We start from the raw sequence: 54,651 nt of genomic DNA, 5'->3' as shown, positions 1-54,651 counted from the left end.
TCACCGACATCACCTACCACCGCGCCGTCGACCAGGGCACGGTCCGGATCGCGTTCAACCGCCCCGAGGTGCGCAACGCCTTCCGCCCGCAGACCGTCGACGAGCTCTACCGCGCCTTCGACCACGCCCGCCAGAGCGTCGACGTGGGCTGCGTCCTGCTCACCGGGAACGGCCCCTCGCCCAAGGACGGCGGCTGGGCCTTCTGCTCCGGCGGCGACCAGCGCATCCGCGGCAAGGACGGCTACCAGTACGCCGACGGCACCCCGGCGACCGGCCGCCTGCACATCCTCGAGGTGCAGCGGCTCATCCGCTTCATGCCGAAGATCGTCATCTGCGTGGTGCCCGGCTGGGCCGCGGGCGGCGGGCACAGCCTGCACGTCGTGGCCGACCTGACGCTGGCCTCGCGCGAGCACGCCCGCTTCAAGCAGACCGACGCCGACGTGGCCAGCTTCGACGGCGGCTTCGGCTCCGCCTACCTCGCCCGCCAGGTCGGGCAGAAGTTCGCCAGGGAGATCTTCTTCCTCGGCGACACCTACACCGCCGAGGACGCCCACCGCATGGGCATGGTCAACGCGGTCGTCGCGCACGCCGAGCTGGAGCGCACGGCCCTGGAGTGGGCCAGGAAAATCAATGGCAAGTCGCCGACCGCCCAGCGCATGCTGAAGTACGCCTTCAACCTCATCGACGACGGCCTGGTCGGACAGCAGGTCTTCGCGGGTGAGGCGACCCGGCTGGCGTACATGACGGACGAGGCGGCGGAGGGTCGCGACTCCTTCCTGGAGAAGCGCGAGCCCGACTGGTCGCCCTTCCCCTGGCATTTCTAGGACGTTTGTGACGAAGATCGAAGTCCCCGCCCAGCTCATCAGCAACCACGACGAGATCGGCGAGGGTGAGGAGGGCGGCCCCACCTGGATCGCCGGCCTGCCCGCGCTGGCCGAGCGCTACCTGGAGGAGTGGGGGCTGCGGCCCGACGGGGACCCCATGCACGGCTACGTCTCGCTCGTGCTGCCCGTGACCAGGGCCGACGGCGTACCGGCGGCGCTCAAGCTGCAGCCGGTCAACGAGGAGAACGCCGGCGAGGCGATGGGCCTCAAGGTCTGGGACGGCGACGCCATGGTCCGCCTCCTGGACGAGGACCCCGCCACGGGCACGCTGCTGCTCGAACGGCTGGAGGGCCACCGCACGCTGGCGACGGTGGCCGACGACACCAAGGCCCTGACGATCCTGGCCGACCTGCTGGCCCGGCTCGTGGCCCGCCCGGCGCCCGAGGACCTGCGCCGCCTGGCCGACATCGCCAGGGACATGCTCGACGACACCCCCGCCGCGGTGGCCGGGCTGGCCCAGGAGAGCGACAGGCAGTGGCTGAAGACATGCGCCTCGGCCGTCGCCGAGGTGATCGCCGAGCCGGGCGACCGGCTGCTGCACTGGGACATGCACTACGACAACGTCCTGGCCGCCGCCCGCGAGCCCTGGCTGGCCATCGACCCCAAGCCGCTGGCCGGCGACCCGGGCTTCGACCTGTGGCCCGCCCTGGACAACCGCTGGGCGGACGTCGTGGCCAGTGGTGACGTGCACCGGGCCGTGCGCAGGCGGTTCGACCTGCTGGCCGACCGGCTCGCGCTCGACCCGGCGCGCGCCGCGCGCTGGACCTACGGCCGGCTCCTGCAGAACGCGCTCTGGGACGTCGAGGACGGCAAGGGCGAGCTGGACGGGAACCAGCTCGTGATCGCCGAGGCGCTGCGCCCGCGCCTGTGACCTAGGGGACCACGATGGCGATCTTGCCGCGGCCGTGGCCGGTCTCCATCTCGCGGTGCGCGTCGGCGGCCTCGGACAGGGTGTAGGTGCTGCGGATGTGGTACTGGAACTCGCCCGCGGCCACCAGGGCGGCGTAGCGGCCCAGGCGCTCGGCCAGCCGTTCGCCCACGGTGGTGCGGATGCCGAGGCCCGCGGCCTTCTCGTGCTCGTACAGGGTCAGGATGCGGTCGCGTTCGGCCACCAGTTCCAGGGAGACCTCCAGCGCCTCCCGGCCGGCGCCGTCCAGGACCGCGGTGACGCCATCCGGGGCCAGCGCGCGGACCCGGTCGGCGAGGCCGGGGCCGTACTCGACCGGGACGGCGCCGAGACCGCGCAGGTAGTCGTGGTTGACCGCGCGGGCGGTACCGATGACCGTGGCGCCGCGGCGGCGCGCGATCTGCACGGCGGCGCCGCCCACGGAACCGGCCGCGCCGTGGATCAGCAGCGTGTCCCCCGGCCCCACGGCCAGGTTGTCCAGGGCGATCTCGGCCGTCTGCACGCCCGCGGTCATCGCGCCCGCGACCTCCCAGGCGAGCCCGGCGGGCTTCGGCGTCACCGACGTAGCCGGCACGACCGTGTACTCGGCGTAGGCGTTGAGCTGTGTGAAGCCCAGCACCTCCGTGCCGGTCGCGAAGCCGTCCACCCTCTCGCCGACCTGGTCGATCACGCCGGCGAACTCGTTGCCGGGAATGCGCGGCAGCCCGCCGGCGACGCCGGGCGGCGTCCATCCCGCGCGCACCGCGGTGTCGTACGGCTGCACGCCCGCGGCCTTCACACGCACCCGGACCTGTCCCGGGCCCGCCTGCGGGGCGGGCAACTCCATGACCTTCAACACCTCGGGGCCGCCGAACTCGGCGAACGCCGCGGCCTTCATCACTTCGCTCATGACCACGACCCTGCAACCTCAACCTTGATTGAGGTCAACCCGTCACCTAAACTTCCGGCCAAAGGAAGGGCAAGCGACCATGCAGAAGATCGTCCACGTCAGACCCCTCGACGACGCCATCGGACACGAGGAGTCGCACGACTGCCCGTGCGGTCCGACCGGCCAGGGTGTGCAGAACCCCGCCACCAGCAAGATGGTCGGCGTGATCTTCCACCACCATGGGCTCCAGCCGTGCCACGAATGGGAAGCCTCCGACCTGTCGTAACCATCTGTGTACTATCGGTGAGGAGCTCATAGAAATCGGGGGACGGCATGAGCAACCTCATCGTCATCGACTATCCGGACGTCGCGACGGCGGAGACCGTGCGCGCGCGACTGTTCGACCTGCAGAAGCAGAACCTCATCACGCTTGAGGACGCGGCCATCGTCGAGCGCAAGGAAGACGGCAAGATCAAGCTGCACCAGTCCACCAGCACGACCGGCGTGGGCGCGGCCGGGGGCGCGCTGTGGGGCGGCCTCATCGGACTGCTGTTCTTCATGCCGCTGCTGGGCATGGCGCTCGGCGCCGCGGCGGGCGCGGCGGGCGGCGCCCTCACCGACGTCGGCGTCAACGACGACTTCATGAAGGAACTCGGCGAGAAGATGCCCCCGGGCACCGCCGCCCTCTTCCTGCTGGTCGTCCAGAGCACGCCGGACAAGGTCATCGAGCAGATCGCGCAGTACGGCGGCGAGATCATCAAGACCTCGCTCAGCACCGAGGACGAGAAGCACCTCAAGGAGGCCGTGGCGGCCGCGCGCGCCTGATCTCCCACCCAGGAGCGACCGGTTCTCCGGTCGCTCTTTTTTCATGTACGGCGCGGCAGACCTGCCCATATCGGGAACTTTCCGCTTTACTTCGTCTTTACCTGTATAGAGTCCGACGGGGGACGTACCAGGGGGAAGATGTCTGAGTTCTTACACGCCGTGCTGGGTTTTCCGACTGTTCTGTTTAGCTTCCTGCTCGTGGTCGTCATCGCCTACTGGGTGATCGCGCTCACCGGGCTCCTGGACCTGGACGACGTCGACGCTTCCTGGCTCGGACTGGCGGGAGCGCCCGCCGGAGTGACACTGTCGATCGTGGTCACGCTGGGCTGGCTGCTCAGCCTGATCGGCGGACAGCTCGTCACCGCACCGCCCCTGCTCGTGGCGGTGCTCCTCGTGGCCCTTGCCGGCGGCTGGTTCGGGGCCCGCCTGCTGGTCGTGCCCCTGCGCCGCCTGTATCCGGACGAACGCGGCCCCTCGCGCCACGACTTCGTCGGCCTCCACTGCGTGATCCGCACCGGACAGGCCACCCCCGACTTCGGCCAGGCCGAGGTCACCGCCGCCGACGGGTCCTCGGCCGTCGTCCAGGTCAGGACGACCGGCGACGACCGCCTGGCCCGCGGCGACAACGCCCTCATCTTCGACTATTCCTCCGCCGGGGAATTCTTCCTGGTCATGCCCTATGAAAGGGATCACTGATGGGTGTCATCTCCGTTGGCCTCGCCATCGCGCTGGCCGTCGGCCTGCTGGTCGTCATCGCCCTCCTCGTGGTCATCAGCCGCCTCTTCCACAAGGTGGAGCAGGGCAAGGCGCTGATCATCTCGAAGGTCAACCGGGTCGACGTGACGTTCACGGGCGCGGTGGTGCTGCCCGTCGTGCACAAGTCCGAGACCATGGACATCTCGGTCAAGACCATGGAGATCGTCAGGTCCGGCCGTGAGGGCCTGATCTGCCGCGACAACATCAGGGCCGACATCCGCATCACGTTCTTCGTCCGGGTCAACAAGACCGCCGAGGACGTCATCAAGGTGGCCCAGGCCATCGGCACCGCGCGGGCCAGCGACGAGGCCACGCTGCAGGAGCTGTTCAACGCCAAGTTCTCCGAGGCGCTCAAGACCGCGGGCAAGCACCTGGACTTCGTCGACCTCTACACCAAGCGCGACGAGTTCCGCGACGAGATCGTCCGGCTCATCGGCACCGACCTCAACGGCTACAGCCTTGAGGACGCCGCGATCGACTACCTGGAGCAGACGCCCCTCCACAACCTGGACAAGTCCAACATCCTCGACGCGCAGGGCATCCGCAAGATCACCGAGCTCACCGCCATCGAGCACGTGCGGACCAACGAGTACCAGCGCAACGAGGAGAAGGAGATCACCCGCCAGAACGTGGACGCCCGCGAGGCGATCCTGGAGCTGGAGCGCCGCCAGGCCGACGCCGAGACCAAGCAGAAGCGCGAGATCGAGACCATGAGGGCGCGCGAGGAGGCCGAGACCGCCCGCGTGCAGGCCGAGGAGCGGCTCAAGGCACAGGCCGCCAACATCAGGACCGACGAGCAGCTCGGCGTCCAGCACGAGAACCGCGCCCGCGAGGTCGCCGTCGCGGAGAAGAACAAGGAACGCGTGATCGCGATCGAGACCGAGCGGATCGAGAAGGACCGCATGCTGGAGGTCATCGCCCGCGAGCGCGAGACCGAGCTGTCGCGCATCGCCAAGGACAAGGAGGTCGAGACCGAGAAGCGCTCGATCGCCGAGGTCGTGCGCGAGCGCATCGCGGTCGACAAGACCGTCGCCGAGCAGGAGGAGAACATCAAGCGGCTGCGCGCGGTCGAGGAGGCCGAGCGGCTGCGCCAGACCACGATCATCGCCGCCGAGGCGGAGGCCCAGGAGAACCTGGTCAAGGACATCAAGGCCGCCGAGGCCGCCGAGGCCGCGTCCAAGTTCCGCGCCCGGGAGGAGCTCGTGCTCGCCGAGGCCAGGCAGCAGGCCGCCGACCTCGACGCGCGTGCCAAGATCAGGATCGCGGAGGGCATCCAGGCGGAGTCCGCCGCGGCCGGGCTGGCCGAGGTCCAGGTCAAGGAGCGCGACGCGGCGGCGATCGAGAAGGTCGGCCGCGCCGAGGCGCTGGTGCTCAGCGAGCGGCTGCGCGCCGAGGCCGAGGGCGCCAAGGCGATGGCGCTGGTCGAGGGCGACCGGCTCAAGGCCCGCGCGGAGGGCGAGCAGGCCCTCGCGCTCGCCTCCGCCGCCGCCGTGGGCGAGAAGCTCAAGGCCGAGGCCGAGGGTCTGACCGAGAAGGCCGCCGCCCTGGCCGCGCTCGACGAGGCCTCTCGTACGCACGAGGAGTACCGCCTGCGGCTGGAGGCCGACAAGGAGGTCCACCTCAAGCGCATCGAGGTGCAGGCGAAGGTCGCCGAGTCGCAGGCCGGCGTGCTGGCCGCGGGGCTGGCCAAGGCCGACATCGACATCGTGGGCGGCGACACGATGTTCTTCGACAGGATCGTGGGCTCGATCACCGCGGGCAAGGCGGTCGACGGGTTCGTGGAGCACTCGGCGGTGACCAGGACGCTGGCGGAGCCGTACCTCAACGGGTCGGCGAGCCTGCCCGCGGACCTCGCCGCGATCGTCGGCGGGATGGGGACCGAGGACCTCAAGAACATCACCGTGTCCGCGCTGCTCCTGCAGATGATCCAGAGCGGCGGGCCGGAGGCGAAGCTGACCGAGCTGCTGGAGACCGCGCGCCGGCTCGGCGTCGCCGACTCCTCGGTCGCCGCGCTGAGGGCCTGAGCGGATGGCGGATCTTGAGGCGGGCACCTATGAGGTGCTCAGGAACCGCCTCCAGTCGCAGGCCAAGCTGCTGGCGCAGGCCGCGGAGGCGGTCAACGACGCGCGGCTGAAGGTCTTCGGCGGCGCCGAGCTCACGCTGCTCGGCACGGAGCGGATCAGGACCGAGAACAACTGCGTGCCCAGGGACATCGTCTCCGTCGGGGAGGTGATGGTGTTCGGGTACAACGTGTTCATCGGGCTGAAGCCGGAGACGGCTGTGGACGACGTGTTCTCCGTCCACAGGTTCACGCGGGACGGCGAGGCGTTCCGCTTCGATCCGGCACAGTGGGAGGCGCTCACCGACCCCGCCTTCCAGAAGGACTTCGCCGAGTTGTACCGGTACTACAAGGAGACGCGCCTGCAGACCCTGCGCCGGGTCGAGGGCAAGCTGCTGGCGGTCTTCCAGACCGGGCCCGGCGACAGCAAGGTCCTGCGCTGGGACCTGTCCGGCGCCTATCTCGACAACCGAGGCGAGCGCGACCACGTGTTCCCGCCGTCCCACGACTTCGAGTGGACTGCGACCACCCGCGACGACCACGTGCTCGGCCGCCACCCGCACATCTCCATCCAGGGCGAGGTGTTCGTCGAGACCGTCGGCGGCGACCTGACCATCAAGGTCGAGGACAACACCGAGAGCGGCCACGGCGTCTACTCCGAGCCGGTCAGCGAGCCGCTGCAGTCGCTGGCCGACGCCGACGTCTCCTACTCCCGGGTGGGCCCGCTCATCCTGCTGCGCATCCGGCCGTACAAGGAGGTCGAATGGCGGCACCTGGTGTTCAACACCGCGACCAGGGCGGTCGTCCGGCTCGACGGGATCGGCCAGGCGTGCCGGCGGCTGCCCGAGGACCAGGGGCTGATCTTCCCCGGCGGCTACTACCTGGCGACCGGGGTCAGCAAGACCTTCGACCTCGACGTGAGCGAGCTGGAGTTCGAGCGCGTGGTCCGCTCGCCCAACGGGGAGGACGTGCTCTACGTCTTCCACGCTCGGGGTGACGGGCGCTCGCTGCTGCTGCCGTACAACGTGATCAGGAAGGAGGTGGCCAACCCCATCCCCTGCCACGGGTTCAGCCTGTTCGACGACGGGACGATGGTGGTCTTCCGCGCCACCTCCGACGAGCCGACCCGGGTCCATCCCATGCAGGTGTGGCAGACGCCCTACGTCTCCGACACCTACGCCGCCGCCCAGCCCGCCGGGTCGGGGCCGCTGGAGCGCATCGGCAACGCCGAGCTGGTGCGGGGCATCTCCGACTGCCTGTCCGTGGCGCGCATGGTCGAGGAGATGTCGCCGTCCGCGGCCACGTTCGAGGCGCTGATCGCCGCCTGCGAGCGCGCCTTCGACCACTACCACTGGCTCGGCGAGCACGGGCTGCGCGCCCCGCTCACGGATGTACGCGCCACCGCCGGCCAGGTGCTCGACGAGTACGAGAACGTCGAGCAGCTCACCGCGCAGGCGGCGCGCACCCTGGCCGACGCCGAGACCGAGACCGTCACACTGATCCGCAAGGCCAGGGGCGACCTGCCGGCCGGCGCCGACGCCTGGGTCAGCCTGCTGGCCACGCTGCGGCGGGCGCAGGGACGGCTGGTGACACTGCGCGAGGTCCGTTACCTCGACCTCGCCCGGCTCGACTCGCTGGCCGGCGAGCTGGCGGCCGAGCTGACGGAGACCGGCACGCGGGCGGTCGCCTTCCTCCAGGGGCCCGACGCCTTCACCGGCTACCACACGGCGGTCGAGCGGCTGGCCGCCGACGCGGGGGCGATCTCCACGGTGGCCGACGCCGCACCGGTCGCCGAACGGCTGGCCGACCAGGCCGAGGGCCTTGAGGTGGTCACCGAGGTGGTCGGCTCGCTCGACATCGCCGACGCCACCGTGCGCACCTCCATCCTGGAGCGCATCGCCGAGGTGCTCGGCGGCGTCAACCGTGCCCGCGCGGTGCTGGAGGGCCGGCGCAGGGAGCTGCTGTCCAGCGAGGGGCGGGCCGCGTTCGCCGCCGAGTTCGCGCTGCTCGGGCAGGCGATCACCGGCGCGCTGGCCATGGCCGACACCCCGGAGCGCTGCGACGAGCAGCTCGGCAAGCTCATGCTGCAGGTGGAGGGGCTCGAGTCCCGCTTCGGGGAGTTCGACGACTTCGCCGCCCAGCTCACCACCAAGCGCGAGGACGTCTACGAGGCGTTCTCCGCCCGCAAGCAGGGCCAGCTCGACGAGCGGGCCCGCCGCGCCGACCGGGTCTTCGCCTCGGCCGAGCGCATCCTGGGCAGCGTCGCCAGGCGGGTGGCCGCGCTGGCCTCGCTCGACGAGGTCAACACCTACTTCGCCACCGATCCCATGGTCGCCAAGCTCCAGTCGGTCTCCGCCGAGCTGCGTACCCTCGGTGACCCCGTGCGCGCCGAGGAGCTCGACGGCCGGGTCAAGGCCGCCCAGCAGGAGGCGGGGCGCTCGCTGCGCGACCGGCTCGACCTGTTCGACGAGGGCGGCGAGACGCTGCGGCTGGGCCGCCACCGCTTCGCGGTCAACACCCAGCCGATCGACCTCACGCTGGTGCCTCACGACGGCGCCATGCACTTCGCCGTCACCGGCACCGACTACCGCGCGCCGGTCCCGTCCGACTTCGCCGACACCCGCCCGTTCTGGGACCAACTGCTCGTCTCGGAGACCCCCGAGGTCTACCGCGCCGAGCACCTGGCCGCCGCACTTCTCGACACCGCCGACCTCCCCTCGGCGGAGCTCGTACGGCGGGCCGCCGAGGAACGCTACGACGAGGGCTACGAACGCGGCGTCCACGACCACGACGCCGCCCTGATCCTCGACGCCCTGATCCGCCTGCGCGACGGCGCCGGGCTGCTGCGCTACTCCCCCGCGGCCAGAGCGGCGGCGCAGCTCTTCTGGGCCTTCGACACCGACGAGGTTTCACGTAAAACATTCACCACCCGAGCGTCTTCGCTGGTCAGGGCGCGTGCGGCGTTCGGCGCTCACGAGGCCGTGGCCGCTCTGGCCGAGGAGCTGGCGTCCCAGATCACCGCGTCGCCCGGCGTGGCGCGGGCGGCCGGGGAGTATCTCGTGGAGGAGCTGGCCGCCTCCCCGCCCGGCTTCGTCACCAGCAAGGCGGCCCGCGGCGTGGTGGAGGGCTTCCGCGCGCGGCTGGGCCCGGCGGCCTATCGCTCGTTCGAGGACGACCTCGCCTCCCTCGACCCGCCCGCGCGCATCCAGCTCGCCACGGCCTGGCTCGGCGCCTTCGACCAGTCACCCGAGCTGCCCGAGGCCATCGCGCTGCAGCTCTGCGGCGACCTGCCGCGCCACGACTCCAGCGCGAGCGTCTCCACCGTGGTCGAGGGGCTGCTCGGCGCCCACCCGCGCATCACCGATCGCACGCTGGCCGTGCGCCTCGACGAGATCCTCGCCAGGACCAGGACGTTCGCCACGGAGCGGGTGCCCGCCTTCCGCGCGTACCAGAAGCGCCGGGTCGAGCTGGTCGCGGCCGAGCGCGAGCGGCTGCGGCTCGACGAGTACAAGCCCAAGGTCATGAGCGCGTTCGTGCGCAACCGCCTGCTCGACGAGGTCTACCTGCCGCTCATCGGCGACAACCTGGCCAAGCAGCTCGGCGCGGCGGGCGCGGGCAAACGCACCGACCAGATGGGCCTCCTGCTGCTCATCTCACCGCCCGGCTACGGCAAGACCACCCTCATGGAGTACGTCGCCAGCCGCCTCGGCCTCGTCTTCGTCAAGGTCAACGGCCCCGCCCTGGGCCACGCCGTCACCTCGCTCGACCCGGAGGAGGCCCCTGACGCCACCTCCCGGCAGGAGGTCGAGAAGATCTCCTTCGCGCTGGAGACCGGCAACAACACGCTCCTCTACCTCGACGACATCCAGCACACCTCGCCGGAGCTGCTGCAGAAGTTCATCTCGCTGTGCGACGCCCAGCGCCGCATCGAGGGCGTCTGGAACGGCCGCACCCGCACCTACGACCTGCGTGGCAAGCGCTTCGCCGTGTGCATGGCGGGAAACCCGTACACCGAGTCCGGGCAGCGCTTCCGCATCCCCGACATGCTCGCCAACCGGGCCGACGTGTGGAACCTCGGTGACGTGCTGTCCGGCCGCGACGAGCTGTTCGCGCTCAGCTACGTGGACAACGCCCTCACCTCCAACCCCGTCCTGGCCCCGCTGTCCACCCGCGACCGCGCCGACGTCGAGCTTCTCGTACGGCTGGCGCGCGGCGACCAGACGGTCCGCTCCGACCAGCTCAGGCACCCCTACTCCAAGGTGGAGCTCGACCAGATCCTGTCGGTGCTGGCCAAGCTGATCAGGGTGCAGGAGGTGGTGCTGGCCAACAACCAGGCGTACATCGCCTCGGCGGCGCAGTCGGACGACGCGCGGACCGAGCCGCCGTACAAGCTGCAGGGCTCCTACCGGAACATGAACAAGCTGGCCGAGCGCATCGTGCCCGTCATGAACGAGGCGGAGCTGGAGGCGGTGATCGACGACCACTACGTCGGTGAGGCGCAGACGCTCACCTCCGGCGCGGAGGCCAACCTGCTGAAGCTGGCGGAGTTGCGAGGGCGGCTGACGCCTGAGCAGGAGGAGCGGTGGACGGCGGTGAAGGCGGCTTACCTGCGGACCAAGGCGTTGGGCGGGGCCGAGGACGACCCCGTGACCCGGACGGTGGGCGCCATCGGCCTGCTGACGGACCGCGTCACCGACATCACCGCCGCGATCCGTCAGTCCGCCGCCGGGCCCTGAGTTCATCCACAGGCTGTGGATGGGCGCCCGTTCTTGAGCTCCAGGCGTGAGCCCTGGAAGGCGGCGCGCATGCGGCGGTCGTGGGTGACGATCACCAGGGCGCCCTTGTAGGTGGACAGGGCCTGTTCCAGTTGTTCCACCAGGAGGGGAGAGAGGTGGTTGGTGGGCTCGTCCAGGAGGAGCAGGTCCACCTGGCGGGTGACCAGGCGGGCCAGGTCTATGCGGCGGCGCTGGCCGTATGAGAGCTGGCCTACTCGCAGGCGCAGGTCGGCGGGCCGGAACAAGCCCAGGGACAGGAGGGCGTCGGCGTGCTCGTCCATGCTGCCCGTGCGGCCCTGGGCGAATGCGCTGAGCACGGTCCTGTCCAGGTGCTCCTGACCATCCTCCTGGCGTAGGTGGCCTACCTGGGGTGGGCGCTTTACTGTGCCGGTGTCGGGGGTCAGTTCTCCGGCCAGGACCCGGATGAGCGTGCTCTTGCCCGCTCCGTTGGGCCCGGTGACCAGGAGGCGCTCGCCCGGCAGGATCCGCAGCCCCTCCACCCAAAGCCGCTCCCCCACCCGAACCTTGTCCAGCTCCACCAGGGGAATCCACTCGGACCCGTCGCACCGAACCCCAGCCACCTCGCCCGCCCGAGGCGCGGCCTTCTGCTCGGCCCGGAGCTGAGCCACCTCATCAGCCCGAGGCGCGGCCTTCTGCTCGGCCCGGAGCTGAGCCACCTCATCAGCCCGAGGCGCGGCCTTTTGCTCGGTCCGCGTTCGGGTTGCCCGGTCGGGCCCGGTTGGGGCGGTCGGGTGGGGTGTTTCCGAGAACTGGTCGGATCCCGATACCGGTGCCCGGGTCGGGGTCGGGGCGGTGAGGTGAGTGGGGGTGAAGTGGAGCGGGACGGGCGGGGGCGGGACAGGGTGGGTTCGGAGCCAGTCCAGGCGCTGGTTGGACTGGCGGATGCGGCTCATCGCGCCGTGCGTACGGGACCGGGCCCGCCAGGCGCCCGTCCCCATGCTCGCCTGAACGACCTTGCGAGGGATTTTGCCGAGCCGGGAGGCGTTGGCGTCGACGAGGGTGGCGTGGCGGGCCAGCTCGTTCTTCCACTCCTCGTGCTCCAGCGCCCACGCCGCCCGCTCGGCCGCCTTCGCCGTGAGGTAACCGGAGTAGCCGTTGCCGTAGCGGCGTACCTGGGACTGGTCGACCTCCAGGATCGTGGAGGTGATCCGGTCCAGGAACACCCGGTCGTGGGTGATGGCCACGACCGTGCCGCGATGGGCGCGCAGGTGCTCTTCGAGCCAGGTCACGGCCTGGTCGTCCAGGTCGTTGGTGGGTTCGTCGAGCAGGAGGAGCTCCGGCGCCGCGGCGAGGGTGGCGGCGAGGGCGAGCCGGGAGCGTTCGCCACCGGAGAGGGTGTCCAGCGGACGCGCCCGATCAAGCCCGGGAAGCCCGAGCCCGTGCAGAGCCACCTCCACCCGAGCATCGGCCTCATACCCACCCCGAGCCTCAAAGGCCGCCACCAGCTCCCCATAGGCAGCCAACTCCACCTCCAACCCACCAACCTCAACCCAGCCGACCCCCCTGGCCTCCACCCCAACAGCACCGCCGGTCTCCGCCACGTCTGCGTCACGGGCCTCGACCCCAGCAGGGCGGCCGGCCTCTACCCCGTCTGCATCGCTGGCCCGGCTAGTGGTTGTGTCGGCGCTGGCCAGGCGGGTTTCGGCGGTGCGGATGCGGGATTCCAGGTCGCGCAGATCCCGGAGCGCCCAGTCGATGGCGTCGCCCACCGTGGAGCCGGCGGGCAGGTCGAGGGCCTGGGGAAGGTAGCCGACGCCGCCGGGCGCCACGACGGTGAGTTCGCCGTTGTCCGGCGCCTCCACCCCCGCGATCAGCCGGAGCAACGTGGACTTGCCCGAGCCGTTGTCACCGATGATCCCGACCTTCTCGCCGGGCTTCACGGTGAACGTCACCCGGTCAAGGACGACGCGGTCTTCGTACCGCTTGATGATGTCTGAAAGAGCAAGTTGGGCAGCACGCATAAAGCAGCCACCTCCGATTCTCGGCACAATGCCGCATCGAAACGAACAGATCGATGGCGGAACGGATCGCGGAGCAGCGCTCTACGCGTCCGGTGCGAGAATCACAGGGAACCCATGCGGATTAGGTTGGGGTCGATGTGGCGATATGTCAAGCCCTAATTATGGGGATCGTCGCGGCTGACGTTCGGTGAGGATGGTGGTGGCGGTCCGCTGTACCGCCGCCGACCTGGTCACATAGTCGAGGATCAGCTCCAACTGCTCGTCCGTGTACGTGTCGTACAGATCAGCCAGTCCCCGCATCAACGGCTCGAACACCTCGATCGCCTCGGCGCTCGCCCCGGCCAGTTGCTCCGGGTTGATCTCGACGATGATCCGCCGCCGGTCCTTGAGGTCGCGGACGCGGCGTACCATCCACTTCGCCTCCAACCGGTCCACCAGCCCGCTCACCGACGCCGGAGCCAGCCCGGTGTGCTGCGACAGTTCGCCCGCGGTCAGCGGCCCGAGGCGTTGCAGCAGGTCGAGGGCCTTCCACTCGGTCACGCCGAGCCCGAGCAGCCCGCTCATGACGGTGTGGTACATGACCGCGGCGTTGCTGCTCTCCCGTCCCGCGTCACCGAGCGCCTGCAGGAGATTCTTTCGGTGCTCCGAAATATCTCTGGACACGAGCCCTCCCTCGTCATATATTTCGTTCGACCGAACGAAAGGTTATCACGATGAAGGCTCTCATCACAGGGTGCGGGATCGGCGGACCGGCGACCGCGATGGCGCTGCAAAAGGCGGGTATCGAGGCCGAGATCTTCGAGGCCTACGGCGCGAGCGCGGAGGGCGTCGGCTCGTTCCTGAACGTCGCCTCCAACGGCCTGGCCGCCCTGCGCGTCCTCGACATGCACCGCGAGGTCATGGCCGCCGGAATCCCGACCCCGCGCATGGTCATGACCAGCGGCTCCGGCAAGCGCCTCGGCGAGGTCGCGAACGGCCTGGCCCTCGACGACGGCACCGTCAGCCACACGATCCTGCGCTCCGACCTCTACCGCATCGTGCGCGACCAGGCCACCGCGCGCGGCATCAAGATCCGGTACGGCAAGCGCCTCGTCTCCCTGGACGACACCGGCGACCAGGTCGTGGCCCACTTCGCCGACGGTACGCAGGCGACCGGCGACATCCTGATCTCAGCGGAAGGCGTGCACTCCCGCACCCGGACCCTCCTCGACCCCGCGGCCCCGGCGCCCCGCTACTCCGGCCTGTACAGCTTCGGCGGCATCACCACCTTCCCCGGCCTGACCGGCGAACCGGGCACGTACCACATGATCTTCGGCAAGCAGGCGTTCTTCGGTTACACGGTGGCGGCCTCGGGCGAGACCTGGTGGTTCGCGAACCTGCCCCGCGAGGAAGGCGACGTCCCCGCCGACTGGCGGCCGCTGCTCTTGGACTCCTTCCGCCACGACAGCAACCGCACCGCCGACCTCCTGCGCACCAGCCCGACCGGCGATGGTTCCCCCGTGTACGACCTGCCGCCGGTCCCCACCTGGCACAAGGGCCGAGTCGTCCTGACCGGCGACGCCGCGCACGCCACCTCACCGAGCGCCGGTCAGGGCGCCTCCCAGGCCATCGAGGACGCGATCGTCCTGGCCCGCTGCCTACGCGACACACCAGACCACACCGCCGCCTTCGCCGCGTTCGAGGCCGAGCGCCGGGAGCGGGCCGAGCGGGTGGTGTCGTACTCACGGACGATCAGCAACAGCAAGGCCGCGGGGCCGGTGGGGCGGGTGTTCCGCGACCTGATGATGCCGCTGTTCCTGAGGAAGACAGCCAGCCAGGAGTCCCTGTCCTGGCTGTACCGCCACCATGTCTCCCTGTAACCGCCAACCCCAGGTCCGTCACACCCCAGCCCGTCAACCCTGGGCCCCGTCAGACTCCAGACCGTCAAACTGCAGACCATCAGACCGCAGGATGTCCATCCGCAGGACGTCAGCCCCACGACCATCAGACCCGAGCCCGTCAGACCCGAGACCGTCAACCCACAGTCCGTCAGCCCTCAGGCGGTCAGACCCGAGACCGTCAAACCACAGGTCGTCAGACCAGGGGTTGTCAGACCAGGGTGGGCGGAGGTTAGCCCAGGGTGGAGAGGGCGGCGGTGGCCTGGGTGACGGATTGGGCGCTGGCCGGCAGGAGCGGTAGCCGTACCTCTGCGGTGGGGATCAGCCCGCGCTCGTGCAGCACCCCCTTGATCACCGTAGGGTTGGGCTCGGCGAAGAGCGCCCCCGACAGCCGCGCCAGCCGGTGCCCGAGCGACCGTCCGAGGGCGGCGTCACCCGACTCCCAAGCCTCCACCAACGCGACGAACCGGTCAGTGGCCAGATGCGCGGAGGCCAGGATCCCGCCCGAAGCCCCGAGCGCGAGCAGCGGCGAGATGAACGCGTCGTCCCCGCCCAGCACGTCGAACCCGGTCGGCAGGTCGGCCAGCAGGTCGACGGCGTCCTGGTCGATGCCGCCCACCGCGTACTTGACCCCGGCGATCATCGGATGCGCGCCCAGGTGCCGCAGCGTGGCGGCGCAGACCTGCTGTCCGGTCCGATAGGGAATGTGGTAGATCACCAGCGGCACCGGCGACGCCTCGGCCAGCGCCTCGAAGTGCGCGATCACCCCGCGCTCCGACGGGCGCAGGAAGTACGGCACCGGCACCAGCGCCGCCGTCACCCCGGACGGCAACGCGCGCAGTGCGGCGGTGGTCGAGCGGGTGTCGTTGCCCGAAACGCCCACGATCAGCGGAACGTCCCGCTCGCCGGACACCCGCACACAGTTCTCGATCACCGCAGAGCGCTCCTCGGCGCTCAACATCGCCACCTCGCCGGTCGTGCCGAGCGCCACGAGCCCGCTCGCGCCCTGGTCGAGCACGTGATGCGCAAGCTTCTCGAACGCCTCCAGATCGACCTGATCGCCGGCGGTGAAGGGCGTGATCAGCGGTACGTAGATTCCTCTCAGCATGCTCCGAGCGTGCGGCACCACCATTGATTAGGTCCAGCGCCGATTTCTACCGTTCAGATTAAGCTCGTCTTATGCTCGATCCCCGCAAGCTTCACCTCCTGCGCGAACTCGCCCAGCGCGGCACCATCGCCGCCGTCGCCGAAGCCGCCAACTTCACGCCGTCGGCCGTGTCCCAGCAGCTCAGCGCCCTGGAACGGGAGGCCGGGCTGCCTCTGCTCGAACGCACGGGCCGCACGGTGAGCCTGACCCCGGCAGCGCAGGTGCTGGTGACGCATGCGCATGCCGTACTGGAGGAATTGGAACGTGCGACGGCGGCGCTCGCCGCGCTCAGCGGCGGGCCGGGCGGGCCGCTGCGGATCGGCGCGTTCCCGTCGGCGGCCAGGGTGTTGTTGCCGCGCGCGCTCGCCGAACTCGCGGCGGCGCATCCGGCGCTGGAGCCGATGGTGTCGGAGATCGATCCGGCCGACGTGTCGGCCGCGCTGCGTGCGGGGGAGCTGGATGTGGCGCTGGTGCACGAATACGACTTCGTGCCGCCTGTCGTGGATCTGGGGATCTGTGCCGAGCCGCTGTTCGAGGAGCCGATGTACCTCACCGACCGGCCCTCGATCAGGGACGCCCGCGACGATCCGTGGATCATGAGCAAACCGGGCACGCTCTGCCACACGATGGCGATCCGGGCGTGCCAGGCGGCGGGGTTCGAGCCGCACGTGCGGCACCACGTGGACGACTTCGACACCGTCCTCGCCTTCGCCGCCGCAGGTCAGGGCGTCGCGCTGGTGCCCGGACTGGCCGCGCAGTCGCCGCCGCCCGGCGTCCGCCTCACCCCGCTGCCACTGTCCCGCCGCACGCTCGTCGCCTTCCGCAAGGGGTACGGCCAGCACCCCGCGATCCTCGCCGCCGTGGCCGCCTTCCAAAACGCGGTCACCCCTTGAGAACGTCGCGTTCCCAAGCAATCATCCGCTAAGACCAGCACCCTCCCTCGACGGGTCACCCGGAGAGACCAGCGCGTGCGGAAGCACTGTCGTTCGCTGAAGACGACGCGTTCCCAAGGGTGGTCATTCGCTGAGAACGGCATCCAGGACGGCGGCGGCACTCGACTGGGCGAAATCGTTATAATCCCCGGCGGCGGTGGCGACGACCAGTTCCTTCTCCGGCACGACGAAAAGCTGCTGCCCACCGTTCCCAAACCCGGCGAACCACCCGTCGCCCAGGTACCACTGGTACCCGTACCCCGACCCGTCCTCCCGCCTGACGTGCCGCGTGAGCATCCGCATGATCCACTCTCCAGGTACGACACCCCGCCCGCCCTCCAGCACAAGCTGCCCAATGGCGGCCAGATCGCGCGGCGCCAGCCGCAGCCCGGAGGCGGACGACGCCACGCCGTCCTCCCCCGCCATCCACTCGAACGAGATCCCGAGCGGATCGAACAGCGTGTCCCTGGCAAAGGCGTCCAAAGTCGTGCCGACGCCCTTGACAATCAACCGGCCGATGAGGGCGGAGGCGCCGCCGCAGTAGTCCCAGCGGGTGCCGGGTTCGACGACGAAGGGACGTTCCAGGACGTACCGGTAGCGGTCCGGCGCCATCTCCATGGCGATCTCACTGTTCGCCGGGCTCGTGTAGGGGACGCTTTCATCCCATTCCAGGCCGAGCGTCATGGTCAGCGCGTGGGCGACGGTGAGGTTCCGCTTGGAATCGGCCAGGTCCGGGTACTCGGGGAAGGCGGCCATGAGCGACTCGTCCGGATCGGGCACCAGGCCCTTGCCGAGCGCGATGCCGTACACCAGGGCCGTGATGCTCTTCGTCACCGACCGGATGTCGTGCAGGGTGTCGCGGTCGAAGACCACGTGGCCGATCGAATCGTTCCACTTGAAATCCTCGCCCTGGCCATAACGTTCAAGGACCGTCTCGCCGCCACGGATCACCACAAGGCCATGCAGTCCGGGCGCGCGACCGTCGCGGATGACCTGGTCGACGCGTTCAGCAAGCTCAGTCATGGGGACAACCGTCCCATCTGACACGGTGTGAGAGTCAAGGCCGGTCATGGTGGCACACCGCCTCCAGCATGATCCCCGCCGGATCCAGCCAGAACGTCGCATAGTAGGGCGGCGGATATTCGGGGAAATTTCGGGGCTTCTGGAGGATCTCGCATTCCATCCCGATCGCCCAGGCATGCGCCGCCCGCACCGCCGACCGGCTCTTGACCATGAAGGCCAGATGCTGCAACCCGGTCTGGTGCCGGCTGTAGGCGCCGTCCTTGAGCGCGGGGTAGAAGAAGAGGTACGCGCCCGGTTTGCCCCCTGCCGGGCGGAACGCGAACTGATCGGCCATATCCAGATATTTCTCGAACCCCAGCAAGGGCATCAGCGCGTCGTAGTAGGTGCGAGCGCTTTCGAGGTCGGGAACGTTGACTCCGATATGACCGATCATCGGTAGATCATGGCCTATTTGGTGCGCAGCGTGTGGCGAGTTTCGTCGGCCCACTCGATCGTCGCGCGCGCCTGGGCCAGGCCGAGGCGCAGCGCGTACATGCCGAACTTGGGGTTCTCCCCGACCGGCGGGAGGCTTTTCAGACGGTCCAGGCGTTTCTGCGCCCGCGCCTTGACCCGCTCGATTGCCACGATGGCCTCGTCCGTGTCGAGAATCGGCAGGAGAAATGCCTGCAAAGCGGTCTCGCTGCGGACGGTCACGGTCGGCTCGCGGTCGGCCAGCCTCACCGTCCACACCCCGGCCTGGCAACTCGTCCTGTGGCGGCCCAGAGGACGACCGACCGCAGCACGACCTCCCCCGAACCGACGGACCACGGACTGACGGACCACGGGCTGACATCCCGCGAGCCGACGGACCCCGGGCTGACCGACCCCAGGATGACGGACCACGGGCGGATAGACCGCAGGATGACCGACTCCAGAACAACGGACCGTGGGATGACGGTCTGTGGGGTTGGTGGGTCTCCTGAGAAAAAGCTCAGCATCTCTCAGGTACGGCACAGCCACCACGACGCAGTCTGGATGTATGGATCAGTTGCTGCGAAACCCGGCGATCACCAACGGCCTCCGCAAAGTGGAGACGCGCGTAGAGCGCCTGAGCGGTTCTTCGGCCCTGCCGGGGATCAACGCCGGAGCCTCCCGTGTGATCAACGCCGGAGGCAAGCGCCTGAGACCCGCACTGACCCTCGCCACAGCCCTGGCCCTGGGCAAGACCCCCGACAGAAGGGTCATCACCGCCGCCGCCTGCATCGAACTGATCCACGCGGGCTCCCTGGTCCACGACGACCTGATGGACCGCGCCACGGAACGCCGCGGCGCCGCGACCCTCAATGCCGACCTGGGCGACGGCAAGGCCCTGGTGATCGGTGACTTCATGCTGGCCAGAGCCGGACTGGCCGCGATCACGTCGGTCTCGCGCCCGGTCGCCGAAGTACTGGCGGCCACCGTGGTCGAGTTGGCCGAAGGCCAGTACCTGGAGACCACGGACCTCTACAACCCGCACCGCACAGAGGCGAGCGCCCTGCGCTCGATCACCGGCAAGACCGCGGCGCTCTTCCGCGCGAGTTGCCTGGTGGCCGCCGTCTGCGCGCGGGCCTCCGCGGAGGAGCGCGCGAGGATGGCCGCGTACGGCGAGCGGTTCGGCCTGATCTTCCAGATCCTCGACGACCTCCTGGACCTGACCGCCACCAGCGAGCAACTCGGCAAGCCCGCGGGCAACGATCTCAAGCAGGGCGTCTACAGCCTCCCGCTGATCCTCGCAAAAGCGAATTTCCTCACAAACAGTGATATATCGCTACAAAGAGGTATGTCGGATGAGCAGGTGACCGAAATCCTCACCCGACTCCGCCAGACCAAAATGATCGAGACGACCATCGAATACTGCCGTGGACTGGCCGACGACGCCCTCGCCGCGCTGCCCGAGATCGGCAACCCCGAGATCGCCGGAATCCTCCGCTCTCTGCCCACCTCATACATCGACACAATCATCAGAACCATCAACCGACCTGCACTGACATCGATGAGTTGAGATTTGTTGGAATGATTGGCAGGAAAGCCAGTCAAATTCCAGAAAGTGTGCTCATACTGGGGTTCACCGGGCCATCCAGGAGCACGCTCATGCGGAAGTCATCCCCCTCACCGGGGCCGCTCGAAGCGACCCAATTCCTCCAACTCGCCGCCGTGGACTTCAGCGGCATCTACCAGGTTCACCTGGCCGCGAAGGAAGAACGGCTCAAGATGACCAGGCTCGCGATGAGCCTGTTGTCGGTGCCGTTCCTCGCCACGATCGCGCTGACCAGTGCCAAGGTCGTCAATCCACACGATCTGACGACCTGGCAGACCGTCCCCGCGTACCTCTTCGCGCTGGTGGCCGCGTTCGGCCTGCTGGGGGTGCTGCCGTTCCTGCGGCTGATCGAAGCGGTCAACGCGCACGGCAGGACGGCCAGAGCCATCAACAACTTCCGCCTGCTGTACACGGCGCAGTTGAAGGACGAGCTCGACTGGACGCCCAACCTGCCCGTCGACCCGCGCTTCCCCGAGACGTACGCGCCGCTGACCTGGCCGGGCATCAACGTCATGATGATGGCCATCGTCAACTCGGCCTACCTGACGGTGGGCGTGACCGGCCTGTCCAGGACGTACCCGAACCTGCTTCTGCTGCTGACCAGCATCCTGCTCGTCGCCCTGGTCCACTACTCGATCTACTACGTGCGTTGCAACGTGACAAGAAGACGCCGGCTCCCCCACAACCCCTACAAGTTCCCGAATTTGGAGACATAGATGGACAGCCCAGTGCAATGGGCGTCATGTGGGGAGGCGTGGATCGGACTGATCCGCCATGTCTGGATAACCGGAGTACCGGCCGACGACGACCGCGGCCCCGTCATCGAGGGCCCGCCCGTCCTGGTCGAGATCACCAGCCCCCGCCCCGTCGACCCCATCGTCGAGCGGTACGGCGATGCCGCCAAGCTGGCCCTCTACACCAGGAAGTTCACGGAGGACACGATCGTAGAGCCCTTCAAGTACAGCTATGGCGCCCGCATCAAGGGCCAGCTCACCTGGGCCGCGGATCTGCTGCGGGCGCGGCCGTACAGCAAGAGCGGTTGGATCTCGCTGACCACTCCCGGCGAGCCTTATGACTCGGTGCCCTGCCTGACGGGGCTGGCCTTCCGGATCAGGGACGAGCGGCTCCTGATGACGGCCACGTTCCGGTCGCAGAACGCGTTCACCAGCTATCTGAACTACCTGCCGCTCGCGGACGTCCAGGCCGAGATGGCGCGGAGTCTCGGCCTGGACCAGGGGCCGATGCGGGTGTTCGTGGACGTGCCCCACCTGTACCTCTCCGACGCCGGCGCCGCCCTCCGCGTCATGCGCCCCGCCCTCCCCCGCCTCCTCTGACCACCCCCGACCAGGTACGCGGCGCAGCCTCCGGGCACGGGTTGGGGCGGAGGCGCGGGGTGTGGGCGCAGCGCGCGAGGCGCAAGGCGCAAGGCGCGTAGCGGGAGAGTGGGCGGTCGGGGCGCGCGGGGTGCAAGGGCGCGGGATGGGATGAGTACGGCGCAAGGGCGCGGGTTGGGGGCGGGCGCCCACAAGGGGTCGGTCCCGTAAGGCGGCGCGGTGAGGACAAGGCGGGCGCGGTGAGGGCGGCGCGGTGGGAGGGGTGAGGGGTGAGGGGTGAGGGGTGAGGGGTGAGAGGTGAGGGGTGAGGGGTGGGGTTACTTGGTGGGTGGGTGGGCGGATAGGGGGGTGGCTATGCGTTCCAGGCTCTGGCGTTCGGCCTTCACGCCGAAGATCAACTCGACCAGCCCGGCGATGATCATGAGGATAGCGCCGATCGCGAAGGCCAACGCCGTGTCGCCCGGGACGCCGCTCTCCACCAGCGCCGCGAACAGCAGCGGCCCCGCGATCCCGCCCGCCGCCGTCCCGATGGCGAAGAAGAACGCGATGGCCATCGCCCGAGTCTCCATGGGAAAGATCTCGCTGACCGTCAGATAGGCGGAACTGGCCCCAGCCGAAGCCACGAACAGCACCACCGACCAGCAAGCCGTCAGCGTGACGGCCGTCAGCATCCCCTCGTTGAACATCCAGGCCGTGGCCAGCAACAACACCCCTGACCCGATGTAGGTAGCCGAGATCATCGGGATCCGGCCGACGGTGTCGAAGAGGGGCCCAAGCAGCAGAGGCCCGAGGAAGTTCCCGACCGCGATCACCGCGAAGTAATACCCCGTATAGGTATCAATCTGGTAAAAGGTCGACAAGATCTGCGCGTACCCGAACGTGATCGCGTTGTAGAGGAACGCCTGCCCGATGAACAACGACAACCCGAGCACGGTCCGCTTCGGATAGAGGGCCACCATGGTGTGCGCGATCCGGATGAACCCGATCGACTTGCGCTGGTGAATCGTGATCGACTCGGACGGTTCGGGCAGGTCGCGGTCCACCTGCCGTTCGATGTCGCCGACGATCCGCTCGGCCTCCTCCTCCCGCCCGTGGATGAACAGCCAGCGCGGGCTCTCGGGCACGTTCCTGCGTACCAGCAGGATGGCCAGGCCGAGCACCACGCCCAGCCCGAACGCCACGCGCCACCCGATGTTGACCGGCAGGTCGTTGAGGAGCGGGACGGTCAGCAGGGCGCCGCCGGCGGCGCCGAGCCAGTAGCTGCCGTTGATGAGGATGTCGATGCGGCCCCGGTGCCGGCTGGGGATGAGCTCGTCGATGGCGGAGTTGATCGCGGCGTACTCGCCGCCGATGCCGAAACCGGTCAGGAAGCGGAACAGGAAGAACCACCACGCGCTGAAGGAGAACGCCGTCATGAGCGTGGCGACCAGGTACACGAGCAGGGTGATGATGAAGAGCTTCTTGCGCCCGAACCGGTCGGTCAGCCAGCCGAAGAACAGCGCGCCCGAGCACGCGCCGGCCACGTAGAGGGCGGCCGCGAGCCCGGCCACCTGGGCCTGGGTGATGTCCAGGCCGCTGCCGGGTTTGGCGAGCTGGGCGGAGAGGTTGCCCACGATGGTGACTTCCAGGCCGTCCAGGATCCAGACGGTTCCCAGGCCGATGACGATCATCCAGTGCCAGCGCGACCAGGGCAGCCGGTCCAGCCTGGCGGGCACCTTGGTGGTGATGGTGCCGGTCTCAACGCCGCTCATGAGGCAGACCGGTACCCCGGATCACCGTTTGTAGGCCTCCACCATCCTGGTGGCGAACCACGGCCCGCCGTACCAGAAGCGCCAGCCGAGGTCGCGCCGGCGCACGTCGGCGGCGCCGAGGCCGCGCAGGACCGCCTCGTATTCCTCGGTGCGCTGGAAGTCGGCGATCAGCATCCGGCCGCCCGGCGCGAGCACCCGGTACGCCTCGCGCACGGCGTCGGCGCGGCCCTGGGCGGTGGCGATGCGGTGGAGGGCGAGGCTGGAGACGACGGCGTCGAAGCTGTCGCCGCGGAACGGCAGTGCCCGCAGGTCACCGGTGACCAGTTCGACCCGGTCCGCGATGCCCGCCGCCTCGGCGTTGGCGCGGGTGACCGCGACCTGGTTGCCGGACGGCCATCGGTCGAGCCCGGTCGCGTACCCCTTGGACAGGCGGCGCGCCGCCGCGGTGAGCACGGCGCCGCGCCCGCAGCCGAGGTCGAGCACGCGTTCGCCGCCGTCGAGGTCGTCGAGTTCCCCGGCCCAGACCTCGAACTTGCCCTTGCGCGTGGTGTACGCGTAGCTGAACGCGCTGGCCAGGGTATATAGACCCCCGAGAAGGAAGGCGACGCCCGCGGGCGCCACGTCGTAGGCGAAGGAGACGATCGTGAGAGCCAGCAGCGCAACGGCTCCCACGACCAGCCCTGCGAAGGACCACGGCGCGTCGAATCCATATTTTCCACGTCTCACACTCACGTTATATCGCAAGCCTCCGTTGCCGTGAATTGACCCGCCACAATCCCGATTTTGTCCTAATCATCCCTAAACCGTTACTAATCTGAGATGGATCTGCTCAAGACGGGGGTTGACAGGGGATGGCTGCCAGAGATCGCGAGTTCAGCCTCGGCGCCAGCATCGCGCTGACCTTCGGCTCGGCCCTGCTGTGGGGGGTGGCGCACCTCGCCACCGGCCGCCGGCGCACCGGTCTGGCGCTGATGGCCGTCTACGCGCTCCTGCTCGCCACCGTGCTGACCATGATCACCGTGCTGGGCAGCCACCTGCTGTCGCTGGCGGTCCAGCCGAGCTGGCTGACCACGCTGACGATCACGCTGATCGCGATCGCCGTCGCCTGGAGCACGGTGATCATCTGGTCCTACGCCCTGGTACGGCCGGCCGCCTCCGACACCGCCGCCCGCAAGGCCACCACGATCCTGGCCGTCGTCCTGTGCGTCCTGGTCGTCGCCCCGACCGCGTACGCCGCCCGGCTGGCCTACGTCTCGCGCGACGTGGTCACCAGCCTGTTCAACAACACGAACACCGCCCCCGTCGTCGCCGCCGACCCCTGGAACGGCGCCGACCGGGTCAACATCCTGCTCATCGGCGCCGACGCCGCCGCCAACCGGCCGGGCGTGCGCACCGACAGCATGACCGTGGCCAGCGTGGACGTCTCCACCGGCGCCACCACCCTGCTCGGCCTGCCGCGCAACCTGGAGAACGTGCCCTTGCCCCCAGGCCCGGCCCGCCAGCGCTTCCCGTACGGCTTCAGCGGCGAGCCGCCGTACACCCCCGGCCTGCTCAACGAGGTCTTCCAGTACGCCGAGGACTACCCGGAGATGACCCCCGGCGTGCAGAAGGGCCACCGCGGCCCGACGCTGCTGAAGCAGACCCTCAGCGGCATTCTCGGCATCCCGGTCAACTACTACGCGATGGTCGACATGTACGGCTTCGCGCAGATCGTCGATGCGATGGGCGGCGTCAAGGTCACCATCAAGGAACCCATCGTCTACGGCAAGTACCGCGAGGGCCTGCTGCCCGCCGGCACCCGCAAGCTCTCCGGCGAGGAAGCGCTCTGGTACGGCCGCTCGCGCACCGACAGCGACGACTACGTCCGCATGGGCCGCCAGAAGTGCCTGCTCAACGCGGTCGCCAAGCAGGCGGACCCGATGACCGTGCTCAACAGCTTCGAGAGCCTGGCGACGGCGACCAAACGGGCCATCTCCACCGACATCCCGCAGAGCCTGCTGCCGGCCCTGGTCGATCTGGCCCAGAAGGTCAAGGACACCAGGATCCGCAGCCTCAGCTTCGTGCCGCCGCTGATCAGCACCGCCTACCCCGACTGGGGGCTGATCAGGCGGAAGGTCGAGCAGGCGCTGGCCGACCGCCCGGCGAACAAGACCGCCACCGCGCCGGGCGAGCGGCCGACGGCCACGCAGGAACCGAGCGCCGACCGCCCGATCGCCCTCGACGAGAGCTGCGGTTAGGGCACGACCAGGTCGAGGTTGTCGGCGTAGTAGGCGAGCGCGCGGCCGTACCCGCCGGCCTGCTCGCCCTCGGACACCAGCTTCACCAGGGCGCTCACCGCCTCGCGGTGGGCTCCCTTGTTGTGCAGCGCCATCGCGCGGAAGGCGCGCAGCGCCGGATCGCCGGGGAACTCGGCCAGCCCGCGCTCAAGCGCCTCCAGCGCCTCGTCGTAGCGGCCGAGCACCCGCAGCGTGCTGCCGAACCCGGTGAACACCCCGAGCCGGTCGTCGGCCCGCAGTTCAAGCGCCTTCTCGTAGTACGGCACCGCCTCGCGCTCCAGGCCGAGGCGGTCGTGCGCGTAGGCCGTCTCCCGCGCCACGTCCGGATCGTCCGGATACGCGGCCGACAACTCCACCAGCGCCGCCTGCGCCTCCTCCAGCTTGCCCTCTCGGTTCAGTTCCGCGACTCGCGCCAAAGCTTCCTCTCTCATGGCCGCAGTGTGGCATGATGAGCCCACCCGAGAACGGAAACGGTTTTCATAACCAGAGGAGGCTCCGGCGTGCGCGTGGCATTCGTGGGGAAGGGCGGCAGCGGCAAGACCACCATGTCCGCGCTGTTCGCCAGGTACGTGGCGGGCCAGGGCAGCCCGGTCGTCGCCGTCGACGCCGACATCAACCAGCACCTCGCGCTCGTGCTCGGCCTCGACACCCAGCCGGAGCCGCTCGGCGCCCGGCTCACCGAGATCAAGAACCTGCTGCGCGGCGACAACCCGCGCATCCCCTCCGCCGAGGCCATGGTCAAGACCACCCCGCCGGGGCGCGGCTCGCGGCTGCTGACGTTCGAGGACCTGCCCTACACGGTGCCGACGCCCGAGGGCCCGCAGCTCATGGCGACCGGCCCGTTCGGCGAGGAGGACCTCGGCGTCGCCTGCTACCACTCCAAGGTCGGCGCGGTCGAGCTCCTGCTCAACCACCTCGTGGACGAGGCCGGCGAGTACGTCGTGGTCGACATGACCGCCGGGGCCGACTCCTTCGCCTCTGGGCTGTTCACCCGCTTCGACCTGACCGTGCTCGTCGCCGAGCCGACCCGGCAGGGGGTCGGCGTCTACCGGCAGTACCGCGACCACGCCGCCGACTTCGACGTCCCGATCGCGGTCGTCGGCAACAAGGTGCAGGATCCCGGGGACGTCGAGTTCCTGCGCGCGCACGTGGGCGAGGACCTGCTGACCTGGATGGAGCACTCGCCCGCCGTGCGCGCCCTGGAGCAGGGGCGGCCGTTCGCGCTGGCCGATCTGGAGAGCCACAACCTCGACGCGCTGGCCGTACTGCTGAAGCAGCTCGACGCGCAGCCCAAGGACTGGGCGCGGTTCGGCCGTCAGACGGCCGAGTTCCACCTGCGCAACGCCCGCGCGTGGGCCAACGAGCGCACCGGTCTCGACCTCGCCGCACAGATCGACCCCGATTTCGTGTACGGCCCGGCCCAGTAGACGACTGTCCCCCTCCCGCCATCTTGGGCCCTTCCAGGCTCTCACCTAGCGTCAGATAGATCCCTTTCTTCCATAGTGAGGAGACAGCATGTCGCTGACCGTTCCGAACGATCTGCTCGATCGGGCCCGTGCCGGGGAGGTCGACGACGCGGCCTTCGTCGCCTGCGTGCGCGACTCCCTGCCCTACGCCTGGTCGGTGATCAGCGAGCTGGTCCAGCAGCGTGGTCAGAGCGGCGCCGAGTACGCCGACAACCAGGTACCGCCGCCGTCGGAGGAGGCGCGGGGCCAGCTCCTGCGCTGCCTCGCCAGCGACTCGATGCGCGGCGCCCTGGAGCGTCATTTCGGGGTACGGCTCGCCTTCCAGAACTGCCACCGGGTCGCCGTCTTCGACCCGTCGGCCGAGAAGGCGCTCGCCGAGTTCGTCAGCCCCAGGGCGCAGATCCTCAACCAGAAGCCGGAGCTGGTGGACTGCTAGCCGGCCGGAGCGGGGCCCGGCGGTGTCGGTCGCCGGGCCCTCGGCAGCACCTCCCGGCCCAGGCGCCGGATGTTGTCCAGCGTGCGTTCCGGGCCGCCGCCCTCGACCATGAGGATGAGGTGGCGCAGGCCGGTGACCTCGGCGGTGCGGCGGATCCGTTCGACGCAGAGGTCGGGGTCGCCCACCGGGTGCACCCGGGTCAAGAAGTCCACATATTTCGCGATATCGCGGGGTGGGCGCTCGCGGCCGTCCACCGGCACGTATCCCGCCAGACCAGGCTCCAGCCAGCGCGGCATGGCCGCCTTCAGCTCGTTGACGGCCCGCTCGGTCGAATCCCCCACAAACCCCACAACCGCCGCCACATGCCCACCCACCCCCAAACCACCCCCACCCCCCTGAACCACCACGCCCCCACCTCCCCGAACCGGGACGTCGCCCGGAAAGGCCGTGTCGCCGCCGCCCCGAACCGGGATGTCGCCTGACAGGTCCGCGCCCCCGCCGCCTGACAAGGCCGCGCTGCCGCCGCCCGGCAACACCGCGCCTCTGCCGCTCCGAACCGAGGCGCCGCCTGACAACGCCGTGTCGCCGCCGTCCGACAAGACGGTGTCCCCGCCGGCTGACAGGGACGCGTACTCGCGTAACAGGGTCGCCTTCTCCTCGTCGCCCACGTGCATGCCCAGCAGCACCGGCAACCCCCGCGCGGCCGCCAGCGCCAGCGTCGCCCGTGAGGTGCAGGCCACCACCGGCCGCATCCGGGCGGCCGGAACCATCTCCACCTCGCGGAACCGGAAGAACTCCCCGTCCGCCGCCACCCGCTCCCCCGACAACGCCGCGCACAGCAGGTCCAGCGACTCGGCGAACCCGCGCTCGTAGCGCTCCACCCCGGTCCCGAGCACCTCCAGCTCCAGCCACGGCCCGCCCCGCCCGACCCCCAGCCGGAACCGCCCGCCGGACAGGTGGTGCAGCATCGCCGCCTGCTCGGCCAGAGCGACGGGGTGCCAGGCCGACAGGACGCTGACCGCAGTGCCGACGCCGATGCGGCGCGTCCTGCCCAAGGCCAGCGCCGCGAGCGTGGTGGCCGAGGGGCACACGCCGTACGACATGAAGTGGTGCTCGGCGATCCACACGTCGTCGAACCCGGCCTCCTCGGCGGCCTCGATCCACTCCACAACCTGGGCCAATGCCGGACCGGCCGCCTGCCCGGGAAACTGGGCGGCGACCAGAAATATCCCGATACGCACCCCTCCGATGCTAACCGGGTTGCACACCCACATTCTGGAGGTCTAGTATCCAGAATATGCGGATGAACGAGGGCGTCGAGTGGGCGCTGCACAGTTGCGTCAACATGACGTGGCTCGACCGGGACGAGGCGGTCACGGCCAAGAAGCTCGCGGCCTTCTACGACCTGCCCGCCGCCTACCTCAACAAGCAGCTCCAGGCCCTGGTCAAGGTGGGCATCCTCACCTCGACCTCGGGCCCGCGCGGCGGCTTCAAGCTGGCCAGGCGGCCCGACCGGATCACCCTGCTCGACATCGTGACCGCGATCGAGGGCGGCGAGGACGCGTTCCGCTGCGAGGGCATCCTGCGCAAGGGGCCGGGCGGTCGCGACGACGTGGACTACCGCGCGCACTGCGAGGTGTCGCTCGCCATGCGGCAGGCCGACCTGGCCTGGCGCAGGTCGCTGGCGGGCACGACCGTCGCCGACATCGCCGCGACCGTGGAGCGCAAGCACCCGGGCGCCGGCGAGGGCACCCGGGCGCGGTTCGCGGGCATCTGAGCGGACACCTGAGCGGGCATCTGAGCGGACGTCTGAGCGGACGTCTGAACGGGCATCCGCGCGGGCATCTGCACGCACTTTCCGCGCAAGAATTCTAGATATTGAACATCCAGAAAGACGAGAATATGAAGGCACGAATGAGGATCGGGACCGCCGGCTACCAGGGCCTGCTGGGCGTCGAGGAGTACGTGAACGGCAGCGACGTCCCCCACAGCACCCTGGAGTTGCTGCGCCTGCGGGTCAGCCAGATCAACGGCTGCGGCTTCTGCGTAGACATGCACGCCCGCGACGCCAAGAAGGCCGGCGAGAGCGACGAGCGCCTCTGGTCGGTGGCCGCCTGGCGGGAGGCTCCGTACTACACCGACGAGGAGCGCGCAGCTCTGGCCCTGGCCGAGGCCGCCACCCGCCTGAGCGACAACCCGGCGGGCGTGCCCGACGAGATCTGGGACGCCGCCGCCGACCACTACTCGGAGAAGCAGCTCGCCGCCCTCGTCATGGCCATCGCCGCCATCAACGCCTGGAACCGCGTCAACGTCACCCTTCGCAACCCCGCAGGAGCCTGAACCATGGACATCCCGAACTTCGACGGCCCCATCCTCCGCCCCGGCGACGCCGCCTTCGAGCAGGCGTCCAAGCCCTGGAACCTGGCGATCGAGCAACCCGTCCTGGCCGTCGCCCAAGCCGCGCACGCCGCCGACGTGGCCACGCTGGTCCGTCACGCGGCCGGCAACGGCCTGACCGTCACCACCCAGCCGAGCGGCCACGGCGCCAGCGGCGACACAGAGGGCACGATCCTCCTGCGCACCTCCCGCCTGGACGAGCTCACCCTGGACGGCCGCGTGGCCAGGGTCGGCGCGGGCGTCAAGTGGGGCAGGCTCCTCGACGCCGCCGCCCCGCTCGGCCTGACCGGGCTCGCCGGCAGCACCCCCGCCGTCAACGTGACCGGCTACACCCTCGGCGGCGGTTTGAGCTGGTTCAGCCGTAAGTGGGGCTGGGCCGCCGACAGCGTGCGAGCCTTGGAGATCGTCGACGCCGAGGGCGCGCCGCGCCGGGTGAGCGCCGAGACCGACCCCGAGCTGTTCTGGGCGCTGCGCGGCGGTGGCGGCGACTTCGCGGTCGTGACCGCCCTGGAGCTCGACCTGCACCCCGCCCCCGAGCTGTACGGCGGGCGCCTGCTGTGGCCGGCCGAGCGGGCCCCGGCGGTGCTGGAGGCGTTCCTGCGGGTGACGGACGTGGCGCCCGACGAGCTGACCGTGTGGCTGGACCTGCTGAAGTTCCCCGGCGCCCCGCCGTTTGTGGCGCTCGACTCCACCTACCTGGGCCCGGAGCGTGAGGCCAGGGCGCTGCTGGCGCCCTTCGACGCGATCGGCGGGCTGATCTCCGACAGCCGGGCCGGGCTGCCCGTGAACGAGCTCGGCTCCATCGAGCAGGAGCCGACCGACCCGAGCCCCGGCCAGTCGCACGCCGAGCTGCTGCCGAGCCTGGAGCACGCGGCCGCCCTGCTGAGCGAGCCCATCGACCCGCTGCTCAGCGTGCAGATCCGGCACCTGGGCGGAGCGCTCTCCCGGCCGTCGGACAGCGCGGCGGGACCGGTGGCCGATCCGTACCTGCTGTACATGTTCGGCATCCCGGGCACCGGTGACGTGGAGGGCAAGGAGATCGCGCTGGCCGCCGCGCTGGGCGCGGAGGGGCGCAAGCCGTACACCTTCCTGAAGCCCGGCGAAAAGGCGGCGCAGGCGTTCGGCGCGCGCGCCCACGAGCGGCTGCGGGACATCAAGCGGCGGCGCGACCCGCACGGCGTCTTCCGGGCCAACTACCCGATCTAGCCGAACAGGGACTCCTGGCCCTCGCCGACGAGCGGGTCGCGGTAGCGCTTCAGGTGACGCCACTTCGGCAGGTCGTCGAGGTAGGACCAGGACAGGCGGTGGTGGGGCGTGGGGCCGCGCTCGGCGAGCGTGGCCAGGTGGACCGGCGAGGGGTAGCCCGCGTTGTCGGCGAAACCGTAGTCGTCGCATCCGATCGTGCCCATGTACGCGTCCCGCCGCACCTTGGCCAGCACCGAGGCGGCGGCCACCGAGACGCTCACCGCGTCCGCCTTGACCTCCAGGCGGACCGGCCAGGGCGGGCCGATGTAGTCGTGGGCGCCGTCGAGGATGACCGCGTCGGGACGCACCGGCAGCGACTCCAGCGCCCGTCTGGCCGCCCGCGACAGCGCCTCGGTCATGCCCAGCGTGTCGATCTCCGCGTGGGACGCCTCGCCGAAGCCGATGCCCGCGGCCCACGACTCCAGCTCGCCGATGAGGCCCTCGCGGCGGCGCTGGGTGAGCTGCTTGGAGTCGGTCAGCCCGGCCGGCGGCTCGGACAGGTCGGTGACCACGGCGCAGACGGTGACCGGCCCCGCCCACGCGCCCCTGCCGACCTCGTCGACGCCCGCGACCAGGCGGGTGCTGGGCAGGGCGAGCAACTGCCGCTCGATGTCGTAGGTGGGCGCCATGCGGGTGAGGTTATCGCTCGGCCAGCCGCAACTGCTCCAGATCCGCCGCGATGTAGCGGGCGGCCACGTGGATGGCCCGCAGGGTCACCGACACCGACGGCCGGTGGACGCTGGAGGTGCGGGCCACCGCGTGCACGTCCCTGCCGACCGGGTCGCCGGGGAAGGAGCGCACCGCGATCCCGCGCACCCCGGCGGCCAGCGCCAGCGACGGGACCGCCGCGATCCCGATGCCCTTGGCCACCAGCGACAGGATCGTCCCCAGCCCCTCGAACTCCCAGGGCGTCGGCTTGGTGCCGCCCACGTCCACGAACAGGCGGTCCACGGCCAGGCGGGACGGCTCGCCGTCCGGGGTCGCCATCCAGGGCTCGTCGCGCAGTTCGGCCAGGTCGAGGGGGATGTCGGGATCGGCCAGCCGGTGCTTGCGCGGGACCACCAGGACCAGGGGGTCGTGCAGGAGGGGGAAGACCCGGGTGCTGTCGCTGTCGCGGGCCCTGCCGTACCAGTCGTCGATGAGCGCGATGTCGACCTCGCCCGCCTGCACCTCGCGCATCCCCCGGCCGGAACGGCTCTGCCCGAGCCGCAGCGACAGCTCGGTGTGGCGGCGCAGCGTGCGGGCGAGCGCGGGCGCGAAGGCGACCGCGGCCGTCGGGAAGGCGGTCAGGACCACGCGCCCGGCCGGGGTGCCCGCCTGGGCGGACAGGTCGGACTCCGCCTCCTCGACCATGGCCAGGATGCGTTCGGCGTGGGCCACCAGCCGGCGGCCCGCGTCGGTCAGCTCGGCACTGCGCGCGGTGCGGTCGAGCAGCGCGGTGCCGGCCTCCCGTTCGAGCGCGACGAGTTGCTGGGACACCGCGGACGGGCTGTATCCGAGCGCGGTGGCGGTCGCGGCGATGCTGCCCCTTCGGGCGAACTCGCAGATCAAGGTGAGACGGCGCAGATCGAGCATCGGACTTCCTTATGCCTACCCACATGAAGCCTCGCTTGTACTTATGCCTCTATCCAACCACGCTGGGAACGTGACAAACATGACAGTTACCCTCTCCGCCACGCTGGCGGCCAACGAGGACATCGAGCGAAGACGACGCGCCGGGGAACGCGTGCTCAACCTCGCCTTCGGCGAGGCGGGGCTGCCCGTCCACCCGGCGCTGCGCGACAGGTTGGTCGCCGCATCCGAGCGCAACGGCTACGGGCCGGTCGCGGGGGCGGCCGAGCTGCGCGAGGCGGCGGCGGGCTACTGGAACAGGCGAGGGCTGGCGACCGACCCCGACCACGTGGTGTGCGGGCCAGGCAGCAAGTCCCTGCTGTACGGCATGATCCTGGCGCTCGGCGGCGACATCGTGATGACCGCGCCGAGCTGGGTCAGCTACGCGGCCCAGGCCGACCTGGTCGGCGCGAAGCCCATCATGGTCCCGGCGCCCCCCGGCGAGGGTGGGGCGCCCGATCCCGACAGGCTCGTCTCGGCCGTGCTGCACGCGCGCACCCAGGGCAGGACCGTTCGGTCGGTGCTGGTGACGCTGCCGGACAACCCCACCGGGCGGCTCGCGTCGCCGCGGACCATCCACCGGCTGGTGAAGGTCGCCCGCGAGCTCGACCTGGTCATCATCTCCGACGAGATCTACCGGGATCTGCTGCACGACACGGCGCTGCCGTACACCTCTCCGGCCGATCTCGCGCCCGAGCGGACGGTCATCACGACGGGGCTGAGCAAGAGCCTGGCTCTGGGCGGCTGGCGCATCGGCGTGGCCCGGCTGCCAGGCGGCGCCGCCGCGCTGCGCAGCCGGCTGCTCGCGGTGGCCAGCGAGATCTGGTCGGCTCCCGCCGCGCCGGTCCAGGAGGCCGCCGCCTACGCCTTCACCGAGCCCGCCGAGCTGGTCGAACGCGTCAACCAGAGCCGCAGGCTGCACGCGGTGGTCTCGCGGGCGGTCTACGACCGGTTCGTCGAGGCCGGCTGCGCGGTGGCGAAGCCGCAGGGCGGTTTCTACCTCTACCCGGACCTCGGCCACCTGCGGCTGGGCGGCTCCGCCGAGGTCACGCGGATCCTGCTGGACGAGCACGGGATCGGCGTCCTGCCCGGTCACGCCTTCGGGGACGACCCCTCGGCGGCGCGCGTACGGGTGGCCACGAGCCTTCTCTACGGGGACACCGCCGAGGAGCGGCTGACCGCCCTCACCTCGGCCGACCCGTTGTGCCTGCCGTGGATCTCCGGCAGCCTCGATCACCTGCTCATGGGCCTCAAAGAACTGTCGGTGCGGCGGCCACGTGAACGGCACCGCTCGCTGGTGTCACAGTTGGGCGAATCTTTGGGCTGATTCTCCAGCTTGACCTGCGAAAACACCCTGTTTTCCGCAAGCCGCGAATGTTGACACGCGCCACGTGGTTACAGGTGGGCACAGCAGCCCTCATCATGTGCTCATGCCCGCTCTTGTCACCTTGTCCGGGCGCTTCGTGCGCCTGGAACCTCTCAGCCTCGCGGCGGTCGATGAGCTGACCGCAGCGGCGAGTGAAGACCGCTCCACTTACGCCTTCACTCGCGTCCCGCATGGCCGGGACGAGGTTGCCTCCTATGTGGAGGCCGCCCTGGCTGAGCAGGCGGAGGGCCGCACGATGCCCTTCGCCATCCGGTGGCTGCACACCGACCGTGTGGTCGGTGCCACCCGTCTGATGAACCTGGAGTACTGGCAGGGCCCCATGCCCTGGCCGCCGGGTGCACGCGGAGCGGTGGGCGACGTCCCGTCCGTGGCGGACATCGGTTTCACCTGGCTGGCCGCTTCGGCCCAAGGCACGGGTGTGAACCGGGAGAGCAAGTACCTCATGCTCTCGCTCGCCTTCGACACCTGGAACGTCCACCGCATCACGCTCAAGGCAGATGTAAGAAACGAACGGTCCCGGGCCGCCATCGAGGCCCTCGGCGCACACTTCGACGGGGTGCGGCGAGCGGAAAGCCGAGGCGCCGACGACACGGTCCGAGATACCGCGTTCTACTCGATCCTGAACTCAGAATGGCCCGCGGTCCGAGAACGCCTGTCACTCAGGCTCGGACTGGTCGAGGCCGCCGCATAGCAACCAAATCCACCAAGGCCCCGCCCGACATATCAGGGCGGGGCCCTCATATCTATGGGGACGGGCACGGCCGCCCCCGTATTGGGGCCATGCCCGCTGCTCTACCAGCATCACCGGCCAGGCTCAACACCGGATCAACGGCGAATCAACGCTTCGGTTAACGAATTGGCTCATGCCTATGTGTTAGGCAAGTATGGATCTATCATTTGGTAACAAATCGTTCCATTGCCTGGGAGACACACGGCATGGCTGGTCACGGCATCGAAGGCGACCTGCGGTTCGCTGTGCTCGGTCCCGTTCGCGCGTGGCGCAGCGGCCAGGAAGTCGATTTGGGTACCCCGTTGCAGCGTTCCATTCTGGGCATGCTCCTGCTGCGGGAGGGCCGGGCGGTCACGCCGACCGAGATGATCGACGCGGTGTGGGGCGAGGACGCCCCGCCGCGCGCGCTGGGCGCGTTGCGCACCTACGTCTCCCGGCTGCGGACCGTGCTGGAGCCGCACCGTCCCGCGCGCACCCGTCCCGAGCTGCTGACCTCCGTCGGCCGTGGGTACGCGCTGCGCCTGCCCGACGGCGCCCTCGACCTGACCCGCTTCGAACGCGGCATCTCCGAGGCCGACGCCGCCCGCCGGGCCGGACGGCCCGCGGAGGCGGCCGACGGCATGCGCGGCGCGCTGGCGTTGTTCGAGGGCGAGCCGCTGGCCGGCGCCGTCGGCCCGTACGCCGACCACCAGCGCGACCGGCTCATCGAGCGCCGCCTCAGCGTGGTCGAGACGCTCATGGACGTCGACCTCGAACTCGGCAACCACGCCGCGATCGTCTCCGAGCTGATCGCGCTGACCGCCGACCACCCGCTGCGCGAGCGGCTGCGCGCCCAGCTCATGCTGGCCCTGTACCGCTGCGGCAGGCAGGGCGACGCGCTTGCGGTGTTCACCGAGACCCGCGAGGCGCTGATCGAGGAGCTGGGCGTCGAGCCCGGCCGCGAGCTGACCGGGCTGCACCAGCGCATCCTGGCCGCCGACCCGGCGCTGGCCGTCACGATCACCGTCGAGATCGCCGACGACGCCGGCGAGGAGGAGGAGCCCGCGCACGAGCTGCCGCGCCCGGCGCAGCTCCCCGCCGCGGTCAACGACTTCACCGGCCGCAAGGAGATCGCCGGACGGCTGCGCACGCTGCTGTCCTCGGCGCACAGCGGCACCCACGAGGGCGTCCCGGTCGCGGCCATCTGCGGGATCGGCGGCGTGGGCAAGACCGCGCTGGCCGTACACGTGGCGCACCTGTCGGACGAGCAGTTCCCCGACGGCCAGCTCTACGCCGACCTGCGCGGCTACACCGACGAGGCGACCGCGCCCGCATCGGCGCTGGGCGCGTTCCTGCGCGCGCTGGGCATCCCGCCCGACGTGATCCCGGAGGGCCTGTCGGAGCGCTCGGCGCTCTACCGGTCGCTGCTGGCCGAGCGGCGCATCCTGGTGCTGCTCGACAACGCCCGCGACGCCCAGCAGGTCAGCCCGCTGCTGCCGGGCACGCCGGGCTGCGCGGCGATCGTCACCAGCCGGGTCAAGCTGGCCGACCTGCCCTCCGCGCGCCTCATCGACCTGGACGTGATGGAGCCGGACGAGGCGCTGTCGCTGTTCGCCGCGGTGGCCGGGCCCGAGCGGGTGGCCGCCGAGCACGGCGCCGCCATGGACGTGGTCGCCGCGTGCGGGTTCCTGCCGCTGGCGGTGCGGATCGTGGCCGCGCGGCTGGCCGCCCGTCCCTCCTGGACGGTCGCCTCGCTGGTGCCGCGCCTGGCCGACGAGCAGCGCCGCCTGGACGAGCTGCGGGTGGGCAACCTGGCCGTCGAGGCGACGTTCGCGCTCGGGTACGGCCAGCTCGACGGCGCCCAGGCACGAGCCTTCCGGCTGCTGTCGCTGCCCAACGGGCCCGACATCTCGGCCGGGGCGGCCGCCGCGGTGCTGTCCATGAGCACGTTCGAGTGCGAGGACCTGCTGGAGTCGCTGGTCGACGCCAGCCTGCTGGAGGCTCCGGCGCCGGGGCGGTACCGCTTCCACGATCTGCTCAAGCTGTTCGCCCGCCGTACCTTGGAGAAGTCGGAGCGCCCGCAGGCGCGCACGATGGCGCTGCGCCGGCTGCTCGGCTTCTACCTGGCCTCCTGCCAGTCGGCGCACCGGCTGGCCTACGAGGGCAGCATGATCTCGGCCAACCTGGTCGTGGTCGGCAGCGGGCGTACCTTCACCTCGGCCGACGACGCGGTGGCGTGGCTGATCGCCGAGGGGGACGCGTTGTTCGCCGCGATCAACCAGGCCGCCTCGGCCTCGCGCACCGGCGAGCAACTGCTGCCCGCGGCCGACATGCTGCTGGCGATGGAGCCGCTGCTGGAGTCGGGCACCCACACCCGCGAGTTCGACCTGGCCACCCGCGCGGTGCTGGCCACCGCGCAGCGCATCGGCGACGCGGGCAGCGAGCTGCGCGCCCGCTACGTGCTGGGACGCGTGCTGTTCGCCGGCAACCAGCTCCAGCAGGCCGAAGAGCAGTTCAGGATCGTGCACGAGCTGTCAGTGGACCGCGAGGAGAAGGTCGTCACCGGCGAGGTGCGCAACGCCCTGGCCGTCGTCGTCGGCCGCCAGCGCCGTCACACCGAGGCGCTCAACTGGTTCGACGCCGCCATGGAGTTCTACCGCGAGAACGGGGTGCCCGCCGGCGAGGCGCTGGTGCTGTCCTACTCGGCCCGCGACCATCTCGGGCTCGGCCGGCCGGAGGACGCCATCGCCGCCGCGGAGAAGGGCCTGGCCATCTTCACCGAGATCGGCAGCGGCGCCGGCACCGCCCGCGCCCGCTACCACCTCGGCATCGTGCTGTCGCGGGTCGGCCGCATCGCCGAGGCCGTCCACCACCACGCCGAGTGCCTCGCGTTCTTCCGCGCGAGCAAGCAGCGGGTGTGGGAGCAGCGGGTCTGCTCGCGCCTGGCCGAGACGTTCATCACGGCCGAGCGCTACACCGACGCGGTCCGCCACGCCGAGCAGGCGCTGCTGGTCAGCAGGGAGATCGGCCATCCCTACGGAGAGGCGCTCTCGCTCGCGGTCCTCGGCAGGGCGCTGATGGGCCTGGGGAGCACGACCCGCAGCACCGACTGCCTACGTCAGGCCTTCGACATCTACGCCAGGCTCGGCGCCCCCGAAGCCGGGGACGTCAAGGCTCTGCTCGACAGCGCTCAGGTCGTCGAGACCTGAGTACAGCTCGTCGTCGAGTCGTGTCATCCATACGTGGTTGATCAAGGCTGCCCCTTGGTGGGAGCGGAAGATTTCCGCCCGGCCGGTCATCTGACCGCCACGCTTCGCTAGGGGGCCCGGTTATCCGGATGCTCCACGTGGCGGCTAGCCGCCTCACATCGACGACCGGCCGGACCAGACACGAACCTCGAACCCCCCAGGTCCGTGTCTGTGCGCCTAGCTTCTCCCGCCCCTGTCAACATCCAATCAACACAGAATCAAAGCCCCCGTTTCCGTTACGGCCCAGCCGCCGCGACGCCCGTCAGCCACCTGGCGCGGCCCCGGTCACACGTGGAAGTAGCCCTCGGCGATCAGTGGCCGGAGGGCGTCGGCGCTCAGTTGTTCGCCGTCTCCCACCAGCTCCGCGATCACGTTGAGCAGCGGGCCCAGGGCCAGGTCGCCGTCGCAGACGCCCGCCAGCGCCGCCTCCACCGTGCCGACGTCCCTGGTCCTGCGCAGCCCCCGCGTCTGGCGCAGCATGATCTTCATGGGGTCCTCGGCGCCCGGCCGGCCGACCCGCTCGTCCAGCAGGCCCTCCACCGTGCGCAGGCGGGCCTCCTCCAGGCCGGAAGCGCGGTGGGCGGCGGCGATGGCGTCGAGGACGCCGTCCACGTACGCGCCGACCGGGATCTCCACCTGGTGGGTGAGCTGCTCGACCCGGACGACCGGGTCCAGGGTGCCGGAGTTGCGCAGGGTGATCCAGCCGAAGCCGATGCCCTCGACCTTGCGCTCGTCGAACCACGACAGCCACCGGTCGTAGTGCCGGGCGTAGCCGGGGGTGCCCTGTTCGGCGGCGTCCTTGAGCCACAGCTCCACGTACTCGGCCGGGTCCTGGACGTCGCGCTGCACCACCCAGCCGTCGCAGCCGGTCTCGCCCAGCCAGCCGCCCACGCGCTCGCGCCAGTCCTCGCCCTCGACGTGGAGCCAGTTGGCCAGGAAATGCGCCTGGCCGTCGGGGTTGAGGCGGCGGGGGGCCTGCCGTACCAGATCGCGGCAGAAGTCGTCGCCGCCGGCCTCGCGGTAGGTGAGCCTGCCCGCGGGCGAGATCACGAACGGCGGGTTGGAGACGATCAGGTCGAACAGCTCGTCGCGCACGGGCTCGAACATCGAGCCGGTTCTGGCGTCCACGCCGGTGATGCCGGACAGCGCCCAGCTCAGGCCGGCCAGTTCGAGTGCTCGGGGGTTCACGTCGGTCGCGGTGATCCGCCCGGCGCGTCCGGCCAGGTGAAGCACCTGTACGCCGCATCCGGTGCCCAGGTCCAGCGCGCTGTCCACCGGGCGGCGGGTGACGAGCTGGGCGAGGTTGGCCGAGGCGCCGCCGGCGCCCACGACGTGGTCGGGGCTCAGCGCCGGGTCGCCGGGGCGTACCTTGCGGTCGGAGACCAGGTAGCCGTCGACCTCCCACGGCTGCAGGTGCACGGTGGCCCGCGCCTCGTCGCCGGCGGCCGTGACCAGGCCGCAGGACAGCACCTCGGCGGCGAGGCTTCGCGCCGGTACGGCCGCGCCCAGCCAGAACAGGCGGATCAGCGCCCCCAGCGGGTCGAGGTCGGCCGTGGCGCGCAGGGCGGGAACCAGTTCCTCACGCGCGAGCGCGCCGGCCGCCACCCCTCCCAATCGGTCGCGGACTCCGTCGATGGTGTAGCCGGTCTCCAGCAGATGCGCGCGCAGTCGTTCCACGGGAACCATCCTTCCACCGCGGACCGCAACTCACCCCAGACACCGACGCAAGATCATAAACTCTGCGTAACCATACTGTTACGGGGCTTCCCAAGCGTTCTGCAAGCGCGGAGTAAGGCGGTCGCGGTATCTGTAGGAGGTGCTGATCCCCTGCCTCGCCTGCGAGTCCCGGTTCAGGCCCGACGACTACTTCCGGGCCTGTACCGACTACAACCGCGGCCTGGACCTGGTCTCGTGGATCTGCCCCAACTGCGGCAACCACGACGACCTCAGGGTGCTGCCGGGCGAGCTCGGGTTCGGCTACCCGCACCGCGGGCGCTTCGCCGTACACGACCGGCTGCGGGTGCCCGGCCTGCGCAGGCAGCGCGGCGAGCTCAGGCTCGACATCTCCCTGGACGCCCATAGCTGGCGGATCGCTACAAGAGTCCGGCTACCGGTATGACCGGCGGGCAGAGGTAGGCGGGCGCCTCGCCGCGCAGGGTACGCCCGATGTCGGCCACGAGCGCGTGCGCGTGCTCGACCTGGCTCTCCCCCGTGGCGGCGCCGAGATGCGGCGTGAGCACGACGTTCGTGAGCCTGGTCAGCGGGTGGGTGGGGTCCAGCCACTCCCCCTCGAAGTGGTCGAGTCCCGCGCCGCCCAACTGGCCCCAGCGCAGCGCGTCCACCAGGGCCGCGAGGTCGTGGAGCGCGCCGCGCGAGGTGTTGAGGTAGATCGCTCCCGAGCGCATGGCGGCGAACTCGGCCGGGCCCATGAAACCGCGCGTCCGCTCGGTCACCGGCACGTGCAGGGAGACGACGTCGGACTCGGCGAGCAGTTCCGGCAGCGTGTGGGTGGCCTCGGGCACGTAGGGGTCACAGGTGATCACCCTCATGCCGAGGCCCTGGCCGCGCCAGCGCAGCGCCCTTCCGACCCGGCCCAGGCCGACGATGCCGAGTGTGCGGCCGCACAGGCGCAGGCCGCGGTGGCGCCGGGATGGCGGGATCCTGCCTCGGTAGACGCGGCCGCGCCGTACCTCTCTGTCGGCGGTCACGACGTGGCGGCCGACCGCGAACAGCAGCGCGATCGCGAGTTCGGCGACCGCGTCGGGGTCGCGGTCGGCGGCGTGCAGGACGGCGATGCCGCGTTCGGCGGCCAGCGCGAGGTCGACGTTCGTCGGCGAGCCGACGCAGGCCACGATGTCGAGCGGGAGCGACAGGACCGACGCGCGGACCTGGTCACTCTCCGTGACGATCACCGAGGCGCCGGTCTCGACGACCAGGTCGGCGAGTTGCTCGTCGGAGAAGCCGAGGCTGGGCCGGGCGGAAACCTCGGCCAGGTCGGCGAACTCGCCCAGGCTGGCGAGAGCGGTCTCCGGCAGGGTGGGCAGTACCAGCGCCCGAGGTCGTCTCACATTTGTGACAATAACATCACAGAGGGTACGCGTCCCTATGCCTCCGGACGTTGACGAAGGCTCTGCCACGCGGCCTCGCCCAGACCCCTGATCTCCTCGTCGGTGGGCGTGTGGGCGCCGGCGAACCACAGGCGGCACATCTCCTGGGCGGGGCCGAGCCACAGCACGTAGCACATGGTCGCGTGGACGGGCTGGAGCAGGCCGTTCTTCATGTGCGGCTTCCACCAGTCGGAGACCTGGCGGAAGAAGGCGCGGCGGGCGTCGGCCACCTCCTGGCCGCCGGGCTCGTTCTTGCGCGGCGGGCGCTCGCTGACCAGGATGCGGGCCCGCTCGGGGTGCTCGCCCGCCCAGCGCATGTGGAAGGCCACGACCGCCTCGATGCCGTCGCGGGCCTCGGTCCTGCTGGTCAGCTCGGCGAGGAACTCGGCCTGGTAGACGGCGAGGATCTCCGCGTAGAGCACGCCGAAGACGTGTTCCTTGCTGGCGAAGTGGTGGTAGAAGCTGCCGACGCTGACGCCGCTCTCCTCGCGGAGGCTGGCCAGCGTGGTGGCCGACACCCCGTCCTGGCTGAAGCGGCGGAGGGCGCCCTCGATGATGCGGGTACGGCCGTCGCGTCCGTTCTTGACACTCTTCACGCCGTCAATGGTGAGCCAACAGAACCTTGTTCCGCAAATACCACCGCCTGCTTGATCATAGCGGTCACCTCGACCGAACCGGAAGAGACCGTCAATTTCGCGTCGGGCCAGGCCCTGCGGATCAGGCGCAGGGCCCGCCGGTTCTCGCCGAGGACGTCCATGGCCACGGTGGTCGCGCCCCGGATGGCGGCGCGTACCAGCAGCGTGTCGACCAGTTTCGGGCCGAGGCCGACCCCCTGCCACTGGTCGGTGACGACCACGGCCACCTCGACCTCGGCGCAGCGGCCGCGGTAGCTCATGGCGTGGGCGACGATCTCGCCCTCGTGTACGGCGACCAGGGCGTCCCTGAGCTCGTCGATCCTCATCAGGGCGCCGACCAGGCCGGAAGACGGGCGCCGGAAGCCGGTGAAGAACCGCAGCGTCTGCGTGTGCAGCGACAACCCCGCGAGGAAGCGCCTGAGCGCGTCCTCGTCCCCTGTGCGTATGGGGCGAATCTGGGTTCCGATCATAGACTCAGCCTCTCGCGGCACACCTGAGTCTGTCAACAAGACTCAGGTATGATATGCGGCATGAACGTGCCCTTCCGGGTGAACAACTGCTCGATCGAGCGGACCCTGGACGTCGTCGGGGAGAAGTGGACCTTCCTGGTGCTGCGCGAGGCCTTCAGCGGCGTACGCAGGTTCGCCGACATGCAGGCCATGACCGGCGCGCCGCGCCAGGTGCTCAGCGCCCGGCTGGCCCGGCTCGTCGACGAGGGGCTGCTGCGCAAGGAGCCCTACCGCGAGCCAGGCCAGCGCCAGCGTGACGAGTACCGGCTGACGGAGAAGGGACGCGACCTCTATCCGCTGCTGGTCGCGCTCATGCACTTCGGCGACAAGTACCTGTCCGACGACGCCGGTCCCGCCGTCGAGCTCACCCACCGCGACTGCGGCGCGCCCATCGAGCAGTACTTCCGCTGCGCCGACGGCCACGAGGTCAGCGGACCCCGCGAGGTCACCCCGGCGCCCGGCTCAGGCGCGGAGCTGAAGAGCGCGTAGGCAGCCGCGGAAGTCGAGCACCGAGGCCACGGCCATGGCCGTCATCAGCAGGGCCACCAGCGACGTGCGCAGGGCCAGGAACGTCCCGATGGGCTGGCTGAGCAGGATCCACAGCGTGAGCGTGCCGTTGAGCAACTGCGCGCAGCCCCAGGCCAGCGACTGGCGGACGAAGAAGCGCCGCAGCACCGGATGCCCCACCACGTGAGCGGGCAGCGGCACCAGGTCGAGCGTGATCCGCTCCGCCAGCGGCCGGCGCCCCCGGGCGGTGACCAGGAACACCAGGCTCACCGCGAAGACGCCACAGGTCGGCGGCAGGAAGAACCAGCGCACGTCCCCCGCCGCCAGCGCCACCACCACGCGCGCCGTGGTGCCCACCGCGGCCAGGATCACCGTGCCCGGCATCCGCTGCCCGCGCACCAGGCGCAGCGCCATGCCGCCGAACACCCACGCCGCGGAGGCGGCCATGCCCGCCATCTCGCCGCCGACCAGCATGCCCGCGTAGAAGAGCGCGACGGGCAGGATCATGCTCTCCAGCACCCGCGGAGCGGCGTGCAGCAGGAGCGTTCCCAAGCGGGGCAGCACGAAGGCGGATTGCGCGGGCGGCGCGACGAGAACGGTCATTCAGGACGTCTTGCTCGTGAGGGGCGGCACGAGTCCCGACCGTACGCGATCACCTGCGCTTTGGTAACCCGTTCGACCAGATCGGGCTGGGTGAGGAACCACCACCCCCGGTGCCTACCCTTGAAGGGTGTACCGGTTCCTCCTGACCCCTCGCTGGGTGGCGCTCCACATCGTGGTGCTGCTGGTCATCCCCGCCTTCGTCTTCCTGGGCAGGTGGCAGTTCGGGCGCTTCGAGGAGCGCTCGGCCAACAGCGAGCGCGTCACCGCCAACATCGAGGCCGCGCCGGTGCCGCTGAACTCCCTCGCCGCACCTGGGCGGGCGGTCAGGGAAGAGGACCGCTACCGGCTGGTGACCGCCTCGGGCTCCTACGATCAGGCACACGCCCTGGTGGTACGGCGGCGGCCCCAGGAAGGGCGGCCGGGCTACTACGTGCTGACCCCGCTCGTCACGGGCGACGGGCAGGCCGTGCTGGTGAACCGGGGCTGGGTCAAGGCGGGGGCGAGCGCGGACGCGCCACCCGAGGTTCCGGCGCCGCCTGCCGGGCAGGTGAATGTCACCGGGCGGCTACGGCTGACCGAGACCGAGGAGTCGAGCGGGATCAAGGAGCGGGGCGGGTTGCCGCCTGGGCAGGTTCTGCTGATCAATCCGGGGAAGATCGGGGCGGCGCTGCCGTACCGGCTGGTGGACGGGTACGTGGAGCTGACCGAGCAGCGGCCCTCGGCCGCGGCGGCGCCGGAGCCCGTGCCGGCGCCCGACGTGGGGGCGGGCGGGGGGCTCAACCTCGCCTACGGCGTGCAGTGGTGGCTGTTCATCGGGCTGGCGATCGGCGGGTGGATCCTGCTGATCCGGCGGGAGGTGGCCGACAGAAAGGCCGACCAGGAGGCTCCGGTACCGGCCGAGGTGTGATTACGTTCTAGATGTGATCCGCCATATCGAGTTTGCAAATATCCACAATTTTCGCGATGTCGGTGGATATGTCGCCCATGACGGGCGGAGTGTGCGGTGGCAGCGGCTGTACCGGGCCGACTCGCTGTCCTGGCTGGCCGGGCCCGACCTCGACACGTTCCGCGCCCTGAAGGTCAGGACCGTCATCGACCTGCGGCACCCGTCCGAGGTCGAGCGGCGCGGGCGCGTACCCGAGGCTGAGGGGCTGCGCTACCACAACCTGCCCGTCGAGGGCCGCAAATGGGACCTCGACACCTTCGACCCCTCCACCGGCGTCGAACGCTTCCTCGCCGACCGCTACCTGGAGGTGTCCGAGGACGGCGTGCCACTCCTGCGCTCGGCCATCGAGACCATCGCCGACGCCGACAACGCGCCCGTCGTCATCCACTGCGCGGCGGGCAAGGACCGTACCGGCATCCTGATCGCGCTCGTGTTGTCGCTGGCAGGCGTGTCGCCCACCGACATCGTGGCCGACTACGCGCTCACCGCCTTGGCCACGCCGCGCTTCGTGGCGGACTGGCAGACCAAGCACCGCGACAGCCTGATGTGGGCCGGGTTCGGGGCGGCGCCGGCGGGGGCGATGACGATTTTCCTGGCCGAGATGGAACGGCGTCACGGGTCGTTGCCGCAGTACTGCTCGAACGTGCTGGAGGTGGAGCCGGAGACGGTGACCAAACTCCGCGCGCATCTGCTGACTGAGGAGATCTCCCGGGGGTAGTGGAGGGCCGGGGTCCGCGGTGAGCAGCACCCTCACAGGAGCGGACCCTCACCCGGGATCGCCCCGCAAGCCCCCCTCCAGGCGATCCCGGGCCCTCAAAGGTCTTGCACATTGGCGCGCTCCGCGCGTTTCCGGGTCCAGGCGTTTCTCCAGTCGAGCTGAAGCCCGCCCCCTGAAAGCCCTCCCTCGGGCCGGACCGCCCTTCTTGGGCCCCCGTCGCCCAGCCACGTGGACCCCACCCCAGACAACGATGCTCCGCTTCGCTCCGCGCGTACCCCGTCGGGCCAGGGCCCGACCACCGCTATCGCCCCAAGCCAGCCGTTACGGATCGCCATCATTCGGCACCCGACCGGATGGCGAGCCCGCTCGTGACGTGACCGCCGGTCAGGTCGGGCTAGAAGGTCCAGAACCAGCGGCGGCGGCGCCGTTGTTCCGCTATCCAGGTGCGGGAGTTGGCCTGACCGTTGGGGCCGCCGCGTCATCGGCCCTGCGAGGCGAGCGGGACCCCGCTCCGGCCTCGAAAACGTGCTCGGAAACACGTGAACCGGCACCGGTCAAGATCGGGTGTCAAGGAGTTGGGAGGGTGAATGCGGCGGTAGGGCGGGGTTTTGGGGTGGTTGACGGGGCCCTGGCAGCTTGTTCGAGGTCATGCCGCCGTCGTACGGTTACCTGCGTGACTACGCCGCTGCTCCCCGACCCCGAACCAAGGCGGCGCGACTACGTGATCATCTCCGCCGACGATCACCTGATCGAGCCTCCAGACCTCTTCGAAGGCCGGCTAGCGGAGAAGTACACCGAGGTCGCGCCCAAGGTCGTGGAGACGGAGGCGGGTCACCAGGTCTGGCGCTACGGCGGCGCCACCTACCCGTGCGCCGGCATCGACGTGGGCGCCGGCCTGCCGCGCGAGCAGTGGACGCTGGACCCGGTCAGGTTCGAGAACATGCGCCCCGGCTGCCACGACATCGAGGCGCGCATCCAGGACATGGACACGGCCGGCATCTGGGCCGCGCTCTGCTTCCCGGGCATGCTGGCCGGCCAGTCGGGCATGCCGTTCGCCCGGACCCGCGATCAGGAGCTGGGCCTGGCCCTGGTCAAGGCCTGGAACGACTGGCACATCGACGTCTGGGCCGGCACCTACCCCGAGCGGATCGTCGGGCTGCAGCTCCCGTGGCTGCCCGACCCCGACGTGGCCGCGAAGGAGATCCGCGCCAACGCCGCCCGCGGCTTCAAGGCGGTCGTCTTCCCGGAGTTCCCGACGCGGCTGCGGCTGCCGTCGATCCACTCCGACCACTGGGACCCGTTCTTCGCCGCCTGCGAGGAGACCGGCACGGTCGTCTGCCTGCACACCGGCGACTCGAGCTGGTCGCCGGTGCCCTCCCCCGACACGCCCATCGAGGCGATCACCACGCTGATGCCGACGAGCGCCATGTTCGCCTGCGCCGACTGGCTGTGGTCGGGCATCCCGCTGCGCTTCCCGAACCTGCGGGTGCTCATCGTGGAGGGCGGGGTGGGCTGGCTGCCGATGCTGGCCGAGCGCGCCGACTACGCCCTCGACCACCCGGTCGCGGGCGAGGCGTCGTGGGAGGGCGGGCTGAAGCCGAGCGAGGTCCTGCGCCGCAACTTCTTCTTCGGCACGCTCGACGACCACGCCCTGTCAGGGGTACGGCTGGCCGTCGGCCTCGACCACGTGCTCCAGGAAAGCGGGTACCCGCACTCCGACTCGACCTGGCCCGACACCCAGCAGGCCGTGGCCAGGAACCTCGGCCAGCTCCCGCCGGCCGACATCGCCAGGGTCGCGTACGGCAACGCCGCCCGGTTGTTCGGGCACCCGTTGCCGTCGCGAGCGTGGCTCAGGCGCGAGGAGCTGTAGTGGCTCAGGCGCGAGGGGTTGTAGGGGGAAGGTCCGGCGGGATGGTCGCGCCTCGGATGACGTTGCGCTCCCAGCCGATGTAGCGCCCGCTCTCCCCGATCAGGGAGCTCATCAGCCAGAGGAAGACGCCGAAGTCGTCGGCCACCCCGACGAGTACGAGGAAGTCGGGGATCACGTCGATCGGCGAGATCAGGTAGACCACGCCGAGTGCCATGAGGGCGAGCTTGCTCTTGCCCATGCCCGGGTACTGGCCCCGGGTCACGGCGCCGATCATGCGCGGGATCGCCCTGACCCGCTTCATCAGACCCGGCGAGCCGGGCTCGCTCACGTCGCGATATGTGCGCCAGACCGCTGCAGCGCGGCTTGCTTTCGGCATAGGTGCGCCACCTCCTTCACGACATAACGTGTTACCCGCGCAGCTTGGTTCCTAACGATCAGCGCATGGCGGGATGCTCGAAGGGGCGGGCGGTTTCGATCTGGGCGGCCAGCCGTACGAGAAGGTCCTCGCGGCCTGTGGCGGCGACGAGCTGGACGCCGACGGGAAGGCCCGCGGCGGTCCTGTGCAGGGGCAGGCAGACGGCGGGCTGGCCGGTGGCGTTGAAGACGGAGGTGTAGGAGACGGCGTGGGAGGTGCGGCCGAGGCTGGTGCTGAGGTCGTCGGGCGGCAGCCAGCCGAGCGGGAACGGCGGCACGCCGAGCGCGGGCGCGAGCAGCACGTCGTAGCCGGAGCGCCACCAGGCGGCCATGCGGCGGCGGAAGCCGTCCATCCACTGGACGGCGAGGACGTGCTCGACGGCGGTGCGCCTGGCTCCGGCCTCGGCCATGGCGCGGTTGCGCGGCTCCAGCTCCTCCAGGCTCACGGGACGGCCGCGCCAGGCGCCGACGCTCTGGACCTCGGCGGCGACGTTCGCGGCGACGAGGGCGCCGAAGTGGTGGGGGAAGTCGGGGTTGCCGAGTTCGTCCGGATGGCCGGGTTCGACGTGGTGGCCCAGGGACTCCAGCAGGTGCGCGGCGTCGGTGACGGCGGCCGTCAGGTCCTTGTCCTCGGGCACGTCGCCGCGCGGGTGCCGGGTGACGAAGCCGACGCGCAGCCGTCCCGGCTCGGCGCCCACCTCCTGGGCCAGCGGGCGGGGCAGCGCGGGCGCGGTGTAGGGGTCGCCCTCCTCCAGGCCGGAGATCAGGTCGAGCACCGCGGCGGTGTCCCTGACGGTCCTGCTGACCAGCCCGGCGACCGAGAACCCGCTCCAGCCCTCCCCGCCCGACGGCCCGTAGCTGGAGCGACCCTTGGTGGGTTTGAGACCCACCAGCCCGCACAGGGAGGCCGGGATGCGGATCGAACCGCCGCCGTCGCTGGCCGTCGCCACCGCCACCATCCCGGCCGCCACCGCCGCCGCGGAGCCGCCGCTGGAGCCGCCCGCCGAGTGCCCGGGGTCGTAGGGGTTGCGCGTGGGGCCGAACGCGGCCGGTTCGGTGGTGATCGTGGTGCCGTACTCCGGCGTGCTGGTCCTGCCGAGGATCACGAACCCGGCCGCCTTCAGCTTGGCCACGCCGTAGCCGTCCGCGGCGATCGTGACCCCGTCCAGCGTGCGCGACCCGGCGTTGTACGGCTCGCCCTTCTCCGGCCAGCCGAGATCCTTCAGCAGGATCGGCACCCCGCGAAACGGCGTGCCCTCGGGCAGGTCGTCCGCCTCGGCCAGCGCCCGCTCGAACCGCCGGTGCACGACCGCGCCGATCTCACCGTCATACTGGACGATCTTCGCGATCGCCGCCTCGGCCAGCTCGCGCGGCGAAACCCGCCCATCCCGTACGGCAAGCGCCTGCCCGACCGCGTCCAGCCGGAGAATCTCGTCCACCTGTGCTCCTTGTCAGCTCTTCGGCGCCAGCGCGCGTACCGCCTGGTCGATGGGGATCTCGCCGCCGGGGACCGGCGCGAGCACGGGGGTGTCGAGCCCGTTGGCGACGTACTCGGCGATCCTGGCCCGGCAGGTCGCGGCGTCGCCGTGGACGATCAGCGCGTCGACCACCTCGTCGGGGATGGCCTTGAGCGCGGCCTGCCGGTCGCCCGCCGCCCACGCCTCGTGCATCGGCCGCAGCACCTCGCCGCGCCCCAGCCAGTCGTGGAAGGCGGCGTACGCGGGCACGGTCAGGTAGGCCGCCAGCATCCAGCGTCCCAGCTCGCGGACCCGGTCGGCGTCCTCGCTCACGCAGACGAACAGCCGGGCGATCAGCTCGGTCTCCTCACCCAGCTCGGCACGCACCTTGCGCACGTCCTCGGGCGCGAGCCAGTTGGTGATCGCCCCGTCGGCCTCGCCGGCCGCCAGGTGCAGCATCCGGGGGCGCAGCGCGGCCAGCACGATCTTCGGCGCCACCCGCGGCGCCCGCTCCAGCTTGAAGCCCTTGATCTCGAACGTCTCGTACCGCTCCGACACCTTCTCGCCGGCGAGCGCCTTGCGCAGGAAGCGCAGCGTGTCCCTGGTGCGCTGGTACGGCCGCGCGAACTCCACCGCGTTCCACCGCCCCACCACGGCCGGAGACGACGAACCGATCCCGAGCACGAACCGGTCGGGCACGAGGTCGGCCAGCGTCGCCGCGGACATGGCCAGCAGCCCCGGCCCGCGTGTGAACACCGGCACGATCGCGCTGCCCAGCCGGATCCCCGGCGCCCACTCTCCGGCCATGGCCAGCGGCAGGAACCCGTCGGTCCCGTTGACTTCCGCCGACCAGGCGTCGGTGTAGCCGAGCGCGGGCAGTTCGGCGATCAGCTCCTTCGACTCGGCCAGCGAGCGGTCGTAGAAGGGGATCGTCATACCCCAGTTCTGAGTCATCGCGCCCTCCGGGGAGTGTGGGTCAACAGATCGACCATACCAACCAGCCGGTATGTACGCGCGACACTGATCACGGTTGGCCACCGAAAGGGCTCTGACGTGCTAAAACAGCCCCGTGAGACGAACCCGGCTGCTCGCGGCCGTAGTACTGACCGGCGGGCTGGCCATCCCCTTCCTGGCCTCCGTGATCGCGGTCGCCGCCGAAGACACCGGCCCCACCTGCACGCTTCCCGCCACGATGCTGCCCCTGTGCTCGGGCACGCCGGTCAGGCCCGCAGCTCATGCACGGCCGCGATGAAGTCCTTGGTGATCCCCCGCAGCCCCGGCAGATGCGACAACCCGACCAGCCGGTCCACCAGCGGCACCGTCACCTCGATCAGCCGGTACGTCCGCCGGCACCCGGGCGAGGTGTCGTGCACCCAGAACAGCACCATGCCCATCGACAACAGCCACAGCAGCTCGGGCAGCTCCTCACGCAGCTCCGAGTCCATCTTGTCCCGCGACCCCTCGACGACCTGCCGGTAGATCGCGATACCCGCCTCCCTGGCCGGGGAGGACTGGGCGCTGAACGGGCTGAGCGGGTTCGTGGGCTCGGCCGCGTGCTTGAAGAACTTCACCGCGAACTCGTGGTACGGCTCGGAGACGCGTACCCACTCCCCGAGCACGCCGCTCAGCCGGGCCGCGAACGAGCGCTCCGTCGCGAGCAGCTCACGACAGGCGTCCTCGTGCTCGGCCTGGGCACGGTCGTAATACGCCTGGATCAACGCCTCCTTGCCCGCGAAGTAGTAGTAGGCGTTACCCACGGATACCCCGGCCTCGGCCGCGATTGCCCGCATCGTCGTCGCATCGAAGCCGCGCTCCCGAAACAGTCTCAAGGCCGTCTCGACGATGACCTCTCGGGTGCTCTCCGATCCTCGGTTTCGGGGTTCGGACACCCTCGCCACTTTACGGGCAAGACCGCCTTTAGGTCATGAAGCCGCACGGTGATCGCCGCCACAAGGCAAAGATCGCTGTGAGGCAGGGGTCATCCGGTGTGAAGCGTGGGATTGATGTTTCTGGCGGGAGGGCTATTCCGCGAAAAGAGCATCGACATGTGGATACGTGGCAAGGTGCGGCTGATGGTAGTCGCACTCCTCGGCCTTGAGATCTCGATAATCGCATTGGCATCGGCCGCATCCGCTGCTTCGACAGGAGAGGCACGGAAGTCGCCGCCACCGGTAACGCGCACGTACGCGATCGAAGGAGGCATTCGCACCGGACACTGGTACACGTCGGCCGAGCCCCCGAAGGTGGACCTGAAGCGGGTCAAGACCCGGCAGGCCGCCGTCCGCATCTCGCACCACGCCGCGATCGGCCGCCTCAAGAGCGCCGGTCTGCGCTGGAAGTCGACGGGCGGCTGCGCCAACCGGCGGCTGCGCTACTGCACCTCGCTGGACGCCGTCCGCACGGCCACGATCGCCAAGATCATCGAGCTCAAGCGGGACAGCGGCTGCAAGATCATGGTGACCGGCGGCACCGAGGCGGGCCACATGCCCGGCCGCTACAGCCACGAGCACGGCTACAAGCTGGACATCTCCTTGAGCCCGTGCATCGACCGGCACATCGCCCACAGCTACTCCCGCGCGGGCACCCGCAGCGACGGCTCACCTCTGTACCGCAGCCCAGACGGCACCGTCTTCGCCAAGGAGTCCGACCACTGGGACATCCTGTTCCGCTAACGGCCTCCACGACCCCGCCAACACCCACACGCGCCCACCCGGCCCCCGGACGGCCGCCGGTTGGTGGCGGGCTACCGACGCTTGTCGCGCCGGTACGGCGAGCACCCGAACGGCCGAGCCCGGCGCAACACGCACGGCGCCCAGCCGAAGCCCGCGGGACCCGGCCAACGGGGCGTCGTAGCGGTGAGAACCACGTCCGACGTGAGAAGCGCCCGATGATCGGGGGCGACTCACGTCGGACGGAGGCGGTTGCGGCGGCCCCGCCGTAAAAGATCAGCCGTAAAGATCAGCCAAAGAACGGCGAGATGTTCAGACGAGCTCCGCCGCCACCAGTTCGGCGATCTCGGCCGCGTTGAGCGCCGCGCCCTTGCGCAGGTTGTCGCCGCAGACGAACAGGTCCAGCGTGTTCGGGAAGTCGATCGCCTGCCGGACCCGTCCCACATAGGTGGGGTCCGTCCCGACAACCTCCAGCGGCGTAGGCCACACCCCATTCGCCGGGTCGTCCACCAGCACCACCGTCGGCGCCGCGGACAGCACCCGGTGCGCGTCCGCCACCGTCACCTCGCGCTCGAACCGCGCGTGCACCGCCAGCGAGTGCGTCGTCACCACCGGCACCCGCACGCAGGTGGCCGACACCTTCAGCCCCGGGATGCCCAGGATCTTGCGGGACTCGTTGCGGAGCTTGAGCTCCTCCGAGGCCCACCCATCGTCCTTGAGCGAGCCCGCCCACGGCACCACGTTGAACGCGATCGGCGCCGGGAACGGCGAGTCGGCGGGCAGCTTCTTGTCGAGGACCTGGCGCACGTCACCGGCGACCTGCCCCACGTTGCGGTCACCGGCCAGCGCCTCGACCTCGTCGTAGAGCCGCGCCGTGCCCGCCACGCCGGCACCGGACACCGCCTGGTAGGAGGCCACGACGAGCTCCTGGAGGCCGTACTCGGCGTGCAGGGCGCCCATCGCCGCCATCATCGACAGCGTGGTGCAGTTGGGCGTGGAGATGATGTTGCGCGGCCGCTCGCGGGCGTCCAGCGGGTTCACCTCGGGCACGACCAGCGGAACGTCCGGGTTCATCCGGAACGTGCCGGACTTGTCGATCGCGATCGCGCCGCGCTCGGCCGCGACCGGCACCCAGTCGGCCGACACCTCGTCCGGCACGTCGAAGATGGCGATGTCGATGCCGTCGAAGACCTCCGGCGCCAGCGCCTGGACGACGACGTCCTCGCCGCGGACCTTCAGCACCTTCCCGGCGCTGCGCGGGGAGGCCACCAGGCGGATCTCGCCCCAGATGTCCGCCCGGTTGGAGACGATGTCGCGCATGACGGTGCCGACCGCACCCGTCGCGCCCACGAGTGCGAGATTGGGCCTGTTCATCTGCCGGTTCCTCCGTACACCACTGCTTCCACCTGGTCTGCGTCAAGGTCGAACGCCCGGTGGGCGGCGGCCACGGCCGCGTCCACACCCTCCTGCTCGACGATCACCGAGATGCGGATCTCCGATGTGGAGATCATCTCGATGTTGACCCCCGCGTCGGCGAGGGCCGCGAAGAACGTCGCGGTCACGCCGGGGTGCGAGCGCATGCCCGCGCCGATCAGCGAGACCTTGCCGATCTGGTCGTCGAACAGCAGCGACTCGAAGCCGACCTTGTCCTGGATCTTCTTCAGCGACGTCAGCGCCGTGGAGGCGTCCGTCGTGGGAAGCGTGAAGGAGATGTCGGTACGGCCCGTCGCCGCCGCCGAGACGTTCTGCACGATCATGTCGATGTTGATCTCGGCGTCGGCCAGCGTTTTGAAGATGTGGGCAGCCTCGCCGACCTTGTCGGGGACCCCGACAACGGTGATCTTGGCCTCGCTCCGGTCGTGCGCGACGCCGGAGATGATCGGCTGCTCCATCTCGGTTCCTTCACTCGCTTCGTTCGGGGTGTAAGGGTCGGACACGACCCACGTGCCTTCCTTGGTGCTGAAGGAGCTGCGTACGTGGATCGGCAGGTTGAAGCGGCGAGCATACTCGACGCACCGCAGGTGCAGGATCTTCGCGCCGCAGGCCGCCATCTCCATCATCTCCTCGTAGGAGATCTTGGGGATCTTCCTGGCGGCGGGCACGATCCTGGGGTCGGCGGTGAAGATGCCGTCGACGTCGGTGTAGATCTCGCAGACGTCGGCCTCCAGGGAGGCCGCCAGCGCCACCGCGGTGGTGTCGGAGCCGCCCCTGCCGAGCGTGGTGATGTCCTTGGTGTCCTGCGAGACGCCCTGGAATCCGGCCACGATCGCGATGCGGCCGTGGTCGAGCGCCTCACGGATACGGCCCGGCGTCACGTCGATGATGCGCGCGTTGCCGTGGGAGGAGGTGGTGATCACACCCGCCTGCGATCCGGTGAACGAACGCGCCTCGTGGCCCAGGTTGGCGATCGCCATCGCCAGCAGGGCCATCGAGATGCGCTCGCCGGAGGTCAGCAGCATGTCGAGCTCGCGGCCCGGAGGCAGCGGCGACACCTGCTCGGCCAGGTCGAGCAGCTCGTCCGTCGTGTCGCCCATGGCGGAAACGATCACGACCACGTCGTTGCCGGCTTTTTTCGTCGCGACGATCCGCTGCGCGACCCGCTTGATGCAGGACGCGTCGGCGACGGACGAACCACCGTACTTTTGCACAACGAGCGCCACGAGAGTCTCCCGGTCTGGACTGTGAGCTGCCAGTCTACCGACGAGCCTCCGTGACACCGCTGGGCCGGACCACTATGTGGACAGGGCCTCCTCGGCCACGTCCAGCCGCGTGTGCGCGGCGAGCGCCTGAAGTGCGCGCATGGCCGCCCCGGCGTGGTTGCCCCACGTGTTGAAGTAGGAGTACTGCCACCACCACAGCGCCTCGTGCGGACGGCCCGCCTCGAAGTGCCGCAGCCCGTGGATCAGGTCGGCCGCGACCGCGGTCAGGTCGTCCGAGAGCCGGTACGGCGTGACCGAGGTGTCCTTGTAAGGATCGAAGACCTCGGCGTAGTCGTCGACCGCGCCCAGCCGCTCGGCCAGCGCCGTACGGACGCCGTCGATGTCCGGGTCCTCGCTCAACGGCGGTTCCCAGTTGCCGGACAGGATCACGTCCTGGCTGGCGCCCAGCTTCGCGCCCGCGAGGCTCACCTGCGCCACCTCGACCAGCAGCAACGACCAGATGCCGTCGCCGCCCTCGCCGCCCGCGACCCTGGTCAGGCCGTCGACGTAGTTCTGTGCGTGTCCAGCGATCTCATCAGCGAGAGCGCTCCACTGGTCAGACATCC

At 70.2% G+C, this 54,651-nt stretch carries 54 protein-coding genes (2 of these 54 only partly in view); 28 read left to right on the top strand and 26 right to left on the bottom strand.

Annotated features, from left to right (window positions below):
* Together ACIBEJ_RS40625 and ACIBEJ_RS40620 are read left to right on the top strand one after the other, a co-directional pair.
* Positions 1-824 carry the 3' portion of a 1,4-dihydroxy-2-naphthoyl-CoA synthase gene (locus tag ACIBEJ_RS40625; RefSeq protein WP_397188277.1) on the top strand. 55 nt of this gene lie to the left of the window's left edge, so 824 of the gene's 879 nt are visible here — the last part of the coding sequence; the start codon falls outside the window, past its left edge; it ends in the stop codon at positions 822-824.
* Between the two features lie 7 nt (positions 825-831).
* Complete coding sequence (locus ACIBEJ_RS40620) at positions 832-1,755, top strand: aminoglycoside phosphotransferase family protein (RefSeq protein ID WP_397188276.1); 924 nt, start codon at positions 832-834, stop codon at positions 1,753-1,755.
* Position 1,756: 1 nt separating this feature from the next.
* Here the strand turns inward: ACIBEJ_RS40620 and ACIBEJ_RS40615 are convergent, their stop codons facing one another.
* A complete protein-coding gene (locus ACIBEJ_RS40615; protein WP_397188275.1) occupies positions 1,757-2,680 on the bottom strand; it encodes an NADP-dependent oxidoreductase in 924 nt (307 codons plus the stop codon).
* Positions 2,681-2,759: 79 nt separating this feature from the next.
* On the opposite strand from ACIBEJ_RS40615, the gene ACIBEJ_RS40610 reads away from it, so the two are divergent.
* The 5 genes from ACIBEJ_RS40610 (at position 2,760) to ACIBEJ_RS40590 (ending at position 11,035) form a co-directional block, all read left to right on the top strand.
* Positions 2,760-2,945: a hypothetical protein gene (locus ACIBEJ_RS40610; RefSeq protein ID WP_397188274.1), complete on the top strand. Its 186-nt coding sequence runs from the start codon at positions 2,760-2,762 to the stop codon at positions 2,943-2,945.
* A 47-nt stretch (positions 2,946-2,992) separates the two neighbouring features.
* The gene (locus ACIBEJ_RS40605) at positions 2,993-3,484 is read left to right on the top strand and encodes a DUF1269 domain-containing protein (RefSeq protein WP_397188273.1); all 492 of its coding nucleotides are present in this window, start codon (positions 2,993-2,995) and stop codon (positions 3,482-3,484) included.
* Positions 3,485-3,622: 138 nt separating this feature from the next.
* On the top strand, positions 3,623-4,180 hold the full coding sequence (locus ACIBEJ_RS40600; protein ID WP_397188272.1) for a hypothetical protein: 558 nt from the start codon (positions 3,623-3,625) through the stop codon (positions 4,178-4,180).
* Positions 4,180-6,264 (top strand): SPFH domain-containing protein, encoded by a 2,085-nt coding sequence (locus ACIBEJ_RS40595; RefSeq protein ID WP_397188271.1) that lies wholly within the window; start codon positions 4,180-4,182, stop codon positions 6,262-6,264. Before ACIBEJ_RS40600 ends, ACIBEJ_RS40595 begins: the two co-directional genes overlap by 1 nt.
* 4 nt (positions 6,265-6,268) lie before the next feature.
* Entirely contained in the window at positions 6,269-11,035 is a 4,767-nt protein-coding gene (locus ACIBEJ_RS40590; RefSeq protein WP_397188270.1) for a DNA repair ATPase, read from the top strand.
* 2 nt (positions 11,036-11,037) lie between these two features.
* On the opposite strand, the gene ACIBEJ_RS40585 is transcribed toward ACIBEJ_RS40590, so the two are convergent.
* Positions 11,038-13,056, bottom strand: a complete 2,019-nt coding sequence (locus tag ACIBEJ_RS40585; protein WP_397188269.1) for an ABC-F family ATP-binding cassette domain-containing protein — start codon at positions 13,054-13,056, stop codon at positions 11,038-11,040.
* Positions 13,057-13,215: 159 nt separating this feature from the next.
* Entirely contained in the window at positions 13,216-13,719 is a 504-nt protein-coding gene (locus ACIBEJ_RS40580; RefSeq protein WP_397188268.1) for a MarR family winged helix-turn-helix transcriptional regulator, read from the bottom strand.
* 50 nt (positions 13,720-13,769) lie between these two features.
* On the opposite strand from ACIBEJ_RS40580, the gene ACIBEJ_RS40575 reads away from it, so the two are divergent.
* Positions 13,770-14,915 (top strand): FAD-dependent monooxygenase, encoded by a 1,146-nt coding sequence (locus ACIBEJ_RS40575; protein WP_397188267.1) that lies wholly within the window; start codon positions 13,770-13,772, stop codon positions 14,913-14,915.
* Positions 14,916-15,165: 250 nt separating this feature from the next.
* On the opposite strand, the gene dapA is transcribed toward ACIBEJ_RS40575, so the two are convergent.
* A complete protein-coding gene (dapA, locus tag ACIBEJ_RS40570) occupies positions 15,166-16,041 on the bottom strand; it encodes a 4-hydroxy-tetrahydrodipicolinate synthase (RefSeq protein ID WP_397188266.1) in 876 nt (291 codons plus the stop codon).
* 71 nt (positions 16,042-16,112) lie between these two features.
* On the opposite strand from dapA, the gene ACIBEJ_RS40565 reads away from it, so the two are divergent.
* Positions 16,113-16,973, top strand: a complete 861-nt coding sequence (locus tag ACIBEJ_RS40565; RefSeq protein ID WP_397188265.1) for a LysR family transcriptional regulator — start codon at positions 16,113-16,115, stop codon at positions 16,971-16,973.
* 123 nt (positions 16,974-17,096) lie between these two features.
* On the opposite strand, the gene ACIBEJ_RS40560 is transcribed toward ACIBEJ_RS40565, so the two are convergent.
* Genes ACIBEJ_RS40560 through ACIBEJ_RS40550 form a run of 3 tightly spaced genes read right to left on the bottom strand, consistent with a single transcriptional unit; the run spans position 17,097 to position 18,755 of the window.
* Positions 17,097-18,083 carry a serine hydrolase domain-containing protein gene (locus tag ACIBEJ_RS40560; RefSeq protein ID WP_397188264.1) on the bottom strand — a complete coding sequence of 329 codons (987 nt, stop codon included), beginning with the start codon at positions 18,081-18,083 and terminating at the stop codon, positions 17,097-17,099.
* Complete coding sequence (locus tag ACIBEJ_RS40555; RefSeq protein WP_397188263.1) at positions 18,070-18,468, bottom strand: VOC family protein; 399 nt, start codon at positions 18,466-18,468, stop codon at positions 18,070-18,072. The genes ACIBEJ_RS40560 and ACIBEJ_RS40555 overlap by 14 nt, the downstream gene beginning before the upstream one ends.
* A gap of 14 nt (positions 18,469-18,482) precedes the next feature.
* On the bottom strand, positions 18,483-18,755 hold the full coding sequence (locus ACIBEJ_RS40550) for a hypothetical protein (RefSeq protein WP_397188262.1): 273 nt from the start codon (positions 18,753-18,755) through the stop codon (positions 18,483-18,485).
* Between the two features lie 298 nt (positions 18,756-19,053).
* On the opposite strand from ACIBEJ_RS40550, the gene ACIBEJ_RS40545 reads away from it, so the two are divergent.
* The 3 genes from ACIBEJ_RS40545 to ACIBEJ_RS40535 all read left to right on the top strand — a co-directional run bounded on the left by ACIBEJ_RS40545 (position 19,054) and on the right by ACIBEJ_RS40535 (position 21,425).
* On the top strand, positions 19,054-20,055 hold the full coding sequence (locus tag ACIBEJ_RS40545; protein ID WP_397188261.1) for a polyprenyl synthetase family protein: 1,002 nt from the start codon (positions 19,054-19,056) through the stop codon (positions 20,053-20,055).
* An 89-nt stretch (positions 20,056-20,144) separates the two neighbouring features.
* Positions 20,145-20,807, top strand: a complete 663-nt coding sequence (locus tag ACIBEJ_RS40540) for a hypothetical protein (protein ID WP_397188260.1) — start codon at positions 20,145-20,147, stop codon at positions 20,805-20,807.
* Positions 20,808-21,425: a hypothetical protein gene (locus ACIBEJ_RS40535; RefSeq protein WP_397188259.1), complete on the top strand. Its 618-nt coding sequence runs from the start codon at positions 20,808-20,810 to the stop codon at positions 21,423-21,425.
* 317 nt (positions 21,426-21,742) lie between these two features.
* Here ACIBEJ_RS40535 and ACIBEJ_RS40530 read toward each other — a convergent pair whose 3' ends face one another.
* Together ACIBEJ_RS40530 and ACIBEJ_RS40525 are read right to left on the bottom strand one after the other, a co-directional pair.
* Positions 21,743-23,176: an MFS transporter gene (locus tag ACIBEJ_RS40530; protein ID WP_397188258.1), complete on the bottom strand. Its 1,434-nt coding sequence runs from the start codon at positions 23,174-23,176 to the stop codon at positions 21,743-21,745.
* Positions 23,177-23,197: 21 nt separating this feature from the next.
* Complete coding sequence (locus tag ACIBEJ_RS40525) at positions 23,198-23,902, bottom strand: class I SAM-dependent methyltransferase (RefSeq protein ID WP_397188257.1); 705 nt, start codon at positions 23,900-23,902, stop codon at positions 23,198-23,200.
* Positions 23,903-24,027: 125 nt separating this feature from the next.
* Here ACIBEJ_RS40525 and ACIBEJ_RS40520 point away from each other — a divergent pair, with 125 nt between their 5' ends.
* Positions 24,028-25,413: an LCP family protein gene (locus ACIBEJ_RS40520; protein WP_397188256.1), complete on the top strand. Its 1,386-nt coding sequence runs from the start codon at positions 24,028-24,030 to the stop codon at positions 25,411-25,413.
* Here ACIBEJ_RS40520 and ACIBEJ_RS40515 read toward each other — a convergent pair.
* The gene (locus tag ACIBEJ_RS40515) at positions 25,410-25,883 is read right to left on the bottom strand and encodes a tetratricopeptide repeat protein (RefSeq protein WP_397188255.1); all 474 of its coding nucleotides are present in this window, start codon (positions 25,881-25,883) and stop codon (positions 25,410-25,412) included. The two genes, ACIBEJ_RS40520 and ACIBEJ_RS40515, sit on opposite strands and share 4 nt — an antisense overlap.
* 69 nt (positions 25,884-25,952) lie before the next feature.
* Between ACIBEJ_RS40515 and ACIBEJ_RS40510 the strand changes: the two genes are divergently transcribed.
* Together ACIBEJ_RS40510 and ACIBEJ_RS40505 are read left to right on the top strand one after the other, a co-directional pair.
* Positions 25,953-26,879, top strand: a complete 927-nt coding sequence (locus tag ACIBEJ_RS40510; protein WP_397188254.1) for an ATP-binding protein — start codon at positions 25,953-25,955, stop codon at positions 26,877-26,879.
* 88 nt (positions 26,880-26,967) lie between these two features.
* Positions 26,968-27,354: an SCO5389 family protein gene (locus tag ACIBEJ_RS40505; RefSeq protein ID WP_397188253.1), complete on the top strand. Its 387-nt coding sequence runs from the start codon at positions 26,968-26,970 to the stop codon at positions 27,352-27,354.
* On the opposite strand, the gene ACIBEJ_RS40500 is transcribed toward ACIBEJ_RS40505, so the two are convergent.
* A complete protein-coding gene (locus ACIBEJ_RS40500; RefSeq protein ID WP_397188252.1) occupies positions 27,351-28,595 on the bottom strand; it encodes an LLM class flavin-dependent oxidoreductase in 1,245 nt (414 codons plus the stop codon). The genes ACIBEJ_RS40505 and ACIBEJ_RS40500 overlap by 4 nt on opposite strands.
* Positions 28,596-28,651: 56 nt before the next feature.
* Here ACIBEJ_RS40500 and ACIBEJ_RS40495 point away from each other — a divergent pair, with 56 nt between their 5' ends.
* The 3 genes from ACIBEJ_RS40495 to ACIBEJ_RS40485 all read left to right on the top strand — a co-directional run bounded on the left by ACIBEJ_RS40495 (position 28,652) and on the right by ACIBEJ_RS40485 (position 30,957).
* Positions 28,652-29,131 (top strand): RrF2 family transcriptional regulator, encoded by a 480-nt coding sequence (locus ACIBEJ_RS40495; RefSeq protein ID WP_397188251.1) that lies wholly within the window; start codon positions 28,652-28,654, stop codon positions 29,129-29,131.
* Between the two features lie 137 nt (positions 29,132-29,268).
* Positions 29,269-29,694, top strand: a complete 426-nt coding sequence (locus ACIBEJ_RS40490) for a carboxymuconolactone decarboxylase family protein (RefSeq protein ID WP_397188250.1) — start codon at positions 29,269-29,271, stop codon at positions 29,692-29,694.
* A 3-nt stretch (positions 29,695-29,697) separates the two neighbouring features.
* Positions 29,698-30,957 carry an FAD-binding oxidoreductase gene (locus ACIBEJ_RS40485; RefSeq protein WP_397188249.1) on the top strand — a complete coding sequence of 420 codons (1,260 nt, stop codon included), beginning with the start codon at positions 29,698-29,700 and terminating at the stop codon, positions 30,955-30,957.
* Here ACIBEJ_RS40485 and ACIBEJ_RS40480 read toward each other — a convergent pair.
* Both ACIBEJ_RS40480 and ACIBEJ_RS40475 read right to left on the bottom strand, forming a co-directional pair.
* Positions 30,954-31,625: a ribonuclease HII gene (locus ACIBEJ_RS40480; protein WP_397188248.1), complete on the bottom strand. Its 672-nt coding sequence runs from the start codon at positions 31,623-31,625 to the stop codon at positions 30,954-30,956. The two genes, ACIBEJ_RS40485 and ACIBEJ_RS40480, sit on opposite strands and share 4 nt — an antisense overlap.
* A gap of 10 nt (positions 31,626-31,635) precedes the next feature.
* Positions 31,636-32,571 (bottom strand): LysR family transcriptional regulator, encoded by a 936-nt coding sequence (locus ACIBEJ_RS40475; protein WP_397188247.1) that lies wholly within the window; start codon positions 32,569-32,571, stop codon positions 31,636-31,638.
* A gap of 79 nt (positions 32,572-32,650) precedes the next feature.
* Between ACIBEJ_RS40475 and ACIBEJ_RS40470 the strand changes: the two genes are divergently transcribed.
* The 3 genes from ACIBEJ_RS40470 (at position 32,651) to ACIBEJ_RS40460 (ending at position 37,912) form a co-directional block, all read left to right on the top strand.
* Entirely contained in the window at positions 32,651-33,934 is a 1,284-nt protein-coding gene (locus ACIBEJ_RS40470) for a pyridoxal phosphate-dependent aminotransferase (protein WP_397188246.1), read from the top strand.
* A 103-nt stretch (positions 33,935-34,037) separates the two neighbouring features.
* Entirely contained in the window at positions 34,038-34,685 is a 648-nt protein-coding gene (locus tag ACIBEJ_RS40465; RefSeq protein ID WP_397188245.1) for a GNAT family N-acetyltransferase, read from the top strand.
* A gap of 245 nt (positions 34,686-34,930) precedes the next feature.
* On the top strand, positions 34,931-37,912 hold the full coding sequence (locus ACIBEJ_RS40460; protein WP_397188244.1) for a BTAD domain-containing putative transcriptional regulator: 2,982 nt from the start codon (positions 34,931-34,933) through the stop codon (positions 37,910-37,912).
* A 324-nt stretch (positions 37,913-38,236) separates the two neighbouring features.
* Here the strand turns inward: ACIBEJ_RS40460 and ACIBEJ_RS40455 are convergent, their stop codons facing one another.
* Positions 38,237-39,637, bottom strand: coding sequence for a methyltransferase (locus tag ACIBEJ_RS40455; protein ID WP_397188243.1), 1,401 nt, complete (start codon positions 39,635-39,637; stop codon positions 38,237-38,239).
* A 130-nt stretch (positions 39,638-39,767) separates the two neighbouring features.
* Here ACIBEJ_RS40455 and ACIBEJ_RS40450 point away from each other — a divergent pair, with 130 nt between their 5' ends.
* On the top strand, positions 39,768-40,070 hold the full coding sequence (locus ACIBEJ_RS40450; protein WP_397188242.1) for a hypothetical protein: 303 nt from the start codon (positions 39,768-39,770) through the stop codon (positions 40,068-40,070).
* Here ACIBEJ_RS40450 and ACIBEJ_RS40445 read toward each other — a convergent pair.
* The 3 genes from ACIBEJ_RS40445 to ACIBEJ_RS40435 are packed head-to-tail and all read right to left on the bottom strand — an operon-like array spanning position 40,045 to position 42,163.
* Entirely contained in the window at positions 40,045-41,019 is a 975-nt protein-coding gene (locus ACIBEJ_RS40445; RefSeq protein WP_397188241.1) for an NAD(P)-dependent oxidoreductase, read from the bottom strand. The two genes, ACIBEJ_RS40450 and ACIBEJ_RS40445, sit on opposite strands and share 26 nt — an antisense overlap.
* Before the next feature lie 35 nt (positions 41,020-41,054).
* Positions 41,055-41,654: a TetR/AcrR family transcriptional regulator gene (locus ACIBEJ_RS40440; protein ID WP_397188240.1), complete on the bottom strand. Its 600-nt coding sequence runs from the start codon at positions 41,652-41,654 to the stop codon at positions 41,055-41,057.
* Entirely contained in the window at positions 41,651-42,163 is a 513-nt protein-coding gene (locus ACIBEJ_RS40435; protein ID WP_397188239.1) for a GNAT family N-acetyltransferase, read from the bottom strand. The genes ACIBEJ_RS40440 and ACIBEJ_RS40435 overlap by 4 nt, the downstream gene beginning before the upstream one ends.
* 60 nt (positions 42,164-42,223) lie before the next feature.
* Here ACIBEJ_RS40435 and ACIBEJ_RS40430 point away from each other — a divergent pair, with 60 nt between their 5' ends.
* Positions 42,224-42,691, top strand: coding sequence for a winged helix-turn-helix transcriptional regulator (locus tag ACIBEJ_RS40430; RefSeq protein ID WP_397188238.1), 468 nt, complete (start codon positions 42,224-42,226; stop codon positions 42,689-42,691).
* Here ACIBEJ_RS40430 and ACIBEJ_RS40425 read toward each other — a convergent pair.
* A complete protein-coding gene (locus tag ACIBEJ_RS40425) occupies positions 42,665-43,312 on the bottom strand; it encodes a VC0807 family protein (RefSeq protein ID WP_397188237.1) in 648 nt (215 codons plus the stop codon). The two genes, ACIBEJ_RS40430 and ACIBEJ_RS40425, sit on opposite strands and share 27 nt — an antisense overlap.
* A 127-nt stretch (positions 43,313-43,439) precedes the next feature.
* On the opposite strand from ACIBEJ_RS40425, the gene ACIBEJ_RS40420 reads away from it, so the two are divergent.
* The 3 genes from ACIBEJ_RS40420 to ACIBEJ_RS40410 all read left to right on the top strand — a co-directional run bounded on the left by ACIBEJ_RS40420 (position 43,440) and on the right by ACIBEJ_RS40410 (position 46,846).
* Positions 43,440-44,219: an SURF1 family protein gene (locus ACIBEJ_RS40420; RefSeq protein ID WP_397188236.1), complete on the top strand. Its 780-nt coding sequence runs from the start codon at positions 43,440-43,442 to the stop codon at positions 44,217-44,219.
* Positions 44,220-44,232: 13 nt separating this feature from the next.
* The gene (locus ACIBEJ_RS40415) at positions 44,233-44,976 is read left to right on the top strand and encodes a tyrosine-protein phosphatase (protein ID WP_397188235.1); all 744 of its coding nucleotides are present in this window, start codon (positions 44,233-44,235) and stop codon (positions 44,974-44,976) included.
* A 673-nt stretch (positions 44,977-45,649) separates the two neighbouring features.
* Positions 45,650-46,846 carry an amidohydrolase family protein gene (locus tag ACIBEJ_RS40410; protein WP_397188234.1) on the top strand — a complete coding sequence of 399 codons (1,197 nt, stop codon included), beginning with the start codon at positions 45,650-45,652 and terminating at the stop codon, positions 46,844-46,846.
* A 4-nt stretch (positions 46,847-46,850) separates the two neighbouring features.
* Here ACIBEJ_RS40410 and ACIBEJ_RS40405 read toward each other — a convergent pair whose 3' ends face one another.
* From ACIBEJ_RS40405 to ACIBEJ_RS40395, 3 genes are all read right to left on the bottom strand, one after another.
* Complete coding sequence (locus ACIBEJ_RS40405; protein ID WP_397188233.1) at positions 46,851-47,174, bottom strand: YkvA family protein; 324 nt, start codon at positions 47,172-47,174, stop codon at positions 46,851-46,853.
* Between the two features lie 106 nt (positions 47,175-47,280).
* Positions 47,281-48,699 (bottom strand): amidase, encoded by a 1,419-nt coding sequence (locus tag ACIBEJ_RS40400; protein ID WP_397188232.1) that lies wholly within the window; start codon positions 48,697-48,699, stop codon positions 47,281-47,283.
* Between the two features lie 12 nt (positions 48,700-48,711).
* On the bottom strand, positions 48,712-49,671 hold the full coding sequence (locus ACIBEJ_RS40395; RefSeq protein WP_397188231.1) for an LLM class F420-dependent oxidoreductase: 960 nt from the start codon (positions 49,669-49,671) through the stop codon (positions 48,712-48,714).
* A 115-nt stretch (positions 49,672-49,786) separates the two neighbouring features.
* On the opposite strand from ACIBEJ_RS40395, the gene ACIBEJ_RS40390 reads away from it, so the two are divergent.
* Positions 49,787-49,969 (top strand): hypothetical protein, encoded by a 183-nt coding sequence (locus ACIBEJ_RS40390; protein WP_397188230.1) that lies wholly within the window; start codon positions 49,787-49,789, stop codon positions 49,967-49,969.
* Here the strand turns inward: ACIBEJ_RS40390 and ACIBEJ_RS40385 are convergent.
* Positions 49,938-50,606, bottom strand: a complete 669-nt coding sequence (locus tag ACIBEJ_RS40385; protein WP_397188229.1) for a TetR family transcriptional regulator — start codon at positions 50,604-50,606, stop codon at positions 49,938-49,940. The genes ACIBEJ_RS40390 and ACIBEJ_RS40385 overlap by 32 nt on opposite strands.
* A 354-nt stretch (positions 50,607-50,960) precedes the next feature.
* On the opposite strand from ACIBEJ_RS40385, the gene ACIBEJ_RS40380 reads away from it, so the two are divergent.
* Complete coding sequence (locus ACIBEJ_RS40380; RefSeq protein ID WP_397188228.1) at positions 50,961-51,389, top strand: hypothetical protein; 429 nt, start codon at positions 50,961-50,963, stop codon at positions 51,387-51,389.
* Positions 51,390-51,698: 309 nt separating this feature from the next.
* On the opposite strand, the gene ACIBEJ_RS40375 is transcribed toward ACIBEJ_RS40380, so the two are convergent.
* The 4 genes from ACIBEJ_RS40375 to recR all read right to left on the bottom strand — a co-directional run.
* Positions 51,699-52,760, bottom strand: coding sequence for an aspartate-semialdehyde dehydrogenase (locus ACIBEJ_RS40375; RefSeq protein WP_397188227.1), 1,062 nt, complete (start codon positions 52,758-52,760; stop codon positions 51,699-51,701).
* Positions 52,757-54,046 (bottom strand): aspartate kinase, encoded by a 1,290-nt coding sequence (locus ACIBEJ_RS40370; RefSeq protein ID WP_397106166.1) that lies wholly within the window; start codon positions 54,044-54,046, stop codon positions 52,757-52,759. Before ACIBEJ_RS40370 ends, ACIBEJ_RS40375 begins: the two co-directional genes overlap by 4 nt.
* A 72-nt stretch (positions 54,047-54,118) precedes the next feature.
* Positions 54,119-54,649: a DUF5063 domain-containing protein gene (locus ACIBEJ_RS40365; RefSeq protein ID WP_397188226.1), complete on the bottom strand. Its 531-nt coding sequence runs from the start codon at positions 54,647-54,649 to the stop codon at positions 54,119-54,121.
* Positions 54,642-54,651 carry the final stretch of a recombination mediator RecR gene (gene recR / locus ACIBEJ_RS40360; protein ID WP_397188225.1) on the bottom strand. It continues 590 nt past the right edge of the window, so the window shows 10 of its 600 coding nt (coding positions 591-600); its start codon lies beyond the right edge, outside the window — the gene reads right to left on this strand; the stop codon is at positions 54,642-54,644. Before recR ends, ACIBEJ_RS40365 begins: the two co-directional genes overlap by 8 nt.

It is taken from the genome of Nonomuraea sp. NPDC050790 (genome assembly GCF_044456745.1).
Classification (GTDB): Bacteria; Actinomycetota; Actinomycetes; order Streptosporangiales; family Streptosporangiaceae; genus Nonomuraea.
Note: the sequence above shows the minus strand (reverse complement) of the source record. Positions and strands in the feature narration are given on the sequence as shown.

Coding starts and splice junctions, on each gene's coding strand:
- ACIBEJ_RS40560 (WP_397188264.1), bottom strand. CDS start 18,083: ATGACCGGCCTTGACTCTCACACCGTGTCAGATGGGACGGTTGTCCCC.
- ACIBEJ_RS40535 (WP_397188259.1), top strand. CDS start 20,808: ATGGACAGCCCAGTGCAATGGGCGTCATGTGGGGAGGCGTGGATCGGA.
- ACIBEJ_RS40605 (WP_397188273.1), top strand. CDS start 2,993: ATGAGCAACCTCATCGTCATCGACTATCCGGACGTCGCGACGGCGGAG.
- ACIBEJ_RS40495 (WP_397188251.1), top strand. CDS start 28,652: ATGCGGATGAACGAGGGCGTCGAGTGGGCGCTGCACAGTTGCGTCAAC.
- ACIBEJ_RS40365 (WP_397188226.1), bottom strand. CDS start 54,649: ATGTCTGACCAGTGGAGCGCTCTCGCTGATGAGATCGCTGGACACGCA.
- ACIBEJ_RS40590 (WP_397188270.1), top strand. CDS start 6,269: ATGGCGGATCTTGAGGCGGGCACCTATGAGGTGCTCAGGAACCGCCTC.
- ACIBEJ_RS40490 (WP_397188250.1), top strand. CDS start 29,269: ATGAGGATCGGGACCGCCGGCTACCAGGGCCTGCTGGGCGTCGAGGAG.
- ACIBEJ_RS40600 (WP_397188272.1), top strand. CDS start 3,623: ATGTCTGAGTTCTTACACGCCGTGCTGGGTTTTCCGACTGTTCTGTTT.
- ACIBEJ_RS40455 (WP_397188243.1), bottom strand. CDS start 39,637: ATGGTTCCCGTGGAACGACTGCGCGCGCATCTGCTGGAGACCGGCTAC.
- ACIBEJ_RS40480 (WP_397188248.1), bottom strand. CDS start 31,625: ATGGCGCCCACCTACGACATCGAGCGGCAGTTGCTCGCCCTGCCCAGC.
- ACIBEJ_RS40395 (WP_397188231.1), bottom strand. CDS start 49,671: ATGACTCAGAACTGGGGTATGACGATCCCCTTCTACGACCGCTCGCTG.
- ACIBEJ_RS40610 (WP_397188274.1), top strand. CDS start 2,760: ATGCAGAAGATCGTCCACGTCAGACCCCTCGACGACGCCATCGGACAC.
- ACIBEJ_RS40430 (WP_397188238.1), top strand. CDS start 42,224: ATGAACGTGCCCTTCCGGGTGAACAACTGCTCGATCGAGCGGACCCTG.
- ACIBEJ_RS40565 (WP_397188265.1), top strand. CDS start 16,113: ATGCTCGATCCCCGCAAGCTTCACCTCCTGCGCGAACTCGCCCAGCGC.
- ACIBEJ_RS40515 (WP_397188255.1), bottom strand. CDS start 25,883: ATGAGAGAGGAAGCTTTGGCGCGAGTCGCGGAACTGAACCGAGAGGGC.
- dapA (WP_397188266.1), bottom strand. CDS start 16,041: ATGCTGAGAGGAATCTACGTACCGCTGATCACGCCCTTCACCGCCGGC.
- ACIBEJ_RS40540 (WP_397188260.1), top strand. CDS start 20,145: ATGCGGAAGTCATCCCCCTCACCGGGGCCGCTCGAAGCGACCCAATTC.
- ACIBEJ_RS40520 (WP_397188256.1), top strand. CDS start 24,028: ATGGCTGCCAGAGATCGCGAGTTCAGCCTCGGCGCCAGCATCGCGCTG.
- ACIBEJ_RS40575 (WP_397188267.1), top strand. CDS start 13,770: ATGAAGGCTCTCATCACAGGGTGCGGGATCGGCGGACCGGCGACCGCG.
- ACIBEJ_RS40615 (WP_397188275.1), bottom strand. CDS start 2,680: ATGAGCGAAGTGATGAAGGCCGCGGCGTTCGCCGAGTTCGGCGGCCCC.
- ACIBEJ_RS40465 (WP_397188245.1), top strand. CDS start 34,038: ATGCCCGCTCTTGTCACCTTGTCCGGGCGCTTCGTGCGCCTGGAACCT.
- ACIBEJ_RS40555 (WP_397188263.1), bottom strand. CDS start 18,468: ATGATCGGTCATATCGGAGTCAACGTTCCCGACCTCGAAAGCGCTCGC.
- ACIBEJ_RS40595 (WP_397188271.1), top strand. CDS start 4,180: ATGGGTGTCATCTCCGTTGGCCTCGCCATCGCGCTGGCCGTCGGCCTG.
- ACIBEJ_RS40485 (WP_397188249.1), top strand. CDS start 29,698: ATGGACATCCCGAACTTCGACGGCCCCATCCTCCGCCCCGGCGACGCC.
- ACIBEJ_RS40425 (WP_397188237.1), bottom strand. CDS start 43,312: ATGACCGTTCTCGTCGCGCCGCCCGCGCAATCCGCCTTCGTGCTGCCC.
- ACIBEJ_RS40585 (WP_397188269.1), bottom strand. CDS start 13,056: ATGCGTGCTGCCCAACTTGCTCTTTCAGACATCATCAAGCGGTACGAA.
- ACIBEJ_RS40530 (WP_397188258.1), bottom strand. CDS start 23,176: ATGAGCGGCGTTGAGACCGGCACCATCACCACCAAGGTGCCCGCCAGG.
- ACIBEJ_RS40375 (WP_397188227.1), bottom strand. CDS start 52,760: ATGAACAGGCCCAATCTCGCACTCGTGGGCGCGACGGGTGCGGTCGGC.
- ACIBEJ_RS40505 (WP_397188253.1), top strand. CDS start 26,968: ATGTCGCTGACCGTTCCGAACGATCTGCTCGATCGGGCCCGTGCCGGG.
- ACIBEJ_RS40545 (WP_397188261.1), top strand. CDS start 19,054: ATGGATCAGTTGCTGCGAAACCCGGCGATCACCAACGGCCTCCGCAAA.
- ACIBEJ_RS40460 (WP_397188244.1), top strand. CDS start 34,931: ATGGCTGGTCACGGCATCGAAGGCGACCTGCGGTTCGCTGTGCTCGGT.
- ACIBEJ_RS40475 (WP_397188247.1), bottom strand. CDS start 32,571: ATGCTCGATCTGCGCCGTCTCACCTTGATCTGCGAGTTCGCCCGAAGG.
- ACIBEJ_RS40470 (WP_397188246.1), top strand. CDS start 32,651: ATGACAGTTACCCTCTCCGCCACGCTGGCGGCCAACGAGGACATCGAG.
- ACIBEJ_RS40435 (WP_397188239.1), bottom strand. CDS start 42,163: ATGATCGGAACCCAGATTCGCCCCATACGCACAGGGGACGAGGACGCG.